Origin of the sequence: Baekduia sp. (assembly GCF_035685985.1) — a bacterium.
In the GTDB taxonomy this organism is placed as follows: Bacteria; Actinomycetota; Thermoleophilia; order Solirubrobacterales; family Solirubrobacteraceae; genus Baekduia.
In genome coordinates this window covers 56,106-110,816 of the sequence record NZ_DASRZV010000020.1, presented here as the reverse complement: position 1 = coordinate 110,816, position 54,711 = coordinate 56,106, and the positions used below count along the sequence as shown (strand labels likewise).

At 73.2% G+C, this 54,711-nt stretch carries 53 protein-coding genes, 3 tRNA genes and 1 pseudogene (2 of these 57 running past the window's edge); 20 read left to right on the top strand and 37 right to left on the bottom strand.

Annotation, left to right across the window (positions count from 1 at the left end):
- The 5 genes from VFG42_RS11015 to VFG42_RS10995 all read left to right on the top strand — a co-directional run.
- Positions 1–41 carry the end of a multidrug efflux SMR transporter gene (locus tag VFG42_RS11015; RefSeq protein WP_324908273.1) on the top strand. The gene continues 286 nt to the left of window position 1, outside the view, so 41 of the gene's 327 nt are visible here — the last part of the coding sequence; the start codon falls outside the window, past its left edge; it ends in the stop codon at positions 39–41.
- Positions 42–581, top strand: coding sequence for a TetR/AcrR family transcriptional regulator (locus tag VFG42_RS11010; RefSeq protein WP_324908271.1), 540 nt, complete (start codon positions 42–44; stop codon positions 579–581).
- A 152-nt stretch (positions 582–733) separates the two neighbouring features.
- Positions 734–2,926, top strand: coding sequence for an MMPL family transporter (locus VFG42_RS11005; RefSeq protein WP_324908269.1), 2,193 nt, complete (start codon positions 734–736; stop codon positions 2,924–2,926).
- Between the two features lie 357 nt (positions 2,927–3,283).
- Entirely contained in the window at positions 3,284–4,381 is a 1,098-nt protein-coding gene (locus VFG42_RS11000; RefSeq protein ID WP_324908267.1) for a hypothetical protein, read from the top strand.
- Positions 4,378–5,070 carry a response regulator transcription factor gene (locus VFG42_RS10995; protein ID WP_324908265.1) on the top strand — a complete coding sequence of 231 codons (693 nt, stop codon included), beginning with the start codon at positions 4,378–4,380 and terminating at the stop codon, positions 5,068–5,070. Before VFG42_RS11000 ends, VFG42_RS10995 begins: the two co-directional genes overlap by 4 nt.
- Positions 5,071–5,324: 254 nt before the next feature.
- Here VFG42_RS10995 and VFG42_RS10990 read toward each other — a convergent pair whose 3' ends face one another.
- The 4 genes and pseudogenes from VFG42_RS10990 to VFG42_RS10975 all read right to left on the bottom strand — a co-directional run bounded on the left by VFG42_RS10990 (position 5,325) and on the right by VFG42_RS10975 (position 9,737).
- On the bottom strand, positions 5,325–8,333 hold the full coding sequence (locus VFG42_RS10990) for a hypothetical protein (RefSeq protein ID WP_324908263.1): 3,009 nt from the start codon (positions 8,331–8,333) through the stop codon (positions 5,325–5,327).
- Positions 8,334–8,522: 189 nt separating this feature from the next.
- Positions 8,523–8,822, bottom strand: a pseudogene (locus VFG42_RS10985) (HU family DNA-binding protein); the annotation flags it as partial.
- Between the two features lie 101 nt (positions 8,823–8,923).
- A complete protein-coding gene (locus tag VFG42_RS10980) occupies positions 8,924–9,097 on the bottom strand; it encodes a CsbD family protein (RefSeq protein ID WP_324908262.1) in 174 nt (57 codons plus the stop codon).
- 19 nt (positions 9,098–9,116) lie between these two features.
- Entirely contained in the window at positions 9,117–9,737 is a 621-nt protein-coding gene (locus VFG42_RS10975) for a J domain-containing protein (protein WP_324908260.1), read from the bottom strand.
- 84 nt (positions 9,738–9,821) lie between these two features.
- On the opposite strand from VFG42_RS10975, the gene VFG42_RS10970 reads away from it, so the two are divergent.
- Positions 9,822–10,121: a hypothetical protein gene (locus VFG42_RS10970; protein WP_324908258.1), complete on the top strand. Its 300-nt coding sequence runs from the start codon at positions 9,822–9,824 to the stop codon at positions 10,119–10,121.
- On the opposite strand, the gene VFG42_RS10965 is transcribed toward VFG42_RS10970, so the two are convergent.
- The 6 genes from VFG42_RS10965 to VFG42_RS10940 all read right to left on the bottom strand — a co-directional run bounded on the left by VFG42_RS10965 (position 10,118) and on the right by VFG42_RS10940 (position 14,808).
- Positions 10,118–10,657 (bottom strand): hypothetical protein, encoded by a 540-nt coding sequence (locus tag VFG42_RS10965; protein WP_324908256.1) that lies wholly within the window; start codon positions 10,655–10,657, stop codon positions 10,118–10,120. The genes VFG42_RS10970 and VFG42_RS10965 overlap by 4 nt on opposite strands.
- Before the next feature lie 195 nt (positions 10,658–10,852).
- A tRNA-Ser gene (locus VFG42_RS10960) sits at positions 10,853–10,941 on the bottom strand.
- Between the two features lie 22 nt (positions 10,942–10,963).
- Positions 10,964–12,181, bottom strand: a complete 1,218-nt coding sequence (locus VFG42_RS10955) for an aminopeptidase (RefSeq protein ID WP_324908255.1) — start codon at positions 12,179–12,181, stop codon at positions 10,964–10,966.
- A 40-nt stretch (positions 12,182–12,221) separates the two neighbouring features.
- Complete coding sequence (locus VFG42_RS10950; protein ID WP_324908253.1) at positions 12,222–12,557, bottom strand: STAS domain-containing protein; 336 nt, start codon at positions 12,555–12,557, stop codon at positions 12,222–12,224.
- Between the two features lie 32 nt (positions 12,558–12,589).
- Positions 12,590–13,663, bottom strand: a complete 1,074-nt coding sequence (locus tag VFG42_RS10945; protein WP_324908251.1) for an esterase/lipase family protein — start codon at positions 13,661–13,663, stop codon at positions 12,590–12,592.
- Positions 13,660–14,808: an SDR family oxidoreductase gene (locus tag VFG42_RS10940; protein WP_324908249.1), complete on the bottom strand. Its 1,149-nt coding sequence runs from the start codon at positions 14,806–14,808 to the stop codon at positions 13,660–13,662. The genes VFG42_RS10945 and VFG42_RS10940 overlap by 4 nt, the downstream gene beginning before the upstream one ends.
- A 108-nt stretch (positions 14,809–14,916) precedes the next feature.
- Here VFG42_RS10940 and VFG42_RS10935 point away from each other — a divergent pair, with 108 nt between their 5' ends.
- Both VFG42_RS10935 and VFG42_RS10930 read left to right on the top strand, forming a co-directional pair.
- Complete coding sequence (locus VFG42_RS10935) at positions 14,917–15,729, top strand: SDR family NAD(P)-dependent oxidoreductase (protein WP_324908247.1); 813 nt, start codon at positions 14,917–14,919, stop codon at positions 15,727–15,729.
- A 96-nt stretch (positions 15,730–15,825) separates the two neighbouring features.
- Complete coding sequence (locus VFG42_RS10930; protein ID WP_324908244.1) at positions 15,826–16,371, top strand: hypothetical protein; 546 nt, start codon at positions 15,826–15,828, stop codon at positions 16,369–16,371.
- A gap of 7 nt (positions 16,372–16,378) precedes the next feature.
- Here VFG42_RS10930 and fgd read toward each other — a convergent pair whose 3' ends face one another.
- Genes fgd through VFG42_RS10915 form a run of 3 tightly spaced genes read right to left on the bottom strand, consistent with a single transcriptional unit; the run spans position 16,379 to position 20,088 of the window.
- A complete protein-coding gene (gene fgd, locus VFG42_RS10925) occupies positions 16,379–17,383 on the bottom strand; it encodes a glucose-6-phosphate dehydrogenase (coenzyme-F420) (protein WP_324908242.1) in 1,005 nt (334 codons plus the stop codon).
- A gap of 27 nt (positions 17,384–17,410) precedes the next feature.
- Positions 17,411–19,426, bottom strand: coding sequence for a hypothetical protein (locus VFG42_RS10920; protein ID WP_324908240.1), 2,016 nt, complete (start codon positions 19,424–19,426; stop codon positions 17,411–17,413).
- 11 nt (positions 19,427–19,437) lie between these two features.
- Positions 19,438–20,088: a TetR/AcrR family transcriptional regulator gene (locus tag VFG42_RS10915; protein WP_324908238.1), complete on the bottom strand. Its 651-nt coding sequence runs from the start codon at positions 20,086–20,088 to the stop codon at positions 19,438–19,440.
- Positions 20,089–20,134: 46 nt separating this feature from the next.
- On the opposite strand from VFG42_RS10915, the gene VFG42_RS10910 reads away from it, so the two are divergent.
- Positions 20,135–20,581 (top strand): hypothetical protein, encoded by a 447-nt coding sequence (locus VFG42_RS10910; RefSeq protein WP_324908236.1) that lies wholly within the window; start codon positions 20,135–20,137, stop codon positions 20,579–20,581.
- Here VFG42_RS10910 and metX read toward each other — a convergent pair.
- The 5 genes from metX to VFG42_RS10885 all read right to left on the bottom strand — a co-directional run bounded on the left by metX (position 20,574) and on the right by VFG42_RS10885 (position 26,125).
- On the bottom strand, positions 20,574–21,617 hold the full coding sequence (gene metX / locus VFG42_RS10905; protein ID WP_324908234.1) for a homoserine O-acetyltransferase MetX: 1,044 nt from the start codon (positions 21,615–21,617) through the stop codon (positions 20,574–20,576). The two genes, VFG42_RS10910 and metX, sit on opposite strands and share 8 nt — an antisense overlap.
- 14 nt (positions 21,618–21,631) lie before the next feature.
- Positions 21,632–22,936, bottom strand: coding sequence for an O-acetylhomoserine aminocarboxypropyltransferase/cysteine synthase (locus VFG42_RS10900; protein WP_324908232.1), 1,305 nt, complete (start codon positions 22,934–22,936; stop codon positions 21,632–21,634).
- A 122-nt stretch (positions 22,937–23,058) separates the two neighbouring features.
- Positions 23,059–24,564, bottom strand: a complete 1,506-nt coding sequence (locus VFG42_RS10895; RefSeq protein WP_324908230.1) for a CocE/NonD family hydrolase — start codon at positions 24,562–24,564, stop codon at positions 23,059–23,061.
- 157 nt (positions 24,565–24,721) lie between these two features.
- A complete protein-coding gene (locus VFG42_RS10890) occupies positions 24,722–25,417 on the bottom strand; it encodes a hypothetical protein (protein ID WP_324908228.1) in 696 nt (231 codons plus the stop codon).
- An 81-nt stretch (positions 25,418–25,498) separates the two neighbouring features.
- On the bottom strand, positions 25,499–26,125 hold the full coding sequence (locus tag VFG42_RS10885; RefSeq protein ID WP_324908226.1) for a TetR/AcrR family transcriptional regulator: 627 nt from the start codon (positions 26,123–26,125) through the stop codon (positions 25,499–25,501).
- A gap of 101 nt (positions 26,126–26,226) precedes the next feature.
- Between VFG42_RS10885 and VFG42_RS10880 the strand changes: the two genes are divergently transcribed.
- From VFG42_RS10880 to VFG42_RS10860, 5 genes are all read left to right on the top strand, one after another.
- Positions 26,227–27,444 (top strand): acetyl-CoA C-acetyltransferase, encoded by a 1,218-nt coding sequence (locus tag VFG42_RS10880; RefSeq protein WP_324908224.1) that lies wholly within the window; start codon positions 26,227–26,229, stop codon positions 27,442–27,444.
- 2 nt (positions 27,445–27,446) lie between these two features.
- The gene (locus VFG42_RS10875) at positions 27,447–29,648 is read left to right on the top strand and encodes a 3-hydroxyacyl-CoA dehydrogenase NAD-binding domain-containing protein (protein WP_324908222.1); all 2,202 of its coding nucleotides are present in this window, start codon (positions 27,447–27,449) and stop codon (positions 29,646–29,648) included.
- A 415-nt stretch (positions 29,649–30,063) separates the two neighbouring features.
- The gene (locus VFG42_RS10870; RefSeq protein WP_324908220.1) at positions 30,064–30,498 is read left to right on the top strand and encodes a hypothetical protein; all 435 of its coding nucleotides are present in this window, start codon (positions 30,064–30,066) and stop codon (positions 30,496–30,498) included.
- Positions 30,499–30,864: 366 nt separating this feature from the next.
- The gene (locus tag VFG42_RS10865) at positions 30,865–31,356 is read left to right on the top strand and encodes a carbonic anhydrase (protein ID WP_324908218.1); all 492 of its coding nucleotides are present in this window, start codon (positions 30,865–30,867) and stop codon (positions 31,354–31,356) included.
- A 53-nt stretch (positions 31,357–31,409) separates the two neighbouring features.
- Positions 31,410–32,351: a hypothetical protein gene (locus VFG42_RS10860; protein ID WP_324908216.1), complete on the top strand. Its 942-nt coding sequence runs from the start codon at positions 31,410–31,412 to the stop codon at positions 32,349–32,351.
- A 102-nt stretch (positions 32,352–32,453) separates the two neighbouring features.
- On the opposite strand, the gene VFG42_RS10855 is transcribed toward VFG42_RS10860, so the two are convergent.
- From VFG42_RS10855 to VFG42_RS10835, 5 genes are all read right to left on the bottom strand, one after another.
- Positions 32,454–33,410: an LLM class F420-dependent oxidoreductase gene (locus tag VFG42_RS10855; RefSeq protein ID WP_324908214.1), complete on the bottom strand. Its 957-nt coding sequence runs from the start codon at positions 33,408–33,410 to the stop codon at positions 32,454–32,456.
- 10 nt (positions 33,411–33,420) lie between these two features.
- Positions 33,421–34,059, bottom strand: a complete 639-nt coding sequence (locus tag VFG42_RS10850) for a glutathione S-transferase family protein (protein WP_324908212.1) — start codon at positions 34,057–34,059, stop codon at positions 33,421–33,423.
- A gap of 51 nt (positions 34,060–34,110) precedes the next feature.
- Positions 34,111–34,198 (bottom strand) — tRNA-Ser (locus tag VFG42_RS10845).
- Between the two features lie 58 nt (positions 34,199–34,256).
- The gene (locus tag VFG42_RS10840; RefSeq protein ID WP_324908210.1) at positions 34,257–35,852 is read right to left on the bottom strand and encodes a GMC family oxidoreductase; all 1,596 of its coding nucleotides are present in this window, start codon (positions 35,850–35,852) and stop codon (positions 34,257–34,259) included.
- A gap of 41 nt (positions 35,853–35,893) precedes the next feature.
- Positions 35,894–37,999: an ArnT family glycosyltransferase gene (locus VFG42_RS10835; RefSeq protein WP_324908208.1), complete on the bottom strand. Its 2,106-nt coding sequence runs from the start codon at positions 37,997–37,999 to the stop codon at positions 35,894–35,896.
- A 130-nt stretch (positions 38,000–38,129) separates the two neighbouring features.
- Here VFG42_RS10835 and VFG42_RS10830 point away from each other — a divergent pair, with 130 nt between their 5' ends.
- Positions 38,130–39,305, top strand: a complete 1,176-nt coding sequence (locus VFG42_RS10830) for a glycosyltransferase (protein ID WP_324908206.1) — start codon at positions 38,130–38,132, stop codon at positions 39,303–39,305.
- Here the strand turns inward: VFG42_RS10830 and VFG42_RS10825 are convergent.
- Entirely contained in the window at positions 39,225–39,824 is a 600-nt protein-coding gene (locus VFG42_RS10825; protein ID WP_324908204.1) for a TetR/AcrR family transcriptional regulator, read from the bottom strand. The two genes, VFG42_RS10830 and VFG42_RS10825, sit on opposite strands and share 81 nt — an antisense overlap.
- A 120-nt stretch (positions 39,825–39,944) precedes the next feature.
- Between VFG42_RS10825 and VFG42_RS10820 the strand changes: the two genes are divergently transcribed.
- Entirely contained in the window at positions 39,945–41,582 is a 1,638-nt protein-coding gene (locus VFG42_RS10820; RefSeq protein WP_324908202.1) for a hypothetical protein, read from the top strand.
- Here the strand turns inward: VFG42_RS10820 and VFG42_RS10815 are convergent.
- From VFG42_RS10815 to tadA, 3 genes are all read right to left on the bottom strand, one after another.
- On the bottom strand, positions 41,579–42,640 hold the full coding sequence (locus VFG42_RS10815) for an LLM class flavin-dependent oxidoreductase (RefSeq protein ID WP_324908200.1): 1,062 nt from the start codon (positions 42,638–42,640) through the stop codon (positions 41,579–41,581). The genes VFG42_RS10820 and VFG42_RS10815 overlap by 4 nt on opposite strands.
- A gap of 45 nt (positions 42,641–42,685) precedes the next feature.
- Positions 42,686–42,773 (bottom strand) — tRNA-Ser (locus VFG42_RS10810).
- 22 nt (positions 42,774–42,795) lie between these two features.
- On the bottom strand, positions 42,796–43,257 hold the full coding sequence (tadA, locus tag VFG42_RS10805) for a tRNA adenosine(34) deaminase TadA (RefSeq protein WP_324908198.1): 462 nt from the start codon (positions 43,255–43,257) through the stop codon (positions 42,796–42,798).
- Between the two features lie 99 nt (positions 43,258–43,356).
- Between tadA and VFG42_RS10800 the strand changes: the two genes are divergently transcribed.
- On the top strand, positions 43,357–44,589 hold the full coding sequence (locus VFG42_RS10800; protein ID WP_324908196.1) for a S8 family serine peptidase: 1,233 nt from the start codon (positions 43,357–43,359) through the stop codon (positions 44,587–44,589).
- 13 nt (positions 44,590–44,602) lie between these two features.
- Here the strand turns inward: VFG42_RS10800 and VFG42_RS10795 are convergent, their stop codons facing one another.
- From VFG42_RS10795 to VFG42_RS10765, 7 genes are all read right to left on the bottom strand, one after another.
- A complete protein-coding gene (locus VFG42_RS10795; RefSeq protein ID WP_324908194.1) occupies positions 44,603–44,977 on the bottom strand; it encodes a type II toxin-antitoxin system VapC family toxin in 375 nt (124 codons plus the stop codon).
- Entirely contained in the window at positions 44,974–45,210 is a 237-nt protein-coding gene (locus VFG42_RS10790) for a type II toxin-antitoxin system prevent-host-death family antitoxin (protein ID WP_324908192.1), read from the bottom strand. The genes VFG42_RS10795 and VFG42_RS10790 overlap by 4 nt, the downstream gene beginning before the upstream one ends.
- 52 nt (positions 45,211–45,262) lie before the next feature.
- Positions 45,263–45,706, bottom strand: a complete 444-nt coding sequence (locus VFG42_RS10785; protein ID WP_324908190.1) for a universal stress protein — start codon at positions 45,704–45,706, stop codon at positions 45,263–45,265.
- Positions 45,707–45,839: 133 nt separating this feature from the next.
- Positions 45,840–47,348 (bottom strand): exopolysaccharide biosynthesis polyprenyl glycosylphosphotransferase, encoded by a 1,509-nt coding sequence (locus VFG42_RS10780; protein ID WP_324908188.1) that lies wholly within the window; start codon positions 47,346–47,348, stop codon positions 45,840–45,842.
- A 31-nt stretch (positions 47,349–47,379) separates the two neighbouring features.
- On the bottom strand, positions 47,380–47,976 hold the full coding sequence (locus tag VFG42_RS10775; RefSeq protein ID WP_324908186.1) for a hypothetical protein: 597 nt from the start codon (positions 47,974–47,976) through the stop codon (positions 47,380–47,382).
- A 197-nt stretch (positions 47,977–48,173) separates the two neighbouring features.
- Positions 48,174–50,234, bottom strand: coding sequence for an O-antigen ligase family protein (locus VFG42_RS10770; protein ID WP_324908184.1), 2,061 nt, complete (start codon positions 50,232–50,234; stop codon positions 48,174–48,176).
- A gap of 8 nt (positions 50,235–50,242) precedes the next feature.
- Entirely contained in the window at positions 50,243–50,701 is a 459-nt protein-coding gene (locus VFG42_RS10765; RefSeq protein ID WP_324908182.1) for a hypothetical protein, read from the bottom strand.
- A gap of 189 nt (positions 50,702–50,890) precedes the next feature.
- On the opposite strand from VFG42_RS10765, the gene hemW reads away from it, so the two are divergent.
- Positions 50,891–52,084: a radical SAM family heme chaperone HemW gene (gene hemW / locus VFG42_RS10760; protein WP_324908180.1), complete on the top strand. Its 1,194-nt coding sequence runs from the start codon at positions 50,891–50,893 to the stop codon at positions 52,082–52,084.
- Positions 52,085–52,090: 6 nt separating this feature from the next.
- Here hemW and VFG42_RS10755 read toward each other — a convergent pair whose 3' ends face one another.
- A complete protein-coding gene (locus VFG42_RS10755; protein WP_324908178.1) occupies positions 52,091–52,813 on the bottom strand; it encodes an arsinothricin resistance N-acetyltransferase ArsN1 family A in 723 nt (240 codons plus the stop codon).
- On the opposite strand from VFG42_RS10755, the gene VFG42_RS10750 reads away from it, so the two are divergent.
- Complete coding sequence (locus tag VFG42_RS10750; RefSeq protein ID WP_324908176.1) at positions 52,724–53,302, top strand: sigma-70 family RNA polymerase sigma factor; 579 nt, start codon at positions 52,724–52,726, stop codon at positions 53,300–53,302. The two genes, VFG42_RS10755 and VFG42_RS10750, sit on opposite strands and share 90 nt — an antisense overlap.
- Positions 53,299–53,571, top strand: coding sequence for a hypothetical protein (locus VFG42_RS10745; RefSeq protein WP_324908174.1), 273 nt, complete (start codon positions 53,299–53,301; stop codon positions 53,569–53,571). The genes VFG42_RS10750 and VFG42_RS10745 overlap by 4 nt, the downstream gene beginning before the upstream one ends.
- Here the strand turns inward: VFG42_RS10745 and VFG42_RS10740 are convergent.
- The gene (locus VFG42_RS10740; protein ID WP_324908172.1) at positions 53,568–54,305 is read right to left on the bottom strand and encodes a hypothetical protein; all 738 of its coding nucleotides are present in this window, start codon (positions 54,303–54,305) and stop codon (positions 53,568–53,570) included. The two genes, VFG42_RS10745 and VFG42_RS10740, sit on opposite strands and share 4 nt — an antisense overlap.
- A gap of 29 nt (positions 54,306–54,334) precedes the next feature.
- Positions 54,335–54,711 carry the 3' portion of a type II toxin-antitoxin system RatA family toxin gene (locus VFG42_RS10735; protein ID WP_324908170.1) on the bottom strand. Its footprint extends 70 nt past the window's final position, so the window shows 377 of its 447 coding nt (coding positions 71–447); the start codon falls outside the window, past its right edge; the stop codon is at positions 54,335–54,337.

Here is a 54,711-nt window from a genome sequence, read left to right as displayed (position 1 = left end):
CCGGCGTCGCCGGCCTCTCCGCCGCCGGCGGGGCCCACTAGGTGCCCCGCGGACGCGGCTCCGACAGCCGCGGCAAGATCCTCGACGCCGCCGCCCGCCTCCTGCTGCGCGACCCGTCCAAGCTCACGCTCGACGCGGTCGCCGCGGAGGCCGGCGTCTCCAAGGGCGGCCTGCTCTACCACTACGGGTCCAAGGCCGAGCTGCTGGACGCGGTCGTCGACCGCTGGGAGTCGACCTTCCAGGAGGAGATCGAGGCGGTCGCCGACCCGTCGCCGGGCGGCTGGACGCGCGCCTACGTGCAGGTCACCGCCCGCGACTTCGTGGACCCGCACGAGCGCGAGATCGACAGCGGCATCGTCGCCGCGATGGTCCTCAACCCCGATCGCCTCGAAACGGTCCGCGCGCGCTACCGCTCCTGGCAGGAGCGGCTGGCCGACGACGGCATCGACGAGGTCGACGCGACGCTGGTCCGGATGGCCGCCGAGGGCCTCTGGTTCTGCGAGCTGCTGGACCTCGGTCCGCCCACCGGCGAGCTGCGCGAGAAGCTCCTGGCGCGCATGCGCGAGCTGGCCTCCGAGTGACCTCGCGCTGACATCCGGCCAGGTCGATAGCCGGGCAGATGAGTTCCCGGGCGCCCGGCCGTCTATGGTTCCGGCACGGTACGGCGCGAGAACCGCTCTCACACGCCCGCCGCGCTCCCCCTCCCCGCAACCCCCAGGAGCCTCACTCCCCCATGCGCACACTCGCACGCTGGTGCTTCCGCCACCGCTGGCTGGTCCTGATCGGCTGGCTCGTCGGCCTCTTCGCCCTCGGCGGTCTCGCCAACGGCATCGGCGACAACTACAAGGACGAGTTCAAGCTCTCCGGCACCGACTCGTTCGACGCCATCCACCTCCTGCAGCGGTCGGCGCCCAAGGCGTCCGGCGACCAGGAGCAGATCGTCGTCGCCGCCAAGGACGGCAAGATCACCGACCCGGCCAACCAGGCGCGCGTCGAGCGGATGCTGGCCAAGGTCAAGACGCTGCCCCACGTCGAGTCGGTCGGCTCGCCGTTCGCGGCGGGCAACCAGGGCCAGATCTCCAAGAGCGGACGGATCGCGTTCGCCGACGTCACGATGGACGACGACGTCATCAGCCTGCCGACGTCGGCGGCCGACAAGCTCGTCAGCACCGCGCAGGACTTCGCCAACGGCTCCCTGCAGGTCGAGCTCGGCGGCCAGGCGATCCAGAACGCGCGCCAGCAGGGCGCGGGCGGCACGGACATCGGCTTCCTCGCCGCGTTCATCGTGCTCTTCATCGTCTTCGGCTCGTTCCTGGCGGCGATCCTGCCGCTGCTGACCGCGGCCTTCGCGCTCGGCGTCGGCATCTCGACGATCGGCCTGCTGTCCAACGTCATCACGATGGCGTCGTTCAGCTCGCAGCTGTCGCTGCTGATCGGCCTGGGCGTCGGCGTCGACTACGCGCTGTTCATCGTCACGCGCTACCGCCAGGAGATCATGCGCGGCGCGACGCCGGAGGACGCGGCGGTCAGCGCGATCGACACGTCCGGACGCGCGGTGCTGTTCGCCGGCATCACGGTCTGCATCGCGCTCCTGGGCATGTTCGCGCTGGGCGTGTCGTTCCTGTACGGCGTGGCGACCGCGTCGGCGATCGTCGTGGCCTTCACGGTCTTCGCGTCGCTGACGCTGCTGCCCGCGTTCCTGGCGCTGTTCGGCAAGCGCGTGATGACGCGCAAGCAGCGCAAGGCGGTCGCCGCCGGGCAGCTGGCCGTCAGCGACGAGTCGCCGCTGTGGGGCAAGTGGTCCAACATCCTCGAGAAGCGCCCGGCCGTCCTGGCGATCTCGGCCGCCGTGATCATGCTGCTGCTGGCCACGCCGGCGCTGAGCATGCGCCTGGGCAACTCCGACGCGGGCAACGACCCGAGCGGCACGACGACGCGCAAGGCCTACGACCTGCTGGCCGAGGGCTTCGGCGCGGGCTTCAACGGCCCGCTGCAGCTCGTGGCCGAGAACAAGAACGGCGCGGAGGGCAAGGCGGCCTTCCAGCGCGTCGCCGACGCGGTGGCCAAGACCGACGGCGTCGTGGCGGTGACCAAGCCGGTCGAGGTCGGCAAGAACGTCGTCCTGGCCCAGGTGTATCCGAAGTCCTCGCCGCAGTCCCAGGAGGTCAACGACCTCGTCAAGAAGCTGCGCAGCGACGTCGTGCCACCGGCCGAGCAGAGCCAGATCCGGGTGCTGGTCGGCGGCAACACGGCGATCGGCATCGACTTCTCCAAGGTCCTGGCCGACAAGCTGCCGCTGTTCATCGGCGTCGTCGTGCTGCTGTCGTTCCTGCTGCTGATGGCCGTGTTCCGGTCGCTGGTCATCCCGGCGATGGCCGCGGTCATGAACCTGCTGAGCGTCGTGGCCGCGTTCGGCGTCGTGGTGGCCGTGTTCCAGAAGGGCTGGGGCGCGTCGCTGATCGGCGTCGACCAGACCGGGCCGATCGAGGCGTTCCTCCCGGTCATGGTCTTCGCGATCCTCTTCGGGCTGTCCATGGACTACGAGGTCTTCCTCGTGTCCCGGATCTATGAGGAGTGGCACAAGCGCGGTGACAACCGCGAGGCCATCAAGCACGGCCTGGCCGCCACCGGCCGGACGATCACCGCCGCGGCGGCGATCATGGTCCTGGTCTTCGGCGCCTTCGTCCTCGGCGGCGAGCGCGTGATCAAGCTGTTCGGCATCGGCCTGGCGTCGGCGGTCTTCCTCGACGCGCTGATCGTGCGATCGGTGCTCGTCCCCGGCCTGATGCTCCTGGTCGGCAAGCGCAACTGGTGGCTGCCCGCCTGGCTGGATCGCATCGTGCCGCGCCTCAACGTCGAGGGCCAGGCCGCCCCGACGACGCAGCACCCGGCGCCGGCCGCACGGCCGGCGACCGAGAACGCCTAGGCGCTCCGCGCCACATCGCACGCACCGCGGCGGTCGCGAGGATCGGGCTCGCGACCGCGGCGTGCGGAAATGGAACAGGAGTGTTCCTGAATGGACCCAGTGAAGTTCCTCATCCGGCGGTGAGCCAAACGTGTCCCGTCCGGACACGGTCCACCAATTCGGGTGGTCAAGCGTGTGTTTGGACTGTACGTTGCCGTTTCGATGAGGCAGACTTGGGGCCGACCAGTCGTCTCGCTCTCTCGGGACAGGGAGCAGACGGCCGCTGACGCAAAGCTAGAGACCGAGCGTACGCGAGCTGGTCCTTCTCCCAACGGGCCGGGCGCTTCCCCTGGCGCCCGGCCCGTTGACCCTTCCCATATGCCACCTTCCGCGACCTCGCCGCTCGCCGCGCTGCCCCTTCTGGTCACGATGCTCGGCGAGGACGAGATCGCCTCGCCCGACGCCGCGTTCCACGACCGGCTCGCCGAGGCGGTCTGCCGCCTGGGCTCGATGCGCCGCGCGGCGGTCTTCCTCACCGACGACGTGCGCCGGCGGCTGACCGCGGTCGGCGCGCACGGCGTCGAGCTCGACCTCCTGCGCACGACGCCCGCCCGCGTCCTCGCCCCCGCCTGGCGCGCGCTGGAGGACGATCGCGTCATCGAGGAGCCGATCGCGCTCGCCGGCGAGACCGCGAGCCTCACCTGCATCCCGCTGTCGGCCGCCGGGCAGCACCACGGCGTCGTGCTCGCCGAGCGCGACGCGGCCACGGGCCCGCTGTCGGACGCCGAGCGCGAGGGGCTCTGGACGCTCGGCAAGGTCTGCGCGCTGGCCGCCTCGGCGCGCGCCGCCACGCGCCAGCAGGAGCGCGCCCGCCACCTCGGCGACCGCCTCGACCTCGCGCGCGACGTCCACGAGCGCGTGGTGCAGCGCCTCTTCGGCGTCACGCTGGCGCTCGGCGCGCCCGGCGACCTCACCGGCCCCCAGCGCGAGCGCTGCGCCGACGCGCTGACCGCCGCCACCGCGGAGCTGCGCACCGCGATCCAGCGCCCGCTGACCGGCCGCCCGGCGCGCGAGCTTCGGACGACGCTGCGCGAGGAGGTCGCGCGCCTGGTCGACGAGCACGCCGACGCCAACCTCACGGTCGCCTGGGCACCCGACGTCGAGATCCCGCCCACGTTGGAGCCGCTGGCCCAGACCGTCGTCCTCGAGGCGGTCCGCAACGCGCGCAAGCACGCGCGGCCGAGCAGCATCGCGATCGCCGTCGAGCGGGACGGCGACGCGGTCGCGATCGGGATCGTCAACGACGGCGTCGGCCCCGGCGCCCCCGCCGGCGCGGGCGTCGGCCTGCGCCTGGCGGCCTTCGAGGCGCTGGAGTTCGGCGCCGCGGTCGACTTCGGCCGCACGCCGCCGGACCGCTGGCACGTCCGGCTGATGCTCCCCGTCCCGGCCGCGCCCGCACCGACCGTCCCGGCATGACCGCCTCACCGACCGCCCCTCCGCGCAAGCTCTGCGTGCTGGTCGTCGACGACCACGACATCGTCCACTGGGGCATGCGCCTGGTCCTCGTCCAGCAGGACTGGGTCGAGCGCTGCATCCCGGCGACCACCGGCGACGAGGCCGAGGACCGCGCCCGGCGCTACTCGCCGCACGTCGCGCTCGTCGACCTCTTCGTCGGCGACGAGGCGGGCACCGACATCGCCCAGCGCGTCCGCGCCGCGCACCCGTCCACGCGCGTGCTGCTGGTCTCGGGCGCGGGCCGGATCTCGGCGACCGCCGCGCGCGCCGCCGGCGCCGCCGGCTTCGTCACCAAGGACCGCAGCGCGGCCGAGATCGTCGAGGCGATCCGCCGGATCGGCGCCGGCGAGGACGTCTTCGACGTGGCGACCCGCTCGGGCGGCGCCGGGAACGGCGGGGCGGGCGGGTCGAGGTCCCTGGGCGCGGCCGACCGCTCCCCCGGCCGTCCGGCCCACCAGCGCCTGACCGCGCGCGAGCGCCAGGTCCTCAACCTGGTCGCCGCGGGCCTGACCAACGCGGAGATCGCCGCCGAGCTGCAGCTGTCGCCCAACACGGTCAAGGAGCACGCCAGCTCGATGTTCCGCAAGCTCGGCGCGCGCAACCGCGCCGACGCGATCGTCCGGGCCCAGAGGCTCGGCGTCCTTGACTGACCGGACCGGGCGAGATCGCCCGGCCGTCGCGCCCGACGGCGTCTACGGCACGGAGCGGGAACTTCCGTGAGCGGTGGTCACAGAACAGCGCGTTCGCGCGACTTAACGATGACCACCGCTTCGCAGTTCCCGAAAGGACACCCCTCCGTGCCCACGCCGTTCGCCTTCCGCACCGTCGCCGTCGTGGCGATCGTCGCCTTCCTCGCCGGCGTGCTGGCGGCGCTGGCCAACGCCTGACGCCGCCGGACGGCGGGCTACCTGCCCGCCGTCAGCTTGACCGTGACGTGCACGAGCTTGCCCGCGCTCGTGAGCCCGTAGACGGTGAACGCCTGCTTGGAGCCGACCTTCATCGCCTTCTTGAGCTTCAGCACGCCGCGCGGCAGCGAGAGCACGAGCTTCTTGGTGGTCTTGCCCTTGGCCGCGGTGAACGAGACCTTGCCCGACGACCACCGCACGCTGGTCTTCTTGTAGCGCTTGCCGCCGAGCGTCACGCGCGCGGACTTCTTGAGGGTCTTCGACGACGAGAGCTTCAGCGCGGCGGGCAGCTTCACGCGCACGCCCCGCAGCGCCTTGGTCGACGTCACGGTCAGCGACAGCGACGGCCGCTTCCTCTTGACGCCCGCGAGCTTGCCCTTGACGGTCAGGGGCTTCGACGCGCTCGCCGCGCACCCGACGACGTCGGCCTTGACGGTCTCCTTGCCGGTGGCGCCCGAGTGCGCGCCGTACTGCGCCTCGACGGTCGGCGTGGTCGTGCAGAGGTCCTTGATCGTCGACAGCGCGCCCTTCGGCCCGCCGGTGAGGCTCAGCGTCAGCTTCGCCAGCGGCACGTCCGGGATGCCGTCGAACGTCGTCGTCACGCGCGTGCCGAGCGCGACGTCGCCCTTGAGCCGGATCAGCCCGAGGTCGAGCGCGATGCCCGGCAGCGCGCCCGGCTTGGCGCCCTGCGTCAGGTAGGCGCCGCCGCTCAACGGGACCGGCAGCAGCGGCGTGCTCGCCGAGACCGTGCCGATCTTCGACCCGGCCGGGCAGGCGCCGGCGTTCAGCTGGTCGTCGGTGCAGACCGCGCTGAGGTTCTTGAGGTCGACGCCGAGGCCCGCGGGCAGCGACACCACCGTCCTGCTCATCGCCGCCTGGCCGTCGGCCTGCTGGATCGTCACCGTCAGCGGCGGGTGCGAGCCTTTGGCGGTCTGGCCCTTGGCCCCGAAGGACGCCGCCAGCTTGGGCGCGAACGGCAGCTTGTCGCAGCCGGTGGCCTGGTAGGGCGCGGTCGCGGCGGCGGTCGCGCCGCCGACGGCGGTGAACGCGCCGCCGACCGTCTGGGGCGCGCACGACGTGGCGTTCTGCATGAACCCGGCCCGGTCGATCGTCAGGTCGATCGCGCGGTAGACGGTCGGGATGCCCTGCAGCGTCTGGGGCAGCGCCTCGGTCTGCACGTCGATGCCGGTGTCGGGGCGCAGCACGAGCCTGTTCATCACCACGACCGTCCCGAGGTCGAGCGCCGGGACCTTCGTGTCGACGACCACGGCCAGGCCGGCGATCCCGCCGTCGAAGCCCTGCGTGAGGTAGACCTTGCCGGGCAGCGTCAGCGGCGCCGGGCCGGTGCCGACCGCGACGCTCGCGTGGCCGACCAGCGAGGCGTCCGGGCAGCTCGCGGCGCGCGCGGCGGCGACGTCGCACTGCGGGACGTTGGGCAGCCGGCCGGTCAGGCCCGGCGGCAGCGACACCTTGGCGTCCTGCAGGCGCAGGTCCTTGTCGGGCCGCCCGATGTGGACGGTCAACGCGGCGGGACCGCCGGCCTGCGCGTCGGCGACGCTGACGCCCAGCTGCGGCGCGAACGCCGGCGGCGGGCAGTCGACCACCTTGAAGGTGTTGGACGGGGACTGCACGCCGCCGCCGTTCCACGGCGTCATGTCCGCCGTGACGCCGTAGTCGCCGCACGCGGTCGGCGAGGTCAGCGTCGCGCGGCCGTCGCCGGGGTCGGTGTAGACGAACTCGAAGGACTGAAACGGGACCTGCGGCTGGTCGAGGAAGTGCGCGGTGATCGCCGTCGTGGTGGGGTCGATCGTCGCGTAGCCGCCGAGCTTCAGGCGCAGGCGCGGGTCCTCGACCGAGATGTAGTTCACGAGCGGGACGCCCGGCCGCGGCGTGCCGAAGTACACCTTGCCGGTCAGCGTCTGGCCCGGGAACAGCGGCGTGACGAACTCGACGCGGCCCATCTCCGAGGAGGCCGGGCACTGCGGCGGGGCGTCGATCCCGAAGCCGAACTGCTCGGCCGTGCAGGGCTCCAGGCCGTTGGCCAGCGGCGGGTTGAGCGCCAGGCCGGCGGGCAGCTTGAGGTCGACGTCCTTCAGGTAGGCCTGCCGGCGCGCGTCGTCGCCGCTGCCGGTGTCGGTCGTCGGGATGATGAGCTTGGCCCACGCCTCGCCGGGCGAGTCGGCGGGCGTCGTCGGCGGACCGACCTCCAGCGAGGGCGTGAACGGGACCTGGTCGCAGCCGGTCGGGCGGAACGCCGCGGTCTTCGAGGTCGTCTGGCCGCCGTAGGAGGTGACCGAGATCGTCGAGACCGCGTCGGCGTCGCAGCGCGTCGGCAACGTCATGAAGGGCTTGGCCATCGTGCTGTGATGGACCTTGGTCCCCCACAGCGTCAACGCCATGTCGTTGACGTGCAGGTCGCCGCCGAGCGCCGAGTCCGGGATGCCGTCGGTGACCGAGTCCAGGCCCGCGTCGGCGACGCGGACGCGGATCGGCGACATCAGCCGCACCGGGCTCAGCGAGCCGCCGAGGCCCTGGTCGAGCGCGATGCCCAGGCGCGCGGGCTCGCCGGGATCGGTCTGCAGGTTGTAGACCTCGCCGGTGATCGTCAGCGTGATCGGGATCGGGATCGGCGGGACGACGGTCGCCGAGGACGACACCGTGCCGACCTGGGTGCTGCCGTCGCACCGGCCCGCGGTGAAGTCGCTCTGCGTGCACGTGGGCGTCGCGGTCGGGTCGCCGACGACGCCGCCGGGCAGCCCGATCGTGACCCTCTTGACGTCGTCGCCGGCCGTGTTCAGCGCGAAGGCGACGCAGAAGTCGCGGTGCGCGCCCGCGGGCGCGTCGGCGGCGCTCGGCGACGTGGGCGAGCACGTGCCGTCTGCCGCGATCGGCTGCGCGACCAGCGACGTGATCGGCACCTCGGCCGCGCCCGCGCCGGCCGTCCCCATCGTGAGACCAGCGATCAGCGCGCAGCACGCGGCCGCGGCGCCGACGATCCATCGACCCATCCTCTTCCCCCGACTTCCACGTTCCCCTGAAAACAGCGACCGCGCGCGAGTGAACGCGGGCGGTCAGGACAGGCTAGGTCATACCCCTGAAAAGGGGTAGTTGGAACCTGTCGGGCGCTTCTGGACGCAAAAAGGGCCCCGGCGCGGTGCCGGAGCCCTTCGGTGAAGCGTGGTTGCGCGGAGCGCGTGCTACTTCTTGCGCGCGCCGTTGACGACCGTCTTGAGGCCGGCGCCGGCGGTGAACTTCGGCGCCTTGGACGCCTTGATCTTCACGGTCTCGCCCGTCTGCGGGTTGCGACCGGTGCGGGCGCTGCGCTTGACGACGGAGAACTTGCCGAAGCCGGTCAGGGCGACTTCATCACCCTTCTTCAGCGTCTTCTCCACCGTGGTGATGAACGACTCGACGGCCTTGCGGGCGTCGGCGTTGGTGAGACCGCTGTCCTTGGCGATGGCCTCGACGAGCTCGGTCTTGTTCATGCGGTTGCTCCTGGATCGACGGCAAACAGAGGGCGCAGCCTAGAGCAGGCGCCGTACGGATGAGGCCTGCCCATAGGCCGCGAGCCCTTGTGCCGACACGGGATCGGCCGGGTTCAATCCTTCCGGAGCGCGTCCTTGGCCTTGTCGGCGGCATCGCCGACCTTGTCCTTGACCGCGCCGGACGCGCGGTCGACCTTGCCCTCGTTCTTGAGGGAGTCGTCGTCGGTGAGGGAGCCTGCGGCCTCCTTGGCCCGGCCCTTGAGATCGTCCTTGGTTCCGTCGCTCATGGGGTTCGGCCTACCCGGTTCACGCGCTCGCACGCGCCCGAATGCGAGCGGTGAGGCGTTCCAGCACGTCGGGGCGCAGGTCGTGGAAGCGCAGCCAGCGCCCGGTGGCGCGGGCCTGGACGCGCAGCTGGCCCGCGCGGCGGAAGCGCCCGGCGGGGCGCCCTTCCACGCGCGCGAGCTCGCGGTAGCGCACGTAGCGCACGCGGCCCATGATCGCGTCGTCGCGCAGCCACAGCAGGCGGCGATCGGTGAGCGCGAGCTGGACGTCGTGGCTGTCGCCCGTGGCGGTCAGGACGACCTCGTCGACCATCTCGCCGGGCTCCAGCGTCTGCAGCAGCTCGCGGGCCAGGACGCGGCGCACGGCGGGCGCCAGCCACGCGCCGGCGATGACGGGCGGCGGCGATGACGCGGGCGGGCGGGCGGCGGTGCCGTTGGCGGCGGTCGTCGCGGGCCCCGCGGCGTGCCCCTGCTCGAGCTGCTCGCGCAGCAGGTCGTAGGCGGCGTTGATCGAGATCATCAGCTCGCCGTCGGCGCCGCCGGCGCGGTCGGGATGGAAGCGCTTGGCCAACGCGCGGTAGGCGCGCTGGACCTCGTCCGGCGTGGCGCCGGGGTCGAGACCGAGGACGGCGTGCGGGTCCATCGCGTCCATTGTGGCGAACGCCGGTCAGCGTTCCGGCCAGATCCCTTAACCAATCGGCCGGGATCGCCGATAATCGTGCCCGTGATGCAGACCCGGCGGGAACGCGTGTACCTGGAGACCCCCCGACACCGGATCGCGGGGACGCTGACGCTGGCGCGGGACGGCTACCGCAGCCGCGTGTCGGACGTGCTGAACGCGTCGGAGCGGGACTTCATCCCGCTGACCGACGTGACCGTCGAGCTCGTCGGCCACGACGGTCCCGGGACCCACCACGACTTCCTCGCGGTGAGCCGCCACCACGTCGTCATCGCGATCCCCGAGCTGCCCGAGGACGGGAGCCTGGAGGCCGCCTCCGCGGCCGTGCCGCCCGCGGGCGCGCTCTAGGCGCCGCGTCCGCAGACCTTGAAGCCGTACTGACGGCCCAGCTCCTCCGCGTAGGCGACCTCCTGCCGCTGGGCCTTGGTGACCTGCGCCATCGCGTCGGAGTCCTGCTCGCGCAGCGCCCGCGACTCGTCGGCGAGCGCCTGGATCTGGCCGTCCAGCACCTTGATGAGGCCGTCGAGGATCGGCCGGTCGGCGGTCTTGGGCCGCGGCAGCGCCTTCAGCTCGCGCTCGTGGGCGGCGAACACCGGCAGGTAGTTGTCGATCGCCTGGGCGGCCTGCTCCGCCGAGCCGGTCCTGAACGCCTTCGCGACGACCTGGTTGGCCCGCCGCGAGACGCCACGCGCCAGCAGGCAGACCCGATCGGCGCGCTTGACGTACTGCGCGCGCGTCAGGGGCTCGGCGCGCGCGGGCGCGGGCGCTTGCGCGGCGGGCCGAGCCTTCGGCGCGGCCGGCGTCACCGCGGCGACCGTCGCGACCTTCGCCCGCTCCTTCTCCTCCTTCGCGCCGCCGCCACAACCGGCGACAGCGACCACCAACGCACCAACCATCGCGCCCTCCAGGGCACGACGACGACCATGCAGCATGGGACAGGACCTTCCGGGACGTTGGCACCCCGCCTCTCCACGCGCGGCACCGGGACGGCGACCGTACCCGCCCGCGGGCGCGCGACGCAACTGGCCGACCGGCTGGGCCGCGGCACCCACCGGCGCGTCAAGCGCGCCCCGGCGAAGCGGAGAGGGAGGGATTCGAACCCTCGGTGGACCGTAAAGCCCACACACGATTTCCAGTCGTGCCCGTTCAGCCGCTCCGGCACCTCTCCTGGAAGGGCGTAAGGGTAGCGGTCAGATCTGCCAGGCGCCGTTGACGAGGACGGCGGTCTCGGTTCCGTCGACGTCGACGCCGAAGACGCTGACCTCCGGAGAGCCGATCATGAAGTCCACGTGGATGGTCGAGTCGTTGACGCGATCGGCCTCCGACTCGTCCACGCACATCTGGTACGCGTGCCCCAGCGCGATGTGGCTGGCGGCGTTCTCGTCGAGCAGGGTGTCGAAGAAGACGGTGTCCAGCGCGCCGATGCGGCCCTCGCCGTCGACCAGCGCCGCCTCGCCCAGGCGGTTGGCGTCCTCGTCGCGCGCCGCGTAGGACCGCAGGACCTCGGCGTTCTCGTCGGCGTCGATCCGGATCGCGCGGCCGTCGCGGAACTCGACCTCCAGCCCGCGGATGATGCTGCCGCCCAGGACGAGCGGCTTCGTGGCCCGGACCACGCCGTCGGCGCGGGTCGGGTCCGGCGAGGTGAAGATCTCCTCCGACGGCAGGTTCGGCAGGTGCACGATCCCGTCGACGGTCTCGAAGCGCGCGGCCAGGAACTTGGAGGTCTTCAACAGCCCGACGGTCAGGTCGGTGCCCGGGCCCCGGAAGCGCAGGGCGTCGAAGCGCCGCTCGGTCACGCGATCAGCGGCGCTCACCAGGAAGTCGGCACGGGCGCGCCAGGCGGCGATCGGGTCCTCGGTGTCCAGCCGGCAGACGTGCAGGATCTGGTCGCAGAACGTGACCCACGCGTCGTCGGGATCGAGGTCCGGGTGCACGAGCTGCGCCCAGGCGCGCGTCGGGCCGGGCACCGCCGTCCAGTTCGTCGTGCGCTCGTTGACGACCTTGCCGGTCTCGCGCAGCGCGGGCAGCTGGTCGCGGCCGACGCGCGCGGGATCCAGATCGCTGAGCAGCCCCGGATGCGCCGGGCCGCTGAGCCCCACGCGCGCCGCGCGCTCGCGCCCCAGCGACAGGATCCGCTCGCCGTACCAGTCGGGCACGTAGCCCAGCGTCTCCTCGTCGGCGTGCAGGAGCCGCGCGCGCTTGACGTACAGGTCGAAGTAGGAGACGTCGACGAACTTCGCGCCGTGCCGGTAGCCGGCGGCGGCGATCGCCCGCGTCACCGCCTCCTTGCCGATCTCCGAGCCGATCGACAGCAGCTGGCCGCGCTGCAGGTTGGCCGCGGTGAGGACCACGAGGTCCGCGAACCGGTCGAGGACTTCGGGATCGTCGAAGGCCGCACGCTTGCTCATCCCCCCACCCTATCGGCGGGGATGGGCAGGTTCGACCGGCTTACGGTCGGTCGACGATCCGGAGCACCGCGTCCAGCCCGGAGATCTCCAGGACGCGGGCGACCGGCCCACCGTCGACGACCGCGACGGCCAGCGCCCCGCCGTGCTCCTGGGCGGCCAGGTGGGCGGCGACGATCACCCGCACGCCGGTCGAGTCCATGAACTCCAGCGCGCGCAGGTCCAGCGCCACGCTCGCGCCCTCGCGCAGCGGCGGGAGCAGCGCGGACTCCAGCTCGGGCGCGGTCGCGAGGTCGAGCTCGCCACGCGCGGTGACGACGCTGCGCTCGTCGACCTGCTCGACGGTGACGGAGAAGGGTGCGGGGCCGCTGCCGCTCACTGGAACCGCAAGCCTAGCCGGACCGACGACGGTCAGCGTTCTGACCTCCCGGCGCGGAGCCAGTCCTCCAACAAGGTGTCCAATGCGGGCCCGTTGAGCAGATCGAAGTGATCGTGGCCGCCGACGTGGACGCGCCGCGCCCGCACCCCGTGCGCGCTGGAGGTCAGCACGAGCAGGTCGCCGGCCAGCCGCCCCACCGGATGCCCCGCGTCCGCCGTGACCGTCGCCGCGACCGCGAGATGGCGCGCGTCGGGCAGCACGTCGCCGGGCAGCCCCCGCGCCAGGTCCTTGATCCCGGCGCTGCGCGCGTCGAGCACCGCGCCGACCGGCCGGCCCTCGGGCACGAGCGCCAGCGCCCGGCCCGCCAGCCGCGCCGCCCGCGCCAACGGCGCGCCACGGTGCGGCGTGCCGAGCGAGACGGTCGACTCGACCGCGGCCACCCAGGCGCCCCCGTGCGCCGCCGCGGCGCGGATCACCAGCCCGCCCATCGAGTGGCCCACGAGCACGAGCCGCTCCACCGCCACCGGCCACGTCGCGACCAGCTCGTCGAGCAGCGCCGCCAGCGCGCGCCCGTTGTCGGCGATCGAGCGGCCCGTGTTGTAGCGGACGGTCACCGGCGTCGCGCCCAGCGGCGCCAGCACGCGCGTCGCGTACGTCCCGCCGCGCTCGCGCGCCTTCAGCGACCACGCCGCCTCGGTCTCGCAGAGCCCGTGCACCAACACCACCACGAACGGCGTCGCCGTCGCCGCGTCCACCGCCGGCACCACGGCCATCGCGGTCGCCAGCGCGCTGCCGGACGCGTGCAGCCGGTCGCCCCAGACGCCGTTGAGCGCCCCGCGCACCAGGCGCCCGCGCGGGTCGTCGCTGAGCACCCGCGGGCCGACGCCGCCCGCGCGCACCGCGGCCGCCACGCCGCCCCCGACCGCGCGCCCGCCGCCGCGCACCAGCGCGTAGACGCCGCCGGCGACCGCGTCGTGCGCGGCGCGCGCCGGACCTCCGGGCGTGCGGCCCGCGATCGCCCGGTGCAGCTCCTCGACGCGCGCGACCGCGCCGCCGAAGCCGTCGGTGGCGAGATCGGCCAGGGCCGCCAGCTCGGAGTCCGTCATACCCCGACCGTGACACCGTTCGATGTCACGGTCAAGGCCCCACGTCCCCACGCCGCGCGCTGGGCGAAGTCCATCAACGTGTCGAAGTAGGAGGCCAACGGCGCCGCCGCGACGCCGGACGGCTCCAGGATCGACCGCGCCCAGCGGTCGTCGAAGCGCACGCCGAGGCGGAAGTACGGGAAGTACACGCGCGCCTGCTCCAGCGCGCGCCGCTGCGGCTCGGGCATCGGCTCCGCGAGCGCCGCCTCGATCACGCCCGGGTCGACGATCGCGGGCTCCGGCACGCCGAAGCGCGCCGCCGCCAGGTCGATGACCTCGGAGACCGTCGAGGCGTGCCGCCCGGCGACCGCGTGGTAGGTCCCCTCGGGCGCGCCCTCCAGGCCGAGCACGACGTCGGCCACGTAGTCCACCGGGACGACGTCGACCGGCGCGTCGGAGACCGCGGGCACGACCGGCAGCCGCCCGCGCGCGAACATCTTCAGCGGCCAGTACAGGACGTTGAACGACCGCGTCCACCCCGTGGCCCGCTCGCCCACGACGATCGACGGCCGCACGACCTGCAGCGGCAGCCGCGGCGTCCAGGCCCGCAGCAGCTGCTCGGCCTCGTGCTTGGTCCGCTCGTAGGTGTTGCGGAACGGGTGGCTGAGCGTGACGTCGTCCTCGCCGAAGACGCCCAGGCGCTCGCCCGCGACGTACGCGGTCGAGACGTGCACGATCCGCCGCAGCCCGGCGCCCCGTCCGGCGCAGCGCGTCGCCAGCTCGGCGACGCGCGCGGCGCCCGCCGCGTTGACCGCCCGCGCGGCGTCGAGCGGCAGCTCGAAGCTCACCGCCGCGGCGCAGTGCAGGACCTCGTCGCAGCGGTACGCGAGGTCCTCGCGGTCGGCGAAGCGCAGGCCGAGCCCGTCGGCCAGCAGGTCGGCCGGGACGGCGGTGACGCGCGACATGTAGGTGTCGAGCGACGCCGCGTGCGGCACGACGTCGGCGAGCGCCGCGCGGACGCGGGCCGCCGCGTCCGTCCGGTCGGTCGCTCGGACGAGCGCGATGATGGGACGATCTGAACGCTCCAGAATCCGTAGGATGATCGCCGTCCCGACGAAACCGGTGACGCCGGTCACGAGGACGGCGTCGGTGCGCGTGGGGAGCATGCGAACGATGATGCGCGGTCGCGCGGCCCGTCGCCACGGACCATCGGTCGAGAGGGCAGCAGGGTGACATCGACCGCCGGGACCACCTAGGCACATAGGATCTGCCGCATGATCGCCCTCATCACCGGCGCGTCGAGCGGCATCGGCGAGGTCACCGCCCGGCGCGTCGCGCGCGAGCCCGGCGCCCGGCTCGTCCTCGTCGCGCGCCGTCGGGACCGCCTCGAGGCGCTCGCCGCGCGGCTGCCCGGCGTCGAGACGCTGGTCCTCGCCGAGGACCTCACGGACGCCGAGGCGCCCGCGCGGATCGAGGCCGCCGTCCGCGAGCGCTTCGGCCGCCTCGACCTCCTGGTCAACAACGCGGGCGGCGGCTGGCGCGGGCGCTTCGCCGACGTCGGCACCAAGAACCTGCGCCAGACGCTGGAGCTCAACCTCTTCGCCCAGGCCGCGCTGACCGAGGCGCTGCTGCCGCTGCTGCGCGAGAGCGCGCCGAGCGCGATCGTCAACGTCGCCTCGACCGCCGGCCGCGTCGCGCGCCCCGGCTCCGGCGGCTACAGCGCGTCGAAGTTCGCGTTCATCGGCTGGAGCGACGCGCTGCACCTGGAGGAGAAGCCCCACGGCGTCCACGTCGGGATCGTCAACCCCGGGTTCGTCTCCACCGAGGGCTTCCCGCAGAAGGAGCTGACCGACAGCCGCGCCACGCGCTGGATGGTCTCCGAGCCCGAGAAGGTCGCCGAGGCGATCATGCAGGTCGGCCCCGGCCGCAAGGCCGAGCGCTACGCGCCCCGCCCCTACGCCCTGGCCGCGGCCGCGCGGCTGCTGCTGCCCAACCTGACGCGCCGGATCCTCGGCGGCCAGGCCGGCGACGCGATGGCGACCTCGACCAAGGTCGACGAGAACCAGGCCTCGCTGAAGCGAAGCTAGCCTGCCGAAACGGCACCCCGCGGGGGCCTGACTTGCCGGGCCGGCAGCGGGAAGTCCTTCAACTTGGCGGTGCGGACTTGAGATGGTCCGCGGATCATGCGACGGCTCGTCCTCCTGCTCTGCTCAGCGCTGCTGCTGTCCGGGCTCCTCGCCGGCGTCGCCGACGCGCGGCAGGCCATCCGCGGCCCGGGCTACCGGGCCTACGCGCCATCGGGCTGGACGGTCAAGAAGACCTCCAGCCGGGGCTGGCGGACGGTGACGATCGCGTCGCCGCAGCGCGCCCCCAACCGGAGCCCGGTGGCGCTCGTGGCGGTGGCGACCGCCCCGATCAAGACGATCGAGCGACGGCTGAAGCTCGGCGTCAGCGACAAGGGCGTCCTGGCCCAGAAGCTGATCTCGATCCCGCGCGACGCCACGCTGCTGCAGGTGGCGTTCGGGCCGTCGCCGACGGCGCTGGCCGGCGCGCGGGGCGCCGTCTTCGGCGTGACCTACAACCTGAAGGGCGACGGCACCCAGCACTCCGCGGCGGTCGTCCAGCACGGCCGCCGGATCTACATGCTGCAGGTGGTCCGCGACCAGAGCCTCTCCGAGCTGGGCAGCACGGCGGCCGACATGGTCGGCAGCACCTGGCGCTGGAGGTGACGGGCTCCTAGCCCGCGCGCTCGCGCAGCTTCGGCAGCACGTCCTCGGCGAACTGCGCGATGAACCGCGCCTGGTCCGGGCCGGGGCCGTGCAGGAGCAGGTCGTCGAAGCCGAGGTCGAGGTAGGTCCCGATCTTCTCGACGACCTCGTCGGGGTCGTCGGAGACGATGAAGCGCGTGTGGGCCTGCCCGACGTTCTCGTCGGCGACCCGCTCCATCTCGATCGGGTCCTCGATGCCTTCCTTCTGCTCGGGCGTCAGCGCCAGCGGCGCCCAGAAGTTGCAGTTGTCGAAGGCCTTCTGCCGGTCGCGGTCGTAGGAGACCTTGATCTCGATCATGTGCCGGATCTGGGCGTGGTCGCGGCCGGCCTGCTCGGCGCCCTCCTTGACTTTCTCCAACAGGTCGAGGTACAGCTGCGGGTCCTTGCCCGACGTGCAGATGAAGCCGTCGCCGACCCGGCCCGCCAGCTTGGCCGCCAGCGGCCCGGAGGCCGCGACGTAGATCGGGACCTCCTCGGCGGGCCGGTCGTAGATCGTGGCCTGCGACGTGTTGTAGTACTCGCCCTCGAAGTCGACGCGCTCCTCGCGCCACAGCCGCCGGATCAGCTCGATGGCCTCGGCCATCCGCAGCCGCCGCTCCTTGCGCCCGGGGAACTCGGCGCCGGTGGCCGGGGTCTCGTTCATCGCCTCGCCGGTGCCGACGCCGAGGAACACGCGCCCCGGCGCCAGGCACCCGAGCGTCGCGAACGCCTGGGCGACGATCGCGGGCTCGTAGCGCAAGGTGGGCGTCAGGACGCTCGTCCCGAGCAGCGCCCGGTCGGTCGCGACGGTCGCCGCCCCCAGCCACGGCAGCGCCGCCGGCGAGTGCCCGCCGTGGTGCCGCCAGGGCTGGAAGTGGTCCGAGGTGGCCACGATCTCCAGCCCCGCGGCCTCCGCCTGCTTGGTGTAGTCCAACAGCGTGGCGGGGTCGAACTGCTCCGCCGACGCCTTGTAGCCGATCCGAACGGTGCCCATGGACTGCACCCTAGTGCGCGTCGATCGTCAGCCGACGTCCGGCGCGGCCACGCAGGCCGCGCCGTCGCAGGTGTCGATCAGCGCGCCGCCGGGCGCCAGGAACGCCGCCTTCTGGGCGCGCGCCGCCGGGGTGCGGCGGACGGCCTCGTGCGGGTCCTGCAGCCCCGAGTTGGGACGGTTGGCCAGCGGCGGGACCGTCACGTTGGCGGGGCCCCAGTCCCAGTAGACGATCGCCGACCCGTCGAAGGGGTAGGACTTGATCGCCGGGATGCCCCACGACGGCTCGGACTGCGGCGAGCGGCCCGACGGCAGGATCGGCGTGTGGATCGACGCGCCGATCGTGCGCGCCTCGACGTCGGCCTGGTACTGCGTGACCTGGTGGTCGCCGTTGGCCACGTCGAGCAACACGGTGTGCTTGGGCGTGTTGGGCAGCGGGTCGGTCGTCATGTGCTGGGCGTAGCCGTCGCCCTCGCCGCGGTCCCACAGCAGCTGGGCCAGGTCGAGGATCAGCGGGCGCTCCTGCTCGACCTTGTAGGCGGGGTACATGACCAGCGAGTACACGTCGAAGTCGTGCGAGCGCGGCAGCAGCACGCTGTAGTTCATGCCCGGCACGCCGAGCACCGCGCGCGTGAAGTCGGGCGCCAGCGCGGTCAGCGCGCCGCCCGCGATCCCGCCCTGCGAGTTGGAGTCGTAGCCGATCGACCCGGTCTGCACGATCGGGCGGCCGTCCTGCTGCAGCAGCGGCGAGGTCGCCAGGCCCTGCGGGTGGGCCATGATCCGGCCCAGCACCAGCGCGTCCAGGAAGCCCTGCTGCAGGCGGTCCGGCAGCGCCGGCATCCCCGAGAAGTCGCCGAGCACCGACGCCGCGGTGCCGATGTCCTCGTTGGCCATGCCGATCCACGGCGTCGCGCAGAACACCGTGTTGCTCTCGGCGGCCATCTTCGGCACGTCGGGCCCGGTCAGGATCTCGGTCTCCTTGCCGAGCAGGCCGTGGCCGTAGAGCGCCAGGCGCGCCGGGTGGTCGGCGGTCGCCGTCGCGGGCACGACGCACGTGAAGCGCGCGGCGTAGGTGCCCTGGAGCTTCGGCATCCCGGTCTTGGCGTCGATCGTCATCCGCGAGCCGGGCGCGCAGCCGTTGGTCAGGTAGCACGGGACCGTGAACGAGCCCTCGAGCACCTGCGCGTAGCGGCCGTCGTCGTACTTGGCGAAGTCGCCGTCCAGCGGCTTGGGCGCCAGCGCGAACGACGGCGCGGTGCCGGAGACGACGCCGTCGGCGAGGTTGCTGTCGCCGAAGGACTTGAAGGTCTGGTCGCGCATGTAGAGCACGCGGCCGGCCAGCGACTTCTCGGTGGCGACCGTGAAGTCCCAGGTCAGGAAGAGCGACTTGTCCTTCTTGACGCCCGCCTTCTTGAGGTCCTTGAAGATGCGCGCGTAGCGCGTGCCCGGCTTCTTGGCGTCGCGCAGCTTGGCGAAGCGCGCGCCCGCGCGGATCGCGCTGCCGTTGGCGCGCTTGAGCGAGCGGAGGATCACGACGTAGCGGTGGCCCTCCAGGAAGTTCTTGGCCGGGTGGATCTCCAGCAGCCGGTTGCCGGTCTTGGCGTTGTTGTCCAGCTCGGCCCAGATCGGCCAGCGCTTGCCCGAGGTGGCGTCCCAGACGATCACCGGCGCGCTCTTGGCGGAGTACTTGGACAGCGCGCTGAGCGAGACCGCGCCGGTCTTCTTCAGCGCCGCGTCGGTCTGGATCGCCGGCACCTTGGTGAGGATCACGCTGCCGGGCGAGAAGCCGTCGAGGCCCTTCCAGCCGGACGCGTCGATCGCCTTGCCCTTGGCGTTGCGCGGCATTTGCGACGTCTTGAGCGCGACCTGGCCGTTCTTGCGGAACGCGTCGTTGGGGAACGGCAGCAGGCAGGCCGCGTCGTCGAGGCGATCGCAGCCCGGCGCGGCCACCGGCGAGGAGGCCGCGTGCGCGGCGGTGGACGGGACGGCGACGGCGAGGGCCGCCGCCAGGGCGGGGACCAACCGCCGTGGCAACTGATGGGACATGGCGCGGCACCCTACGCCTCCGGCGTGACAGATGGAACGCCGGTGTCTCGGTTGGTGGTCAGGTAGGCCGTCAACAGCACGACCGCCTCGTCCACGTAGGCGTCGACCGCGACGCCGCGCGGGCGCAGCACCAGCTCGTGCGTGACGGTCTCCACGACGCGCGCGACCATCCGCGCCGCGAGCTCCGGGTCACGCCCCACGTCGTCGCGCTCGCGCAGGTACGCGGAGACCGCAGCCACCGCGGCGTCCTCCAGCGCGTCCAGGCGCCGCCGCAGCGCGGGCGGGCGCGGCGCCTCCTCGAACAGCACGCGGTGCAGCGCCGGGCGCTCGCGATGCAGCGCGACCATCGCCTCGACCAGGCGCCGCATCGCGACGTCCACCGGCGGCCGCTCCGCGGTCAGCCCCGCGAGCACCGGCCCGGCCACCGCCACGCCCTCCTCCAGGTGGCGCTGCACCAGGGCCACCAGGATCGCGTCCTTGTTGGGGAAGTACTGGTAGAGCGACCCGATCGACACGCCGGCCCGCTCGGCGATGCGGTTCGTGGTCCCGGCCGCGTAGCCGTGGCGCTCGAAGACGCGAGCCGCGGCGTCGAGGATCGCCTCGACCGTGAGCCGGGATCGCTCCTGGCGCGGGACCTTGCGGGGGCTGGTGCGGGCGGGCATGAAATGCGAGTGGCGAAGACGTGAGGAATTGCTCACGATAGAGGCCATGATCACCGTCCGCCGCACCACCCCGCTGCCGATCGGCGCCGAGACCGCGTTCGGCCTCGCGCTCAAGCCCGCGACGTTCGCCTACGTCGCCCGGGGCGTGCTGCGCGTTCCGGCGCTGGCGACCGTCGACGGCGACTTCTCCGCGCCGGGCGCGCAGGCCCGCGGCCGCCTGTGGTGGCTCGGCGTCCTCCCCACCTGGACGCACCACCTGCGCGTCGTGGCGATCGAGCCCGGCCGCGAGGTGCGAACCGCCGAGCACGGCGGCCCGGTCCGGACCTGGAACCACCGCCTGACGTTCACGCCGACCTCGCCGGCCGGCTGCGAGTACACCGACGAGATCGAGATCGACGCCGGGCCGCTGACGCCGCTGGTCGCCGTCTTCGCCCGCACGTTCTTCGCCCTGCGCCAGGCCCGCTGGCGGCGGCTGGCGGCCGTGCTCAGCTGACGAACGCCCGGACCAGGTCCAGGTACTCGGGCACGGCCAGCAGGAACGAGTCGTGCCCGTAGGGCGAGGCGACGACGTGCTCGGCGACCTCGGTCATCCCGCCCGCGCGCAGCCCGGCCGCCAGCGCGCGCGAGTGCTCGGTGCCGAAGCGCCAGTCGGAGTCGAAGGACACGACCAGCGCGCGCGCCGCGGGGTCCAGCGCCACCGACCCCGGGCCGCCGCCGAAGGGGTCGAACGCGTCCATGATCCGCGTCAGGTACAGGTAGGAGTAGGGGTCGAAGCGCTCGTCGAAGATCTTGGCCTGGTGCTCCAGGTAGGTCTCGACATCGTAGGCCGGGGCCAGCCACTCGCGGGCGTCCCGCACGTCGGCCCAGCCGTCCGGCTCGGCGCGCGTGAACTTGTCCGCCATGCCCTGCTCGCTGAGGTAGGTGACGTGCGCCAGCCGCCGCGCGGTCGCCATGCCGCGCCGGAGGTCCGGGTCGTCGAGGATCGCGCGGCGCGCCACGTGCGAGAGCGCGATGTTCTGCGCGCTCAGCCGCGCCGACGCGCAGATCAGCGCCGCGCGCTCGATCTGGCCGGGCGCGTCGATCAGCCACTGCAGGACCTGCATGCCGCCCATCGAGCCGCCGATCGCGACCGCGAGGCGCTCGATCCCCAGGTGCGCCAGCAACCGCCGGTGCACCGACACCAGGTCGGCGATCGCCAGCGGCGGGAAGTCCAGCGACGTCGGCCCGGTCGTCCCCTGGCAGCCGCCGAGCAGGTTGGGGCAGATGACGAAGAACCGGTCGGTGTCGATCGGGCAGCCGGGCCCGATCATCGAGGTCCACCAGCCGCCGGGCCCGCTCGCGCGCGCGTCGCCGGTCAGCGCGTGGCAGACGAAGACCGCGTTGGACGCCTCGGCGTTCAGCGTGCCGTAGGTCGCGTAGGCAACCTCGACCGGCGCGAGCGTCCGGCCGCAGGCGAGCGCCAGCGGGTCGCCCTCGTCGAAGAGGACGACCCGCTCGACGGTCGCAGGCTCCTCGGCCTGCTGCGTCATCCGCGCCCCCGCGCCTACGCCGTCGCGCGCGCCTGGGCCAGGGCCTGGTCGAGGTCGGCGATCAGGTCGTCGACGTGCTCGATGCCGACCGACAGGCGCACCGTGTCCTCGGTGACGCCCGCGGCCGCCAGCTCCTCGGCGTTGAGCTGCGAGTGCGTCGTCGTCGCGTTGTGGATGGCCAGCGACTTCGCGTCGCCGATGTTCGCCAGGTGGCTGAACAGCGACAGGGACTCGATGAACGTCCGCCCCGCCTCCAGGCCGCCCTGCACGCCGAAGGTGATCAGCGCGCCGCCGCCGCCCTGGAGCACCCGCTGGGCGACCTCGTGGTACTTGTCGCCCTCCAGGCCCGGGTAGTTGACCCACGCGACCGCGTCGTGCGCGTCCAGCCACTCGGCGATCTTCTGGGCGTTGGCGTTGTGGCGCTCCATGCGCAGCGGCAGCGTCTCGATGCCCTGCAGGAACAGGAACGCGTTGAACGGCGACAGCGCGGCGCCGGTGTTGCGCAGCAGGACCGTGCGGGCGCGGCCGATGTAGGCGGCCGGGCCGAGCGCGTCGCTCCACACGACGCCGTGGTAGCTGGGGTCGGGCTGCGTGAGGCCCGGGAAGCGGGCGCCGTTGGCGACCCAGTCGAAGCGGCCGGCGTCGACGATCGCGCCGCCGATCGACGTGCCGTGGCCGCCGATGAACTTCGTCAGCGAGTGGACGGCGACGTCGGCGCCGAGGTCCAGGACGCGCGCGCCCAGCGGCGTGGCGACCGTGTTGTCGACGATCAGGGGCAGGCCCTGCGCGTGGGCGGCCTCGGCCCAGGCCGGCACGTCGAGGACGTTGAGGCGCGGGTTGCCGATCGTCTCGCCGAAGACCAGGCGCGTCCTGTCGTCGGCCAGCGACGCGACCGCCGACGGGTCGTCGGCGTCGGCGAAGCGGACCTCGATGCCGTACTGCGGCAGCGTGTGCGCGAACAGGTTGTAGGTGCCGCCGTAGAGCTGCGAGGTCGCGATGATGTTGTCGCCCGAGCGCGCGACGTTCAGCACCGCGTAGGTGACCGCGGCCTGGCCGGACGCCGTGACGAGCGCGGCGACGCCGCCCTCGAGCTGCGCGACGCGCTGCTCCAGCACGTCCCACGTCGGGTTCATGATGCGCGTGTAGATGTTGCCCGGGACCTCGAGGCCGAACAGCTTCGCCGCGTGCTCGGTGTCGTCGAAGACGTAGGACGAGGTCTGGTAGATCGGGACCGCGCGCGAGTTCGTCGTCGGGTCGGGCTCCTGCCCACCGTGCAGCGCGATGGTCTCGGGGCGGTAGGTGATGGCGTCGTCGGACATGGTGCGTGGCCTCGCTGACGGGTTGGCGGAAATTCCGGAAAACCCTATCAAGATTCTTCACTAACGATGGGAGGCGGGCGCCGCGCCGCGCGCCGGAGCGCGCGACGCGGCCCGCCGGGCCGCTAGCCCTTCACGGTCGGCAGCACGAGCCTGGCCCGCGCGACCGTGACCGTCCCCGTCCCGCGCTGCGGCGCCCACACCGTCGAGCCGGAGATGATCTGCAGCGTGTAGCGCGCGCCCTTGGCCGCCGCGGCGGCGATCGGGTCGAGGTCGCGCGTCACCGTGTGCTTCCTGCCGTCGAGCACCAGCGGGATCGGCGTGACCTGGTTGCCGACGACGAGCTTGCGCTTGACGTCGACGATCTGGGCGAACACCTTGGCGCCCTTGGCGGGCGTGCCCTTGCCCGAGTAGGACAGCGTCAGCCGCGGCGCGCCGACCAGCTGCGCGGCGCGCGGCGTCCGGAACGCGATCTGCAGCGACGCGCTCGCCGGGGCCGGCGTGGCCGCGACGCCCGTCTTGTCGCCCGACTGCGTGCCCTTGACGAGCTTCAGCCTGCCCTTGCCGGAGACGGCGATCGACCCCGCGGCCTTCGCCGGCCACGCCGGCGCCGAGCGCCACTTGGCGTCGTCGGCCAGCCACTCGAAGCCCGGGCCGGTGTTCGCGCTCGCGTCCTTCTTGAGGTACTTGGCGAACCAGGCGGCGGTCAGGTCGGTCAGGTGCTGGGAGCCGAGCGCCAGCGTCGGGGCCGCCCCGCCCGGATCGCCGGTGCCGGTCAGGCACGTGCCGTGCCCGCCGCAGAACCACACCATCTTGACCGGGGCGTGCCCGGGCCCGTTCTTGATGGCGTTGTAGAGCTTGATGTCCTCGTCGAGCGGGAACAGCGTGTCGACCGTGCCGCCGACGACCATCGTCGGCGTCGTGATCTTGGAGACCGCGTCGCCCGGCCCGCGCGCGGCGAACCACGCCGCGTCGGCGCTGCTGAGCACGCCGGTCTTCGAGCCCTGCTCGTAGGCCGAGGTGATGTGCGGGTCCAACCCGGGCGGCACCGCGTTGGCGGCGCCGAGCCCCGACCCGTACAACAACGTGTCCCAGCCCTGCTTGAAGGTGTCGTCCTTGTAGAGGCTCGTGCGCAGGCTGTGCCAGCCGACGACCGGGACGAGCGCGTCGAGGCGGTGGTCGGCGATCGCGGTCGAGTACTGGATGCCGCCGCCGTAGCTGCCGCCGGCCATGCCGACGCGCGGGTCGCCGGGGCCGTCGTTCAGCGACCACGGCTGCTGGGCGACCCAGTCGACGATCGCGCTCGTGTCCCGGCCCTCGATCGACGGCGTGTCGATCGAGACGACCCCGCCGCTGGTCCCGAACCCGCGCGGGTCCCAGGTGACGACGTTGTAGCCGTCGTCGTTGAGCTCCTTGATGACGCCCTTGGTCGGGTCGGTGTCGCCGGACTGCGACCACCCCGGCCCGTTGAGGACGGTCGGCGCGGCGCCGCCCGCGGGCGACGGGAACACGTGGATGGTGATCGCCGTGCCGTCGAACGACGTGACGGTGGCGTCCTGCGCATGGGCGGCGGCCGCCGGCGCGAACGCGGCGGTGAGGGCGACGGCGAGCGTCGCGCGGACCCGGGACATGGGCACTTCTCTCCTTCGAGTGGGACGACTGCGTGCCGCGTCGATGCGGCAAGCTCGGCAGACAACCACCGCCCGGACAGCGCGTCAAGCACGGAGACCGCGCCGACGACCGACCGCACGGGCCCGGAGACGCCCTCCGGGCCGGCGGTCGCGAAGGCTACGAAGCGGCCACCCCGCGCGGGATCATCACGTACCGGTACCGGAGGACGGTGCTCAGGGGGACCGAGGCGGAGTTGTCGTGGGTGAAGCGCCACACGTACAGCTTGCCCGGCTCCACGCGGTAGTTGATGGTGTTGACCTTGCTGCCCGCGTAGGAGGTGTAGGGCAGCTGCCAGATGGCGCTGCCGAACGTCGCGTAGACCTGGATGTCGTTCTGCGCGATCGCCTGGGCGGTGAAGGCCGCGACGTCGATCGAGGTCTGCTTGATGGCCGAGTTGTCGTACGTCGCGTCGACCGTGCTCGGCAGGTAGAACCAGTCCGACGTGATGACGTTGGCGGTGCCGGCGTCGCCCTGGGGCCCGGCGTCGCCCTTGGGGCCGGTGTCGCCCTTGGGGCCGGCGGCACCGGTGTCGCCCGTCGCGCCCGTGGCGCCCGTCGCGCCGGCGGCGCCCGCCGGGCCGACGACGGTCGTCGCCGCCGCGAGCGTCAGCTTCTTGGCCTGCCCGCCGCCCTGGCACTTGGCCTTGGCGCTGCTGAGCGTCAACGGCTTCCCGGACGCCGTCGCGCAGACGTAGACCGGCTTGGGCGCGGTCGTCGCGGCGACCGCGTAGCCCCCGCCTCCGGCGAGCGCCACGAGCAGGGCCACCACGGCGAGGTGGTGCTGACGGAGGTACAGCGCGGCACGGCGGACCATCGGACGGCTCCTTCCGCAAGGTTCTCGCGCGGACATCCGCGCGGCGGGAACCCTAGGCCACGCCCCGGCGGAACCGGGCGATCAGCGCGCTTCGAACATCGCGACCAGGCGGTCGCGGCAGTCCGGCCACTGCTTGCGCGCGCGGTCGTCGCCCGGGTGCAGCGTGTCGAGCAGCGTCAGGCCGCGGATCGTCGCGACGCTCATCTCGACCAGGCGCTCGAAGTCCGGGCGGTCGGCGGCGTCGGGGAAGAGGTTGCGCGCGAGGTTCAGCGTCTGGCGATCCAGCTGGCGCTCGACCTCGACCAGGTGCGGGCGCAGCTCGGGGTCGGTGCGCGCCGCCGACCACAGGTCCAGCGCGCCCTGGAAGAGCGGGTTGGCGTAGTTGGACCACAGCAGGTCCAGGCCCTCGGCCACGCGCGTGGGACCGGTGGGCAGCGTCTCCAGGGCGACGATCAGCTCGTCGCGGCGCTTGAGCGCCAGGTGCTCGATCGCCGCGGCGACCAGCGCCGAGCGCGTCTGGAAGTGGTGCAGGTGCGCGCCGCGCGACACGCCGGCGCGCTCGGCGACGCGCGCGGTCGTCGTGTTGGCGTAGCCGTCCTCGACCAGGCACTCGAGCGTCGCGTCCAGCAGCGCCTCGCGCGTGGCGGCGCTGCGCTGCGCCTGGTTGCGGCGCTCCTGCGGAGCCTTCTGCCGGGGCTGGACGGACATCGCTCGCGGGGATGTTACTTGCGTTCGCGACTGAATGTTTCTGTGGTAGCTTCCGCGCCCTGACCGCAGTACTCGATTTCGCCTAGAGGAGACACAGGGCAATGGCAGCCACCGAGGCGTTGGTCTTCGACGCCATCCGCACCCCGCGCGGGAAGGGCAAGAGCAATGGCTCTCTGCACGGGACCAAGCCGGTCGACCTCGTGGTCGGCCTGATGCACGAGATGCTGATCCGCAACGAGAAGCTCGACCCCAACCGGGTCGACGACGTCGTGCTCGGCTGCGTCTCCCCCGTCGGCGACCAGGGCGCCGACATCGCCAAGACCGCCGCGATCAAGGCCGGCCTGCCGGACACGGTCGCCGGCGTGCAGCTCAACCGCTTCTGCGCCTCCGGCCTGGAGGCCGTGAACATCGCCGCGCAGAAGGTCGCCTCCGGCTGGGAGGACCTCGTCTTCGCGGGCGGCGTCGAGTCGATGTCGCGCGTCCCGATGGGCTCCGACGGCGGCGCCTGGGCGATGGACCCGGAGACCAACTACGACACGTCGTTCATCCCGCAGGGCGTCGGCGCCGACCTGATCGCGACCGTCGAGGAGTTCTCGCGCGAGGACGTCGACGCGTACGCGGCGCGCTCACAGGAGCGCGCGGCCGCCGCGCAGGCCGCGGGCAAGTTCGACAACTCGGTCATCGCGGTCAAGGACATCAACGACGCGGTCGTGCTCGACCGCGACGAGTTCATCCGCCCCGGCACGACGGTCGAGACGCTCGGCAACCTCAAGCCGTCGTTCGCCGTCATGGGCGAGATGGGCGGCTTCGACGCGGTGGCGCTGCAGAAGTACCACTGGATCGAGAAGATCGACCACGTCCACACGCCGGGCAACTCGTCGGGCATCGTGGACGGCGCGTCGCTGCTGGCGATCGGCAACGCGGCCGTCGGCGAGGAGCTGGGCCTGAAGCCGAAGGCCCGCATCCTGGCGACGGCGGTGTCCGGCGCCGACCCGACGATCATGCTGACCGGCCCGGCGCCGGCCTCGCGCAAGGCGCTGGCCAAGGCGGGGATCACGGTCGACCAGCTCGACCTCGTCGAGATCAACGAGGCCTTCGCGGCCGTCGTCCTGCGCTTCGTGCGCGACATGGGCCTGGACATGGAGAAGGTCAACGTCAACGGCGGCGCCATCGCCATGGGCCACCCGCTCGGCGCGACCGGCGGCATGATCCTCGGCACGATCGTCGACGAGCTGCACCGCACGGGCGGCAAGTACGGCCTCGCCACGCTCTGCGTCGGCGGCGGCATGGGCATCGCGACGGTCGTGGAGGCGCTCTAGCCATGGCTTCGGAGAGCACCACCATCAAGTGGGACAAGGGTGAGGACGGCATCGTCGTCCTGACGCTCGACGATCCCAACCAGTCGGCGAACACGATGAACCGCGCCTACATCGAGTCGATGGGCGCGACCGTCGATCGCCTGGAGGCCGAGAAGGACTCCATCAAGGGCATCGTGCTGACGTCGGCCAAGAAGACGTTCTTCGCGGGCGGCGACCTGCACGACCTCAAGGCGGTCACGCGCGAGCAGTCCGCCGAGTTCGCCGAGGGCATCCGCCTCGTCAAGGGCCAGCTGCGCCGCCTGGAGACGCTCGGCGTCCCGGTCGCCGCGGCGATCAACGGCGCGGCGCTGGGCGGCGGGCTGGAGATCGCGCTGGCGACGCACTACCGCGTCATCGTCGACTCGCCGAAGGCCAAGCTCGGCTTCCCCGAGGTCAAGTTGGGGCTGTTGCCCGGCGGCGGCGGTGTGGTCCGCACGGTGCGCATGTTCGGCATCGTCGACGCGCTGATGCAGCTGCTGCTGCAGGGCCAGGAGAAGCGGCCCGCGCAGGCGCTGGAGATGGGCCTGGTCAACGAGGTCGTGCCGACCGTGGACGACCTGGTCCCGGCCGCGAAGAAGTGGATCGACGCGCAGGGCGAGGACTTCGCCGGCCAGCCGTGGGACGTCAAGGGCTACAAGATCCCGGGCGGCACGCCGTCCAACCCGAAGCTCGCGATGAACCTGCCGGCGTTCCCGGCCAACCTGCGCAAGCAGCTCAAGGGCGCCAACTACCCGGCGCCGCACCACATCATGGCCGTGGCGGTCGAGGGCGCGCAGGTCGACTTCGACACCGCGATCGAGATCGAGGGCCGCTACTTCGTGGACCTCGCGACCGGCCAGGTCGCCAAGAACATGATCCAGGCGTTCTTCTTCGACCTCCAGCAGGTCAGCGGGGATCGCGGGCGGCCCGACGGGCTGGAGCGCTTCGCGCCCAAGAAGGTCGTGGTGCTCGGCGCGGGCATGATGGGCGCGGCGATCGCGTACGTCTGCGCGAAGGCCGGCATCGAGGTCGTGCTCAAGGACGTCGACCAGGCCGCCGCCGACCGCGGCAAGGGCTACAGCGTCACGTTGGTCGAGAAGGCCGTCGGGCGCGGCCGCCAGTCCCAGGAGGACGGCGACGCGCTGCTGGCCCGGATCACGCCGACGACCGACCCGGCCGCCGCGGCGGGCGCCGACCTCGTGATCGAGGCCGTCTTCGAGGACCCGGGCGTCAAGAAGCAGGTCATGGCCGAGATCGAGCCGCACCTGGCACCCGACGCGTTGTTGGGGTCCAACACCTCGACGCTGCCGATCACCGCGCTGGCCGAGAACGTCTCCCGCCCGGCCGACTTCATCGGGCTGCACTTCTTCTCCCCCGTGGACAAGATGCCGCTGCTGGAGATCATCAAGGGCGAGCAGACGTCCGAGGAGACGCTGCACCGCGCGCTGGACCTGGCGCGGCTGATCAAGAAGACGCCGATCGTCGTCAACGACTCGCGCGGCTTCTACACCTCGCGCGTCATCGGCACGTTCATCAACGAGGGCATCGCGATGCTCACCGAGGGCGTCCCGGCGCAGTCGATCGAGCAGGCCTCCTCGCAGGCCGGCTACCCGGCGCCGGTGCTCCAGCTCAGCGACGAGCTGAACCTCGAGTTGATGGCCAAGATCCGCAAGGCGTCCAAGGAAGCGGTGGAGTCCGAGGGCGGGACGTGGGTCGACCACCCGGCGTTCGGGGTCATCGACAAGATGTTGGAGGAGGGCCGCGCCGGCAAGCTGCGCGGGGCCGGCTTCTACAACTACGAGGACGGCAAGCGCGCCGGGCTGTTCGCGGGGCTGAAGGAGTGGTTCCCGCCCGTCGCGGACCCGTCGCAGATCGCTTTGAAGGACCTGGAGGAGCGCATGCTCTTCGCCGAGTCGATCGAGACGATCAAGTGCCTTGACGAGGGCGTCCTGGAGACCGTGGCCGACGCGAACATCGGCTCGATCTTCGGCATCGGCTTCCCGGGGTGGTCGGGTGGCTCGCTGCAGTACGTCAACGGCTACGAGGGCGGCCTGGCCGGCTTCGTGGCACGGGCGCGGGAGCTGGCCGAGAAGTACGGCGACCGCTTCGAGCCCCCGGCGTCGCTGGTGGCCAAGGCCGAGGCGGGCGAGAGCTACAACGACGCTCCGGCGCCGGTGGCTGCGTAGTCGTCCCTTCGCCGCTCTTCGCTGTTGTGCTTGCGGCCCGTCCGGGGGTTGGTTCCTCGGGCGGGCCGTTGTTTGTGCTTGCTCGAGCCTTCGGGGCGTCTGGATGGTCGCCGCATCGCGACCCGGACGGACTCACTGCGCCTCGCGCTCAGGTTGCTGGTCGGCGGAGGGTGGTGGGTTTGTGTGGCTGGGACGGTGGTGCGGGCGGTTGGCGCGGGGCGCCGTGGCATCGGAGGCCGCGCTGCGGACTTCGTTCCCCGCCGGGTCATCGATGCGGCGACCTTCACGGGCGCGGGCTTCCGCACGGTGTCCTCCGCCGCCCCCATCGGTAGGCTCTTCTGAGCATCACCTAGAACGAAATCGCCCCCGCGTCGCGCCAACGACCCGGGGGCATGGCCCAAGGAGCACTACCTCCATGAGCGCTGTCAAGCGTAATGGCGTCGCGATCGTCGGCGTCGATCCGTCCACCGCCGATGTGCTGCGTCGGCAGGCGTTGGTCGTCCTCGACGCCAACCATCACTTCTTCGAGGAGATCTTGTCGTTCGGTCCGGCGGCGCAGTTCGCGTTGTCGGTGCGCTACCGCGATGCCTTCGCGGTCCTGGACGCCGTCAGCTGGGCACGGCCCGACGTTCCGCCCGCGTCGGTGGACGTGCCGATCACGCCCGGCCTGGCCGAGCAGTTGCTGACGTGCCGCTACGAGCTGGGTCACACCAACCTCGACCGCCTCGCCATGCGTGACGCCGAGAGCGATCCGGTGGTGCGCGCCGAGATCGATGAGGCGATCGACGTCGACCGAGCCGCCGCGATCGCGCTCGATCGCCTCGTCGCCCGAGCCGCCGCGGCCTTCTGAGCCACCCGGCCACGCCTGCGGCACGCCAGCCCGGGGGATCCGGGTCACTGCCAACGTCCTTGGGACGTCGGCAGTGACCCGCGTTCCCGCCGGGGAGGGCCGAGCCACCCGGCGGCAGCCCAGGCCCGTGAAGACCGCCGCATCGATGACCCGGCGGGGAACGGAGTCCGCAGCGCGGCCTTCGATGCCACGGCGCCCCGCGCCAGCCGCCCGCACGACCGTCCCAGCCATACAAACCCGCAACCCTCCGCCGACCCGCCACCCGAGCGCGAGGCGCAGAGACCCGTCCGGGTCGCGGTGCGGCGGTCATCCACCCACGCCCGAGCACGCGAAGGCCCCACAAGAGCCATACGATCCGCAGCCACGATGCCCAAGAACGCCGACGAGATGCTGAACCACGCCGCCGAGCGCCCGGCCGATCTGGCCGCGCCCGGGCTGTCTCCGCGCCCGCGCCGCAAGGTCGCGGTCCTGTCCTGCATGGATACGCGGATCGACCTCTTCCCGATGCTCGGCATCGAGCGCGGCGACGCGCACATCATCCGCAACGCCGGCGGGCTGGCGACCGACGACGCGCTGCGGTCGTTGTCGGCGTCGCAGCGGCTGCTGGGCACCGAGGAGATCGTCGTCGTGATGCACGAGGGCTGCGGTCTGCACGGTGGCTCGGAGGACGACTACCGCCGGGCGCTGGCCGCCGACGGGATCCTGCCGACGTGGCGGCTGGGGGCGTTCGACGACCTCGAGAACACGCTGCGCGGATCGCTCGCGCGCCTGCGGGCCGCCCGTGAGCTGCCGCACCGCGATCACATCCGGGGGTTCATCTTCAACCCCGAGGACGGGTCGCTGCGCGAGATCGAATGAATCGCGGCCCAGAACGGTAGACATGCTTGTGTTCGGACGGGTAGAGTCCCGCCGTGCGCAGGAGAGCAGCTGAGGTCTGGGTCATCGCGGTCCTCGCGGCCGCCGCGGCGTGGTGCGCGCCGGCGGGCGCCGCGCAGGTCAGCGGGTCGCTGCAGGTGACGGCCACCACCTCGACGAGCGTGTCGTTCACGTTCACGGTCAAGCGGGTCTGCTCGGGCGGCGAGCAGTGCGACTACTTCTCCGAGCTGGACCAGCTCACCGACGCCTCGGCCTGCCCGGCCACCCGCCCGCACGACCCGTGGATCCTGTGGACCGGCGACGTCCAGAACACCGGGCCGGCGACCGAGACGGGCCGCGCGCGGCCGCGCGGCTGGAGCGGGGCGGCGGTCGTCGGACCGACGCGCCTGTGCCTCTACACGTTCACCGACGGCGACTACACGCTCGTCGCCACCGCGGTGATCACGCGCCCGTCGGGCGGCGACCCCGGCGACGCGTCCCCCGGCGGGGACGGCTCGACGCCGACCACCACGCAGCCGGGCGGCGGGACCGGATCGGGCACCGGCGCCGGCGGCGCGACGCCGAAGGCGCCGTTGAGCAAGCCGTCGGCGAGGACCGTCACCTGCCTGCGCTACACCTACCAGCAGGACGCGCAGAAGGCGCTCAAGAGCGACAAGACGCTCGCGGCGCGGCTGGACCGCAACGGCAACGGCGTCGCCTGCGAGAACCTGCCCAAGCACAAGCGCTACGTCGCCACGATCGCCCTGCGCGACGCCGCGACCGCGACGCGCGCCGCGCTGCGCCGCTCGCACGGCACCGCGTTCGCCGCCGGCAGCCGCTACCACGCGCGCTGCCGCCGAACCGCTCGCACGCGCGTGCGCTGCGCGGTCGCCTGGCGCCACGGCGGCACGTGGACGGGCTACGTCGACGTCGTCAGCACGCTGCGCGCCAACGAGCGCGTCGTCGCCACGCACGTCCACGTGCGCCGCTCGGTGTAGCGCGGCCGCCGCACGCCTCGCCCGCTCGACGTAGCGGCCACCGCACGCTCCAGCGCTCCAGCGCTCGACGTACCGCGCCGCCGCGCGCCCCGGCGGCGTCGCTCAGGCCGCGAAGACCGGCGCGAGCGTCTCGCCGGCGAGCGCGACCGCGTCGAGGTCGTGGACGTCGGCCAGCGAGAACGTCACGCCCTCGATCCCGACCGACTTGTAGGCCTCGGCGCGCTCGCGGATCCGGTCGGGCGTGCCCGAGGTCGTCGCGGCGACGCGCTCGGCGGGGAAGCGGGCGCGGAGGTCGTCCAGCTTGGCCTCCAGCGCCGCCTCGTCCTCGGCCACGACCAAGGACATCATGACGGTCTTGGTGATCTCGGACGGGTCGCGACCCACGTCCTCGCAGTGGCCACGCAGGACGCCCAGCAGGTGGTCGGCGCGCTCCGGATCGCCGAAGAGGTTGCAGCCGTCGGCGTACTTCGCGACGAAGCGCAGCGTCTTCTTCTCACCGCTGCCGCCGATCAGGATCGGGATGTCGCCCCGCAGCGGCTTCGGGTTGTTGTAGGCGTCACGGACCGAGTGGTGGGTGCCGTCCACGGTCGCCTGCTCCTGCGTGAACATCGCCCGCACGATCCGCAAGTGGTCCTCCAGCCGCTCGAAGCGCTCCTTCAGCGGCGGGAAGTCATAGCCGTAGGCCCGGTGCTCCTCCTCGAACCAGCCCGCGCCGATCCCGTGGAACCCGCGGCCGCCGGAGACGAAGTCCAGCGTCGTCGTGATCTTCGCGTGCTGCGCCGGGTTGCGGTACGTCACGCCGCCGACCAACAACCCCAGGTTGATCTTCTCCGTCCGCGCCGCCAGCCCCGCCAGCATCGTGTTGCCCTCGAACATGTAGTTCTCCGGCGGGCCGACCGGCGGGATCTGGTGGTAGTGGTCCATCAGCGTCACCGACGTGAACCCCGACGCCTCGGCGGTCTTCACGATGTCGACCAGCCGATCGAACAGCGCCTCCGGCGCCACCCCGGGGTAGTTGAAGTTCGGCAGATGCAGGTTCAGCTGGATCGGCGCACGCATGCCGCGCACGCTAGCGCGCGTTGACCGCCAACTGGGCCGCGAAGGCCCGTGCGTAGGCGGGCCTCGCCTCGCCGCGGGCGACGTAGGCGGCCAGCGTCGGGAACTCGTCCAGCAGGCCCGACGGGCGCAGGCGCAGCAGGACCGACACCATCATGAGGTCGCCCGCGCTGAAGGCGCCGTCGAGCCAGTCGGCGTCGCCCAGCCGCGCGGACAGGAGGCGCAGCCGCTCGCGGATGCGGTCCTGGACCAGCGGCAGGCGCTCGCCGGCCCAGGGGCGGTCGCCCTCCAGGATCCGGACGGTCACCAGCTCGAGGATCGGCGGCTCCACCGTGCTGAGCGCGGCGAACATCCAGGCGATCGCCCGCGCCCGCGCGTCGGCGTCGTCCGGGAGCAGGCCCGCGTGCCGCTCGGCGACGTGGAAGACGATCGCGCCGGACTCGAACAGGACGAGGTCGCCCTCCTCGTAGGTCGGGATCAGCCCGAAGGGGTGGACGCGCAGGTGCGGCGGCTCCCGCTTCGCGCGCAGCGAGACGAGGCGCACCTCGTAGGGCTGCCCCACCTCCTCCAGCGCCCAGCGGACGCGCGTGTCGCGCGCCAGCCCCTGGCCGCCGTCCGGCGACCGCTCGAAGGCGGTGATGACGATGGTCATGGTCTCAGGGACCCGCCCCACCGGGCAAACTCATCGCCCCGGGGCGCTCAGCGGAGGGGGAGGGATTCGAACCCTCGGTACGACGAAGCCGTACAACGGTTTTCGAGACCGCCCCGTTCAACCACTCCGGCACCCCTCCAAGACGCCACGGGCGAGGGGGAAGCGTAGCGATCCTCGGCCTTCCGGCGCGCGGTGGGTCAAGCCGTCGTGGCAGGGGCGGCGACCTTGCCCTTGACGAGGTCGGCCGCGCGCTCGCCGACCATGATCGTCGGCGCGTTGGTGTTGCCGCCGGGGATGACCGGGAAGACGCTCGCGTCGACGACGCGCAGGCCCTCGACGCCGCGCACGCGCAGCTCGGGATCGAGCACCGCGTCCTCCCCGCCCATCCGGCAGGTGCCGCACGGGTGGTAGAGCAGCTCGACCGAGCGGCGGACGTAGTCCTCGACGGCGGCGTCGTCGGCGACCGACGCGCCCGGGTAGATCTCGCGGCCGCGCACGGCGGCCAGCGGCTCGGCGCCGGCCAGCTCGCGCGCCAGCTCGACGCCCGTGACCAGCGCGGCGAGGTCCTCGGGCTCGCTCAGCGTGTTGGTGAGGATCTTGGGCTTGGCGACCGGGTCGGCGGCGGCCAGCCGGACCGTCCCGCGGCTCTTCGGGCTCACGAGCACCGGCCCCATCGTGAACGCGTGGCCGTCGAACTCCTCGGCCCCGTTGTCCACGAAGTACGCGGGCGCGAAGTGGTACTGGAGGTCGGCGGCGGGCAGGCCGGGCCGCGAGCGGACGAACGCGAACGCCTCGGCGACCGTCGACGTCAGCGGCCCCGACCGGCGCAGCACCCACTCCAGCAGCGGCTTGGGCTTGTCGGCGCCGTAGAGCGACTCCGGCGCCGTGGCCTCCCAGACGCAGACCACGTACGGGTGGTCCATCAGGTTGGCGCCGACCGCCGGGTTGTCGACCGCGACCTTCAGGCCCAACGACGACAGGTGGTCGGCCGGGCCGATGCCCGACAACATCAACAACTGCGGCGAGCCGATCGCGCCCGCGCTGAGGATCACCTCGCGCTCGGCGCGGACGGTCTCCTCCCTCCCACGCCGGTCGCGCAGGACGACGCCGACCGCGCGGTCCCCCTCGATCGCCACCCGCGCGACGTGCGCGTCGGTCCGCACGGTCAGGTTCGGCCGCGAGAGCGCGGGCCGCAGGTAGGCGTCGGCCGTCGACCAGCGCCGGCCGTTGCGCTGCGTGACCTGCACGATCGACGCGCCGTCCTGCTCGGGCCCGTTGTAGTCGGCGATCCGCGGGATCCCGACCGCCTCGGCCGCGCGCAGGAAGCGCGCGGTCAGCGGCCGCGGCGAGCGCTCGTCCATCACGTTGAGCGGGCCGCCGACCGCGTGGTGCTCGGACGCGCCGCGCTCGTTGTGCTCGGCCTTGAGGAAGTACGGGCGCACGTCGTCCCAGCCCCATCCGCGCGCGCCCTCGCGCTCCCACAGGTCGTAGTCCAACGGGCGGCCGCGGACGTACAGCATGGCGTTCATCGACGACGAGCCGCCGAGCGACTTGCCGCGCGGGATGAACAGCGAGCGCCCGTCGCAGTGCGGCTCGGGCTCGGTCGCGAAGTCCCAGTCCAACTTGGTGTGGAACTGCTTGGCGAAGCCGGCCGGGATCTTGATGTTCGGGCTGCGGTCCTTGCCGCCGGCCTCGATCAGCAGGACCCGCACGGCGGGATCCTCGGTCAGCCGGTTGGCGAGCACGCAACCGGCCGAGCCGGCGCCGACGACGACGTAGTCCACGGGGGCCATGCCCCGGATGCTCGCCGACGGCGCCGGTGGCGCGCAAGTCGCTACGAGGCGTTCGCCGCCGCCAGGATCGCCGCGGCCTTGCCCTGCAGGTCGTAGAGGCCGCTGACCGAGGTCTGGGTGCCGACCTGCTGGGCGACCGCCATGACCGCGCTCGCGCCCGCGCGGCCGTCGCGGAAGCCACCGCCACCGCTGCCGTCGGTCAGGACGTAGCGGATCCGGCCGTCGGCGACCGCCTGGGCCAGCCACCGCACGGTCGGCGAGGACTCGCTGCCCGAGAAGCCGCCGAGGCCGGCGACCTTGGCCCCGGACCGGATGATCGCCTCGGCCGCGCCCTGCTGGGAGGAGACCCCGATCGTCCCGCCGCCGTGGGCCTTGGCATAGGACAACGCCTCGGTGAGCTCGCTGTTGCCGCCGAACATCCCGCCGCCGAAGCCGCCGCCACCGCCCGGACCGCCGCCGAAGCCGCCGCCGTTGTTGGTGGAGTTGCTCGAGCCGGTGCCGGTCCCCGTGCCGAGCGAGAACCCGGGCGGGGGCGAGATCTGGCCGTTGGACGACGTCCCGCCGCCGCCCCGCACCCGCGGCGCGCCGCCGAAGCCGCCCGCGCCGCCGCCGAACCCACCGCGGAACCCGCCGCGCCCGCCGCCGCCCGGGCCGCCGCCGAAGCCCTGCTGCGCCGGGCCGCCGGCCGGGAACGTCCCGCTGGTGGCGTGGCCGAGCGTGTCGGCCGCCCACGTCGCGGGCGCGATCAGCAGCGCGCCGAGCGCGACCGCCAGCGCGACGCCGCGCACGACCGGCGGCGTCTTGGCCACCAAGACGGCCGCGCCGCCCGCCGCCGCGACGACCGCCAGCGGGATCAGGCCGTCGACGTCGCTCGCGCCCCGGTGGATGACCGTGAGCTCGGTCGCCAGCCCGGCCAGCAGCGCCAGCGGCGCGATCACCCGCGCGGCCACGCCGCCCTTGAGGATCGTCCCCGCCGTCGCGCCGATCAGCACCGCCGTGAACGGCGCGAGCATCGACACGTAGTACGGGTGGAAGATGCCCTTGGCGTAGGAGAACACGATCGCGCAGGTGGCGAACGCGCCGCCCGCGGCGATGATCCAGCCCGTGCGCGGGTCGTTGCGGCGCAGGCGCGTGAGCACCGCGATCGCCAGCCCGCCCACGATCGCCATGCCGATCAGCCAGCCCGCCTGCCCGCCGAGCGACTGGTCGACCAGCCGCGTGATCCCGGTGTCGCCGCCGAACACGCCGCCTCCACCGCCGCCGCCGAAGCCACCGCCACCGCCCGGGCCGCCCGCCTGGCCGTCGACGCGGCCCGCGCCGTTGTAGTCGAGGATCAGCGACCAGATCGAGTTGTCCGACGTGCCCGACACCCACGGCCGGTCGGCCGCCGGGGTCAACCACACCAACACGGGCCACGCCAGCGAGACGGCCGCCGTCACGGCGCCCGCGACCAGCAGCTGGCGCACGGCGGCGATCCGCCCGCGCGGCGCGACCCAGAAGTAGGCCAACGCCAGCGCCGGGAGCACCAGGAGCCCCGTCGCCATCTTGGCCTCGAAGCCGACGCCGACCATCACGCCCGCCCACACCAGCCACTTCGTCCGGCCGTCCAGGCACGCGCGCACCGTGAACCACAGCGCGGCGGTCGAGGCCAGGACGACCAGCGCGTCCGGGTTGTTGTGACGCGAGATCGCCACCGTGATCGGCGTCAGCGCCAGCACCAGGCCCGCGACGAAGCCCGCGGGACGGCCGAAGACGCGCCGCGTCAGGTCATAGGCCAACGCGACCGTCCCGACGCCCATCAGCGCCTGCGGCACGAGCATCGACCACGAGGAGTAGCCGAACGCGCGCACGCTCAGCGCCTGCACCCACAGCGCCGCCGGCGGCTTGTCGAGCGTCTGAAGACCGGCGGGGTCGAACGAGTTGTAGAGGAAGTCGTGCCAGTTGGTGGACATCGACCGGACGGCGGCCGAGTAGTAGGTGTTGGCGAACCCGTTCCGGTCGAGCGCCCACAGGTCGAGCACGCCCGCGACGAGGAGCAGCACGAGCAGCTCGGGCGCGGGCATCGGGATCCGGACGGCGCGCACGCGGTCGCGCAGGGAGGAGCCGGTGCGCGGGGTGCGCAGCTCGGCTGGGGTCGCGGTCGACATGGGAAGCAGCATCGGCCCGCCGACTCAGCGGACCCTCGGCGGTTCCTGGGAGGTGCCTGAGCGCCCGGTCTCAGGCTGCTCTCAGCGACCTCTTATGGCGCTCCGACGCCCGCCGCCGATCGTCTCCGCCATGCCCCGCTCCCCCCGCCTCGACGTGGATGTCGTCGTGCCGGTCTACAACGAGCAGGCGGCCCTGGGCGACAGCGTCCGCCGGCTGCACGCGTTCCTGACCGAGCACTTCCCGTTCTCCTGGCGCATCGTCATCGCCGACAACGCCAGCACCGACGGCACCCCGTCGATCGCCCGGGCCCTGGCCGAGGAGCTGGAGCACGTCGCCCACCACCGGCTGGAGCGCAAGGGCCGCGGGCTGGCGCTGAAGGAGGCGTGGTCGAGCAGCGACGCGCGCGTCGTCGCCTACATGGACGTCGACCTGTCGACCGACCTGCGCGGCCTGCTGCCGCTGGTCGCGCCGCTGCTCAGCGGTCACAGCGACGTCGCGATCGGCTCGCGGCTGGCGCGCGGCGCGCACGTCGTGCGCGGGCCCAAGCGCGAGCTGATCTCCCGCACCTACAACCACATCCTGCGCGCCACGCTGCGGGCGCGGTTCACCGACGCGCAGTGCGGCTTCAAGGCCGTCACGCGCGAGACCGCGGCGCTGCTGCTGCCGCGGATCCGCGACGACGGCTGGTTCTTCGACACCGAGTTGTTGGTCTTGGCCGGACGCGAGGGCCTGCGCGTGCACGAGGTGCCGGTCGACTGGGTCGACGACCCCGACTCGCGCGTGGACATCGTCCGGACCGCGGTCGACGACCTCAAGGGCGTCGCGCGGCTGGCCTTCGCCACGCCGGTCGCGCGGTTCATGGCCGTCGGCGTGCTGTCGACCATCGCCTACGCCTTGCTGTTCCTGGCGCTGAGGGCCGGCGGCGGCCTGGGCGCCGGGCTCGCCAACGCGGTGGCGTTGGCCGTCACCGCGGTCGCCAACACCGCCGCCAACCGGCGGCTGACGTTCGGCGTGCTGGGCCGCGCCGGGCTGGTCCGCCAGCACGCGGCGGGCGCGTTGGTGTACGCCATCACGCTCGCGCTGACCGCGGGCGCCCTCGGCGTCCTGCACGGGATCGCCCCGGGCGCCTCCCACGCCGTCGAGCTGGCCGTGCTCGTCGCGGCGTCGCTGGTGGCGACCGTCACCCGCTACGTCGCGCTGAAGACGTGGGTCTTCGCGGTCGGGCTAGACGACCGGCGCGCGGGTCGCCGCGGCCACCGAGGCGAGCAGGTTCTCGCGCAGCAGACGCAGGACGTCGGCGCGTGAGGGCTCGCCGCGCTCAAGCCAGCCGCCGACCACGCCGTCGCAGAAGAACAGCCAGCCCTCGATCGCCAGCGTGAGCGTCGGCGAGGCGATCTCCTCGCGCGACGTCCCGGTGAGCGCGGCGGCGACGTCGACGATCCGGTCCACACGCGCCGCCCGATGCGCCTCCAGCACCGCGCGGATCGCGGGCTCCCCGCCCGCGCGCGCGTGCAGCACGGCGAAGAACCCCGTCGCGCGCTCCTCGACGTAGCCGAGGAACGCGTCCAGCGCGCCGTCGAGGCCGTCGGCCTCCGCCATCCGCCGCGACAGCTCGTCGTAGGAGTGGCGCAGCACCGCGACGACGAAGTCGGCCTTGGTCGGGAAGTAGTGGTACAGCAGGCCCTTGGAGATCCCGGCCGCGCGGGCGATCGACTCGATCGAGACCTGGTCGTAGGGCGTGGCGCCCAGCAGCTCGAGGCCGAGCTGGACGAGCTGCTCGCGGCGGGCGTCGGGCGCCAGGCGGGTCGACTTGGTCGGCGGCACGGACGCGCCACCGTACGCGTAGTTGACCGACCGGTCAACAACCCGTTACCCTCGCGCCCCACTTGCTGACCGACCGGTCGCGCGCGCGACCGGCTGGAGGAGAAACCGTCCGTGTCCCGCATGCCGTCCCGCCTGGCCGTCCTGCTCGCGCTCCCCTGCGCGCTGCTGGGCGCCCTGCTCGCCTCGTCCACCGCTTCCGCCGCCGCGCTGCCCGGCGCGCGCGTCTCGGCCGTGAAGATGATCCCCGAGGCCCAGTACCCGGGCATGCAGCGGCTCACCTACCTGTACGGACCGATCAAGATCAGCCCCGGCCAGAACACGATCGAGGCGCAGGCCAACACGCTCAAGCCCGCGGTCCCGGGCTACATCACGCGCTTCCAGCCCGACCTCGTCTACGCCAAGACCAACGCGCAGGGCGGCCACGACACGCCGCGCGTCGACGTCATCCACCTGCACCACGGCGTCTGGCTCGTCGCGCGCGACAACACGCTGTACCCGACGTTCGCGGCCGGCGAGGAGAAGACGATCTTCCAGATGCCGCAGGGCTACGGCTACAAGTACAGCCCGTCCGACGGCTGGATCATGAACTACATGATCCACAACCTGACGCCGAACCCCGACAGCGTGTACATCAAGTACACGATCGACTTCGTGCCGGCGTCCGAGCCGGCGGCCGCGGGGATCACCGAGGTCAAGCCGCTGTGGATGGACGTCGCGGGCATCAAGCCCTACCCGGTCTTCGACGCGCTCAAGGGCCAGGGCAAGAACGGGAAGTTCACGTTCCCCACGCAGGCCCGCCCGTCGCAGAAGAAGGACATCGGCCCGGCCCAGCAGTGGACGGTGCCCAACGACATCACGTTGATCTCGACCGCCGGGCACCTGCACCCGGGCGGCCTCTACAACGACCTGACCGCGACGCGCAACGGCGCGACCAAGGAGCTGTTCCGCTCCGAGGCCAAGTACTTCGAGCCCGCGGGCGCGGTGTCGTGGGACGTGGCGCTGACCGGGTCCAAGCCGGACTGGCGCGTCGCGCTGCACGCGGGCGACCGCATCAACACGACCGTCACCTACGACACGCGCCAGGCGTCCTGGTACGAGTCGATGGGCATCATGGTGGTGTTCTACGCCGAGGGCATCCAGAACGGCGCCAAGGACCCGTTCAGCCAGCCGATCGACTGGCACGGCCTGATCACGCACGGGCACCTCAAGGAGAACGACAACCACGGCGGCGATCCCGACGCGGGCCTGCCCGACGCGCGCGACCTGCTCGACGGCACGCGGCCGACGAACGTCGACATCAAGGGCTACGTCTACGGCCAGGGCGACCTCAGCTCGGTCGGCTCGTCCGGCCGCCCGCCGGTCGTCCGCGCCGGGCAGTCGCTGAAGTTCACCAACCTGGACGCGACGAGCACGATGACGCCGCAGGAGGCGGCCTACCACACGATCACCGCGTGCCGGCAGCCGTGCGACCGCACCACGGGCATCGCCTACCCGCTGGCCAACGCCAACGTGCAGTTCGACTCCGGCGAGCTGGGCTACGGGCCGAACCTGCCGCTGAAGGGCTTCGGCGGCAAGTTCACGCCGGCGGCCAACCGCAACACGTGGAAGACGCCCAGGACGCTGAAGCCCGGCACCTACACCTACTTCTGCCGGATCCACCCGTTCATGCGCGGGGCGTTCCGGGTGGTGGGCAAGAACGGCAAGGGCAGCGTGACCAAGAAGTCCGCCGCCAAGAAGAAGCCGAAGGCGAAGGCCTAGGCCTCGGCGCGCCGCGCCCCGGTCGGCGTCCAGCCGATCGCGGGCGCGACGTGCTCGGCGATCGCGCCGAGCACGTGCAGGTTGTAGGCCACGCCGAGCTGGTTGGGGATCGTCAGCAGGACCGTGTCGGCGAGCTGCACCGCGGCGTCCTCGGCGAGCTGGTCGGCGACGACGTCCGGGTCGCCCGCGTAGGTCTTGCCGAACCGCGCGTTGGCGCCGTCCAGGAAGCCGACCGTGTCGCGCCCGCCGGCCTGGCCGCCGAAGTAGGCGGCGTCCTCGTCGGAGGTGATCGGGAAGACGCTGCGGCTGACCGAGACGCGCGGCTCGCGCTCGTGGCCGGCGGCGACCCACGCGTCGCGGAAGAGCAGGATCTGCTGGGCCTGCAGCTCGTCGAACGGGAGGCCGCGCTCCTCGAGCAGCAGCGTCGAGGACATCAGGTTCATGCCCTGACGCGCGACCCACTCGGCGGTGTCCGACGAGCCGGAGCCCCACCAGATCCGGTCCGACAGGCCGGGCGCCTGCGGCTGGATCGCCAGCCGGCCGAACGCGCCCATGCGGGGATCGCCGTCGACGACCGGCGCGCCCGCGATCGCCGCGCGGAACTCGGCGGTGTGGCGCCGGGCGAGGTCGGCGTCGGTCTCGCCCGGCCGCGGCACGTGGCCGAACGCGTGCGCGCCGTCGACCGCCGGCTCCGGCGACCCGCGGCTGACGCCGAGCTGCAGCCGGCCGGCGCCGATGAGGTCGGTGGCCGCGGCCTCCTCGGCCATGTAGAGCGGGTTCTCGTACCGCATGTCGATCACGCCGGTGCCCAGCTCGATCGTGCTCGTCCGGGCGGCCATCGCGGCCAGCAGCGGGAACGGCGACGCGAGCTGACGCGCGAAGTGGTGCACGCGCACGTACGCGCCGTCGATGCCGAGCGCCTCGGCGCCGGCGGCCAGCTCGACGCTCTGCCGCAGCGCGTCGGCGGCGGTCCGGACCTGGCTTCCCGGCGCCTGCGACCAGTGGCCGAAGGACAGGAAGCCGATGCGCTTGCGGAGAGCGGCGGAGGATGCGGCCATGTGGGTCTCCAATGTAGGAGGCCCACGGGCCACGGTCCTGCTCAGCGGAGGGGGAGGGATTCGAACCCTCGGTACGACGAAGCCGTACAACGGTTTTCGAGACCGCCCCGTTCAACCACTCCGGCACCCCTCCAGGGGGAAGTGGATCGCGAAGGCTAGCGACGGGCGCGAAAGAACGAGCGCAGGAGGTCGGCGGCCTCCGGTTGCCGGACGCCCGAGCGGACCTCCGGGCGGTGGTTGAGGCGCTCGTCGGAGAGGATCGAGAGGATCGAGTCGACCGCGCCGGCCTTGGGATCGGGCGTGGCGTAGACGACCCGCGGGACCCGCGAGAGCACGATCGCGCCCGCGCACATCGTGCAGGGCTCGAGCGTCACGTACAGCGTCGCGTCGAGCACGCGCCAGGATCCGACGTGCACCGCGGCCTCCCGCAGCGCCAGCACCTCGGCGTGCGCGGTGGGGTCCTCGCGCAGCTCGCGCTCGTTGTGGCCGCGCCCGATGATCTCCCCCGCGTCGCTGACCACGACGGCTCCGATCGGCACGTCGTCGTGCTCCAGCGCCGCCCGGGCCTCCTGCAACGCGGCGCCCATCCACCTGTCGTCCTGCTCCGGGCCGGTCATGGAAGCGTCATCATGGAGGAACTTCCCCGCGTGGGCGGGGTTCCTTCTTCACACCCTTTGTCCGCCCTGTCCCCACGCCTCGCCCTCGCGGCCGCCGCCATGACCCTCGTCGCCGCGAGCGGCGCGTCGGCGCGCACCACCACCGTTCCCGGCGAGGTCGTCGTCGGCTACCACGGCGACGCCACGCCCCACGTCCTGCACGTCGCCGACCCGTCCGCGACGATCGCTCGGCTGCGCGCGAAGCCCGGCGTCCGCTACGCGGTCCGCAACGTGGTCGCCCACACGACCGCCGCCTACGTCCCGAACGACCCCGGCCGCGGCGCCACGCCGGGCCGCTGGGCCGCCGTGCAGTGGAACTTCACCGGCCCCGCCGGCGTCAACGCGCCCGACGCCTGGGGCCACCTGATCGCCGCGGGCCGCCCGGGCGGCAGGGGCGTGAAGGTCGCGGTCCTCGACACCGGCATCGCCTACCGCGCGTTCGGCAAGACGCCGGCGTCGCCGGACCTCGTCGGCACGCACTTCGTCAAGGGCTATGACTTCGTCGGCCACGACCCCTACGCCAACGACCGCAACGGCCACGGGACCCACGTCGCGTCGACGATCGCCGAGAGCACCAACAACGGCGTCGCGCTGACCGGCCTGGCCTACGGGGCGTCGATCATGCCGGTCAAGGTGCTCGACGACGACGGCGAGGGCGACGCGGCCGTGATCGCCAAGGGCGTCCGCTACGCCGCCGACCACGGCGCCAAGGTCATCAACCTGAGCCTGGAGTTCTCCGCCGACGTCGGCTGGCAGCAGATCCCGCAGCTGATCGACGCGATCTCGGAGGCGCGCCGCAAGGGCGCGATCGTCGTCGCCGCCTCCGGCAACGAGGCCGACCGGGTCGTCGCCTACCCCGCGCGCAACGCGAACGTGATCTCGGTCGGCTCGACGACCGAGCACGGCTGCCTGTCGGACTTCTCCAACCAGGGCCGCGGCCTCGACCTCGTCGCGCCCGGCGGCGGGCCCGACGCGCCGCTCTCGGACCCCGGCTGCACGCAGGACTCGACCGGGCGCAACATCTCGCAGATGACGCTGATCGGCGTCCACCACACGAAGTTCGGGATCCCGCGCGGCTACCAGGGCACGTCGATGGCCGTCCCGCACGTCTCGGCGACCGCCGCGCTGGTCATCGCCTCCGGCGTCCTCGGCCCCGACCCGTCGCCCGACGCCGTCGAGCGCCGCCTGGAGGCGACCGCCCGCGACCTCGGGCCGGCCGGCTACGACACGCGCTACGGCTGGGGCCTGGTCGACGCCGCCAAGGCGACCGACCCGACCGTGCCGGTCTCCTAGCGCGCGGCCGCGGTCACCAGACGAGCGTGACGCCGTAGGGCGCCAGCGCGTCGTCGCGCGAGACCAGCGCGCCGCCCTCGATCCGCGCCTGGCCGACGAGCATGCGGTCGAACGGATCGCGATGGTGCGGCGGGAGCTGCCGCACCGCCTCCGCGTGCTCGACGCTCACCGGCAGCGGCTGGACGCCGGCGTCGAGCAGCACCCGCAGGTACTCGTCCGGCACCGTCAGCTTGCCCAGCGACCGCTTGATCGAGATCTCCCAGACGACGGCGGCGCTCAGCAGGACGCGGTTGCTCCCGTCCGTGAGATGGCGACGGGCGTTCTCGCTCAGCCGCTCGTCCCCGCTCAGGAACCAGAGCGCGGCGTGCGTGTCGAGCAGCAGCTTCACCGCGCGCCGAACGCGTCGGCGAGGTCGTCGGGCAGGTCGTCGAAGTCGTCGGCGACGTGGATCTGCCCGCGCAGCGCGCCGTAGGCCCGCGCGAGCGACGCCTCCTGGGCGACGGGCACGAGCCGCGCGACCGGCCGGCCGTTGCGGGCGATGACGATGTCCTCGCCGGCCTCGGCGCGCTCGACGAGCTGGGACAGCTTCGTCTTGGCCTCGTGCATCCCGACCTTGGTCATGGGACGAGGGTACTACCGGCTAGCTAGGCGAGCTAACCGTTTCGGACGGCGGCTAGACCGTCCGCACGATCAGCACGCTGCAGGGCGCGTGGTGGCTGACCTTGTTGGGGACCGACCCCAGCAGGAAGCGCTTGGCGCCGGTCATGCCCTTGTTGCCGACGACGATGAGGTCGGCGTGCTCCTCCTCGGCGACGTCGAGGATCGCGTCGGCCGGGTCGCCCTGGCGCGCGAAGACGCGCGTGGTGACGCCCTTCTCCTCGGCGATCTCGACCGCGGCGCCGAGCGTCGCGTCGACGTCCTCGCGCGGGTTGACCATCCAGCGGACGTCGTCGGGCGCCTGGGACGCCTCCTCGCGCAGGCGCGTCCCCGAGACGGGCTCGAAGGCCGACACGATCAACAGCTCCGAGGACACGGACGCCGCCAGCTCCGCGGCCTGCGCCACGGCCTTGCTCGCGGTCTCCGAGCCGTCGGTTCCCACCACGATCGTCCGGAACATGGCCGGGAGCGTACCGGCGTCAGGTCAGCTTCAACGTGGCGATGATCACGCTGGCGATCACGCACACCACGATGAGGGCCTGCATCCAGATCCAGAACGGGGACACGCCCCGCAGACTACCCGGCGACGGGCTTCACTCGGCCGGCCGCAGCACTTCGAGCATCGTCATCGCCAGGATCTTGAAGTCCAGGCCGAGGGTCCAGTGCTCGATGTAGTAGTTGTCCCACTCGACGCGGTCGCTGAGGGACGTCTGGCCGCGCAGGCCGTGCACCTGCGCCCAGCCGGTCACGCCGGACTTCACGCGGTGGCGGTCGCCGTAGCGGCGGATGTCGGACTCGAACAGCTCGACGAACTCCGGCCGCTCGGGGCGCGGGCCGACCAGCGACATGTCGCCGCGCAGCACGTTGAAGAACTGCGGCAGCTCGTCCAGCGACGTGCGGCGCAGCAGGCGGCCGATCCAGGTGCGGCGGTCGACGCCCTCCACCCCGCCGGGCGCGCTGCCCTCGCCGGGACGGAACCTGTCGGCGTCCGGGTCCGGCGGGCGCATCGAGCGGAACTTGTACAGGTCGAAGACCGTGCCGTCGCGGCCCACGCGCCGCTGGCGGAAGACGATCGGGCCCGGCGACGACAGCTTGACCAGCAGCGCGATCGTCACCATGAGCGGCGAGAAGGCCAGGATCAGCAGCGCGGCGCCGCAGCGGTCCAGGCCGTGCTTGACCGCGAACTGCCAGCCCTTCGGGTGCACCGAGCGCAGGCCCATCAGCGGCGTGCCGCCCAGCGGCTCGTAGGTCGCGCGGTGGTTGAGCGACTCGAACAGCCGCGGCACCAGCGAGACCTCCAGCCCGAGCGCCTCGCAGCGGCGCACGAGGTCGACCAGGCGCTCGTCGGGCTCCGACGAGAACGCGATCACCACGTGCTCGGCGCCCGTCAGCTGCGCGACCCAGTCCAGCTCGTCGGGCGAGCCGAGGACCGGGATGCCCGGGGCCTCGCCGCCGTCCTGCAGCGGGTTGGCGTCCAGGAAGCCGATCGGCGTCATCCCGTACTCGGGGTTGGCCTCCAGCCGGCGCGCGAGGCGCATGCCGACGTGGCCGGCGCCGACGATCAGCGTCGGGACGCCGTCGAGGCCGCGGACGCGGGCGATCCGCTGCGCGGCCAGCAGCCCGACGCGCGCGCCGCCGACCGTGACGATCGCCACGGCCCAGAGGTGCGCGCCGACCGACGACACCGTGGTCGTCCCGGCGGCGTAGACCTGGAGCACGACGACGAACATCGCCGCGATCGAGATCGACCCGGCGATCGGCACGACGCCGTCGAAGAACGTCGGCCGCAGGCGGCGCTCGTACATGCCGCGGATCAGCAGCAGGAGCATCACCAGCGGCGGGAAGGCCAGCATCGGCCAGCCCTCGGAGAACGGCACCGGCTCGCTGGGCCAGCGGAAGGCGACCAGCAGCGCGGCCACCAGGCCGAACCCGTCCAGCAGCGGCCGCACCGCGCGTGCCTGGAGCGCCCGGCGGATCGTGGACGGCTCGTGCCGCGGCAGCAGCACGGGGGCGTCGACGGGCGCCGTCGCGGGCAGCGACGCGAGCGGCGCGTGCAGGGGCACGGCGTCGGCGGTCTGACTGCTGAAGTCGATGCGGCTCACGGCAGGTCTCGGCTCACCCTTCTCGTCGGCCTCATCGGCCCGACACTTGAGGGGCTTGAGCAGCTTCGGAGCCGGAGAGTCGGCGCAGGCCGAGGCCGATGAGCGTCGCGGCCGCGAGGCCGAGCACGAGCAGCACGATGCCCGCGGCCGAGATCGGCAGGCCGCCGCTCCCGTCCCCGGCGCGCGTCGGGTAGGCCACCACCTCGGGCGCCCCGGGCAGGGTCGCGGTGGTCGTCGTCGCGGTCGTGCTCTTCGCGGCGCCCTGGGCGCTCGTGTGGCGTTCGCTCTCGGCATGCCCCTCGCGCTTGGACGACGGGGACGACGACGTCTTGCGCTGCGGCTTGGAGGTCAGCGTCGACTTGGCGCCGCCGGAGGCCCCCGCCGGAGCGGCGGGGGACGAGGCCGAGGTGTCGGCCTTCAGGCTCGCGCTGCCCGGGTCCGACGTCCCGGCCCGGCCGGACGACGAGCCCTTCTTGGCGCCGACCGAGCCACCGCCGAGCACGACCTGCTCGCCCCCGCCCGGCCCGGCGTAGCCGCTGAGCAGGGGGTCGGTGGCGTGCGCGGAGGCGACCGGGAGCGCGAGCGCGAGGACCAGCGCGGCGAGGATGGCGAGGGGACGGACGGACATGGAACGCCGGTACGGCGACGCGGCCGCGCCTAGGCGCGACGGCGTCCTTCTCTGGGCGTTCCCTGCCAATCCCTGCACGAACTTCATCCGCTTGCCCGGTCCGTTCCCTGACGGCGTCGCCGTCCGACCACCTACCTGAGTGAACGTATCACCGGACCCTGGGATTTCGCCAAGGGCATGGTCATCCGATCGATGCATCATGTCCCTGCCAACTGGTCGGCCGACGAGCGGATGCGGTCGTTGAGGACCGAGATGTCGACGGTGCCGCCGCTGCGGACGACGTCGAGCGCCTCGCGCGCCGACCGGTCGCGTGGGGCCAGCGCCACGGCGCGGGCCAGGAGCCGCTCGGCCGTCGCGGGGTCGCGCCGCACCGAGGCGATGGCGCCCAGCTCGAGCGTCGCGTACTGATCGCGCGGGTTGCGGTCCAGCGCGTCGGAGAACGCGGCCTTGGCGCGATCGAGGTCGCCGTAGCGCAGCGCGATCGACCCCTTCACCGACGCCGGACGGTCGGAGAGCGGGTCGAGGTCGGCCGCGCGATCCAGGCGCGAGTAGGCCTCGAACGGCCGCTGGGCCCAGATCTGGCCGGCGCGCTCGACGTCGCGCTCGGCCAGCCACGGGCCGGCGAGCACGAGCGCGGCGACGACCGCCGCCGCGCCGCCGAGCACCAGCGCGACCGGGCCCGGGCGGCGCACCCACGCGCCGCCGCCCGCGGCCGCGGCGGCGTCGGCGTCGGCGTCGGCGTCCGGAACGGCCTCCGGGGCGACCGCCGGCCGCGGCGCCAGCGCGCACGCCAGACCGAGCAGCGCGAACGCGGGCGCGCCGAGGCCCGCCCATTCCCAGAACCAGTCGGTCATGCCGTGCGCGACCCAGTAGGCGAAGGCGATCACCGCGCCGCCGGCGACCGTCGCGGCGAGCGGGTCGGAGCGGCGCATCGCGCGCCCCGCGGCGGCCAGCGCGGCGCCGAAGGCCCCGAGCAGCAGCAGCGTGCCGACGATCCCGGTCTGCGACAGCGTGCGCAGGACCAGGTTGTGCGGGTAGCTCGGCGTCTCGGGCGAGTCGCCGAGCCGCAGGTAGTCCTGGAAGAAGTTGTCGGCGCCGACGCCCGCGATCGGATGGTCGGCGAAGAGGTCCAGCGACACCCGGTAGAAGTCATAGCGGTTGGACCCCAGCCCGGCCGTCAGGCGGCTCGACGACCCCGTGTTGTCCTCGTAGCCGCCCTTGAACGAGTCCCACGCGTGGTCGACCCGATGCACCGGGTTGCCGACCGCGACCAGCCCGCCGACCGCCCCGAGCGCCACGCCGGCGACGACGAGCGCGCGCCAGGTCGTCCGGATCCGCTGGGCCGTGCGCTCGGCCGGCGGGCGCAGCGATTCCCAGGCGCCGGCCGCGGCGACGATCACGCCCGCCACGACCGCCATCAGCAGCACGACCTTCATCGCCGACGCTCCCGCGTCGGCCACCGCGCCGTCGGCGTCGATCGCGTCGCCGACGTCCAGGACCTTGGGCACGGCCAGCGCGGCGAGGCCCGCGATCGGCAGCAGCGCGGCGACGTGGCGCAGGCGCCCCGGGACGAAGATCAGGAAGACCGCGACGCAGGCGGGCAGCGCCAGGATCGAGCCGCGCGACTGGCTCAGCAGCGCGACGTCGGCGAGCACGACGCCCAGCGCGGCGGCCCCGCCCCGCAGGACCCACGGCACGCGGGCCGAGGCCGCGAACGCCACCGCCGGCCAGAAGGCCATCAGCCACGTCGCCGCCTCGGCGTTGGGGTAGCCGATCGGCCACAGCAGGCGGTCGTTGCGCCCGAACAGCGCCGCATGCGGGTCGGCGAGCGTCCCCAGCCGGATCAGCGTGATCAGCGCGAGCACGCCGATCCCCGCCGTCCACAGGCCGAGGACCCAGGCCGCGGTGGCGGGCCGCTGCGGCCACAGCGCGAAGAGCGCGAAGACCACGAGGTACAGGAGCGTGCGGTTGGCGCCCTCCAGCGCGGCGCCGCCGTCGTGGGCCCAGGCCAGCGACAGATAGGACCACGCGGTGAACGCGGCCAGGAGCACGACCGCCGCGCGGACCGCGCCCGGCACCGCGCGCCAGCGCAGGCCGAGGCCGCCGCCGGTCGCCGCCAGCAGCGCGATCAGCGCGATCCCGCCGGGCGCCCAGCGCGTGACGGCCTGGGCGCCGTCGAACGGCGTCCAGGCCAGGAAGACGGCGACCGCCAGGAGGGTCGGCACCGTGACCGGCGCGGCGCGCAGCCTCGCGAGCACGGTCGGCGCTACCCCTGCAACTTGGCGTTGATGGCCTTGATGGTGGCGTTGAGCTCGCGCGCGACCCGCTCCAACGCGTCGGGCAGCGTGCCGCGCACGGCCAGGCCGCTCTTGACGCTGCCGTTGCTGAGGCGGTCTCGTGCTTGTCGCACCACAGCCCCGTATTCGGCCACCTCCCGCACGAACTGTTGGTGGAGCTGGTCGAGGCCACTCGGCGGGTCGATCGCGCGCAGGTCGCGGACCGCCGTGTCGACGGCGGTCTCGTAGACCTTCAGCGTGGCGCGGTCCTGCGCCGGCGTGGAGGTCGCGGTGATGCGCTCGTTGAGCTGCGTCACCCGCTTCAGGAGCGCGTCCTGCGCCTGGTTGAGCGAGGTGACGTAGTCGTCCTTGGCGCCGTCGCCGCCGCCGCAGCCGGCCAGGAGGGCCGCCGCGATCAGGACGAGCAGGATGGACGCGCGGGCCCGCATGCGGCGGTTGACCATAGCGGCCGGGCGCGCGGGAACATGCCGGGTGTGCGCTGGTTGGTGGACGGGATGAACGTGATCGGGACGCGGCCGGACGGCTGGTGGCGCGCTGGTCGAGCGCGTGCGGGCGGCGGGCGCGGAGGTCGAGGGCGCGCGGGCGTTCCGCGCGCGGCTCTACCCTGACGGCTGACCATGGCGCGGCTTCCCGACGGCGACCGTCCCCCGCACGACGGCACGCTGCCGGCGGCGGCCCTGCGCGGCCTCGGCGCGCCCGGGCGCCCGTTCGGCGTCTACGTCCACGTGCCGTACTGCACGACGCGCTGCGGCTACTGCGACTTCAACACCTACATCCCGAGCGAGGCCGGGCCGGAGGGCTACGTCGGCGCGGTCGCGGCGGAGCTGGCGCTGGCGCGGCGGGTCCTCGGCGACGCCGCCCCGCCCGTGGCGACCGTCTTCGTCGGCGGCGGCACGCCGACGCTCCTGCCCGCCGCCGACCTCGCCGCGGTCGTCGCGCTGATCGACGAGCACCTCGGCCTGGCGCCCGGCGCCGAGGTCACCACCGAGGCCAACCCGGAGTCCGTGGACCCCGCGAAGCTCGCCGCGCTGCGCGCCGCCGGGTTCACGCGGATCTCGCTCGGCATGCAGTCCGCCGCGCCGCACGTCCTGGCGACGCTCGACCGCCACCACACGCCCGGCCGCGCGGTCGCCGCCGCCCGCGAGGCCCGCGCCGCGGGCTTCGAGCACGTCTCGCTGGACCTCATCTACGGCACGCCCGGCGAGACCGCCGCAGACTGGCAGATGTCCGTCGAGACCGCCCTGGACGCCGACCCCGACCACGTCAGCGCCTACTCGCTGATCGTCGAGCCCGGGACCCGCCTGGCCGCCCGCGTGCGCCGCGGCGAGCTGCCGACGCCCGACGACGACGTGCTCGCCGAGCGCTACGAGACGACCGAGGCGCTGATGGCCCAGGCCGGGCTGGGCTGGTACGAGGTCTCCAACTGGGCGCGGACCGCCGCCGACCGCTGCCGCCACAACATGGGCTACTGGGCGGGCGGCGACTGGTGGGGCGTCGGGCCGGGCGCGCACTCGCACGTCGGCGGCGTGCGCTGGTGGAACGCGCTGCACCCGGCGCGCTGGATGGCCGCGCTGGCCGACGGCGCCTCGCCCGCCGCCGGGCGCGAGACGCCCGACGACGACGCGGCGCGCCTGGAGCGCGTGATGCTGGAGGTCCGGCTGCGCGACGGCCTGGCGCTCGACGCGACCCAGCGGGACGCCGCCGCGCGGCTCGCCGACGACGGCCTGCTGGAGCTGGACGGCGACCGCGCGGTCCTCACGCTGCGCGGCCGCCTGCTCGCGGACCGCGTGACGCTGGCGCTGGCGGGCTGACGGCGGCTACGACGCCGCGTCGCCCAGCAGGCGCTCGACGAGCACGCAGTCCTTCCACTCGCCGTCGAGCCGGCCATGGCGGCGCTGGAGGCCGACGATCGTGAAGCCCGACCCCTCGTGCAGCGCGATCGACGCCGTGTTGGTGGAGAAGATCCGCGAGGTCAGCTTGTAGAGCCCGGCCGTGTCGGCCGCCTCGGCCAAGGCCTCCAACAACGCGTGCCCGACGCCCAGGCGCCGCGCGTCCCCGGCGACGTAGACCGCGTGCTCGCCGATCCCGGCGTAGACCTCGCGCTCGGAGTAGTTGACCACCTTGGCGAAGCCCGCCACGTGCCCGTCGACCTCGGCGACGAGGATCGGCAGCGACGCGACCGTCCACCCCGCGACCTCGGCCTTGCTGCGCGGGCGCGTCTCGAACGTCGCCGCCCGGTTGGCGATCCCCTCGTTGTAGATCGCGGCGATGCGCTCGGCGTCGCCGGGGTTGGCGGGGCGGATCGTGATCGGCGCGGCGCTGTGCAGGGGGCGGATTCTACGAAGCGGGTTCGGCTGCCCGCACGTCGTGGTGCGGCCAGCAGGCGGAAGACCCCCGCTGAGACCAGGGTGATACTGGAAACCCGCCGGGCCGCGCCTAGGTTCGCCGCCATGACTCCGGTGCAGCTCTCCCGACCCTCCTTCGACGGCCCCGTCCGCCTCGACGCCGGCGACGCGGCCTTCGCCCGTCGCCTGGCCCACGGCGACGCCTGGGCGCTGGACGCGATCTACCGTCGCCACGCGCCCGCCCTGCGCCGCTTCGCCCGGCGCTACGTCGGCGCCGAGCACGCCGAGGACGCCGTGCACGACGCGCTGGCCCGCACGCAGCAGGCGCTGCTGGGCCGCGGCCGCGTCGTCGAGCTGCGCCCGTGGCTGTTTCGCTGCGTGCGCAACGCGTGCCTCTCGGAGCTCGACCGCGCCGCCCGCCGCCACGCCGCCGACACGGACGTCGAGCCGGCCGCGGCGGGCGGCGCGGACTGCTGCGACGTCGCGTCGCGCAACGAGCAGCTGCGGGCCGCGCTGACCTCGATGGCCCAGCTGCCGCCGCGCCAGCGCGAGGCGCTCGCGCTGCGCGCGCTGGACGGCCACGGCTACGACGAGCTGGCCGCGCACTTCGGGGTCAAGGAGAACGCGGCGGTGCAGCTCGTGCACCGCGCGCGCCGCAACCTGACCGCGCTCGTCGCGGCATGAGCGCGACGGCCGTCATGCCCTCGTTCGACCGCCTCGGGCTGCTGAACGACATCAAGGCGGGGTACTACCGCAGCGAGATGGCCCCGCGCCGCGACCCCAAGACTCTGGAGCGTCAGCAGGACGACCGCGCCCGCGACGAGGACCGCTTCGCCCGCGAGGCGCGGCAGCCCGCCGAGGAGCGCGCGCACCGCCGCCGCGCCGACAAGGCCGCCTACCTGCGCGACAAGCTCGCCGAGGCCGAGCGCGCCGACCGCGAGCAGGACCGCTAGCCGACCGGCGGCGCCGCCGCGTCGCCCTGCTCGTTGGACGGCGCGGTCGAGGACTGCGGCGCGGCGCTCGACGGCGCGGGCGTCGTCTGGGCGGGCGTCGTCGGCGTCGGCGTCGGCGTGGTGACGGTCTCGGTCTGGGTGACCGTCCGTGGCGTCGTCGGCGTCGTGGAGGTCGTCGTCTTCTGCGTCGACGTCTTCGTGGTCGTGGACTTGGTCGTCGACGTGCGGTGGCGGTGGCCGCCGCCGCCGAAGATCGTGGTCTTGTTCGAGCCGCCCAGCGACTGGCCGGCGATCAGCTCCGGCACCGTGAACGCCAGCACGGCGATCCCGAAGCCCAGCAGGCCGGTGATGACCGCCAGGCGCCAGCGCAGCCTGCGCCCGCGCGTGGAGTACACGCGGACCGGCCCGTGGTCGCCGGGGACCAGCACCGGCGCGGGCGCCTCGTCGGGCGGCGCCTGGCCCGGCTCGACGTCCGCGACGAGGCCGGCGTCGTCGGCCCCGGCGCGCGTCCACCGCGACGCCGTCGGGACGACGTTCGTGATGACCTCGGTCGGCCGGCGCAGGCCCTCCTTGACCAGCGCGACGATGACAGGGGTCATCGCGGCGCTGAACAGCGTCCCGGGCGCCCAGATCTTCGATGTCACGTAGGCCGCGGCGGCGGAGGCGATCGCGCTGATGAACAGCGTCGCGACGTCGAGCCCCTCGCGCCGCGGCGGAGGTTCCTGCGAGGCCATGCGGCCTCGAAGCTAGCGAACGGCGGCGGTCAGCCCTCGGCGGTCTTCTTCAGGCCGTCGGCGGCATCGCCGAGCAGGAAGTCGCGCACCTGGCCCTCGACCGGGCCGCGGATGAGCATGCCGAGCATCCGGCCCGGGTCGACCTCCAGCGCGTAGGTGGCGCGGGTGCGGTCGCCGCCGAGGTCCTCGAGCGTCCACCAGCCGTCGAGCGCCTTGACGTCGCCCTTCTCCTGGCGCCAGCGGATCTCCGTCGGCGCGTTGTAGGTGAACGACAGCTTGGTCTTGACCGTCTTGACCTTCGCGTCGTTGACGGTCTCGACGATCTTGGCGCGGCCGTCGCCGTCGCGCTCCAGGACGTCGACGTCCTTCATCGCGCCCATCCAGTCGACGGAGCCCTCGATGTCGG

What these genes read in the sequence shown, in the direction of transcription:
- VFG42_RS11005 (WP_324908269.1), top strand. Translation starts at nt 734, where the DNA reads ATGCGCACACTCGCACGCTGGTGCTTCCGCCACCGCTGGCTGGTCCTG.
- VFG42_RS11000 (WP_324908267.1), top strand. Translation starts at nt 3,284, where the DNA reads ATGCCACCTTCCGCGACCTCGCCGCTCGCCGCGCTGCCCCTTCTGGTC.
- VFG42_RS10995 (WP_324908265.1), top strand. Translation starts at nt 4,378, where the DNA reads ATGACCGCCTCACCGACCGCCCCTCCGCGCAAGCTCTGCGTGCTGGTC.
- VFG42_RS10990 (WP_324908263.1), bottom strand. Translation starts at nt 8,333, where the DNA reads ATGGGTCGATGGATCGTCGGCGCCGCGGCCGCGTGCTGCGCGCTGATC.
- VFG42_RS10980 (WP_324908262.1), bottom strand. Translation starts at nt 9,097, where the DNA reads ATGAGCGACGGAACCAAGGACGATCTCAAGGGCCGGGCCAAGGAGGCC.
- VFG42_RS10975 (WP_324908260.1), bottom strand. Translation starts at nt 9,737, where the DNA reads ATGGACCCGCACGCCGTCCTCGGTCTCGACCCCGGCGCCACGCCGGAC.
- VFG42_RS10970 (WP_324908258.1), top strand. Translation starts at nt 9,822, where the DNA reads ATGCAGACCCGGCGGGAACGCGTGTACCTGGAGACCCCCCGACACCGG.
- VFG42_RS10955 (WP_324908255.1), bottom strand. Translation starts at nt 12,181, where the DNA reads ATGAGCAAGCGTGCGGCCTTCGACGATCCCGAAGTCCTCGACCGGTTC.
- VFG42_RS10945 (WP_324908251.1), bottom strand. Translation starts at nt 13,663, where the DNA reads ATGACGGACTCCGAGCTGGCGGCCCTGGCCGATCTCGCCACCGACGGC.
- VFG42_RS10940 (WP_324908249.1), bottom strand. Translation starts at nt 14,808, where the DNA reads ATGCTCCCCACGCGCACCGACGCCGTCCTCGTGACCGGCGTCACCGGT.
- VFG42_RS10935 (WP_324908247.1), top strand. Translation starts at nt 14,917, where the DNA reads ATGATCGCCCTCATCACCGGCGCGTCGAGCGGCATCGGCGAGGTCACC.
- VFG42_RS10930 (WP_324908244.1), top strand. Translation starts at nt 15,826, where the DNA reads ATGCGACGGCTCGTCCTCCTGCTCTGCTCAGCGCTGCTGCTGTCCGGG.
- fgd (WP_324908242.1), bottom strand. Translation starts at nt 17,383, where the DNA reads ATGGGCACCGTTCGGATCGGCTACAAGGCGTCGGCGGAGCAGTTCGAC.
- VFG42_RS10920 (WP_324908240.1), bottom strand. Translation starts at nt 19,426, where the DNA reads ATGTCCCATCAGTTGCCACGGCGGTTGGTCCCCGCCCTGGCGGCGGCC.
- VFG42_RS10915 (WP_324908238.1), bottom strand. Translation starts at nt 20,088, where the DNA reads ATGCCCGCCCGCACCAGCCCCCGCAAGGTCCCGCGCCAGGAGCGATCC.
- VFG42_RS10910 (WP_324908236.1), top strand. Translation starts at nt 20,135, where the DNA reads ATGATCACCGTCCGCCGCACCACCCCGCTGCCGATCGGCGCCGAGACC.
- metX (WP_324908234.1), bottom strand. Translation starts at nt 21,617, where the DNA reads ATGACGCAGCAGGCCGAGGAGCCTGCGACCGTCGAGCGGGTCGTCCTC.
- VFG42_RS10900 (WP_324908232.1), bottom strand. Translation starts at nt 22,936, where the DNA reads ATGTCCGACGACGCCATCACCTACCGCCCCGAGACCATCGCGCTGCAC.
- VFG42_RS10895 (WP_324908230.1), bottom strand. Translation starts at nt 24,564, where the DNA reads ATGTCCCGGGTCCGCGCGACGCTCGCCGTCGCCCTCACCGCCGCGTTC.
- VFG42_RS10890 (WP_324908228.1), bottom strand. Translation starts at nt 25,417, where the DNA reads ATGGTCCGCCGTGCCGCGCTGTACCTCCGTCAGCACCACCTCGCCGTG.
- VFG42_RS10885 (WP_324908226.1), bottom strand. Translation starts at nt 26,125, where the DNA reads ATGTCCGTCCAGCCCCGGCAGAAGGCTCCGCAGGAGCGCCGCAACCAG.
- VFG42_RS10880 (WP_324908224.1), top strand. Translation starts at nt 26,227, where the DNA reads ATGGCAGCCACCGAGGCGTTGGTCTTCGACGCCATCCGCACCCCGCGC.
- VFG42_RS10875 (WP_324908222.1), top strand. Translation starts at nt 27,447, where the DNA reads ATGGCTTCGGAGAGCACCACCATCAAGTGGGACAAGGGTGAGGACGGC.
- VFG42_RS10870 (WP_324908220.1), top strand. Translation starts at nt 30,064, where the DNA reads ATGAGCGCTGTCAAGCGTAATGGCGTCGCGATCGTCGGCGTCGATCCG.
- VFG42_RS10865 (WP_324908218.1), top strand. Translation starts at nt 30,865, where the DNA reads ATGCCCAAGAACGCCGACGAGATGCTGAACCACGCCGCCGAGCGCCCG.
- VFG42_RS10855 (WP_324908214.1), bottom strand. Translation starts at nt 33,410, where the DNA reads ATGCGTGCGCCGATCCAGCTGAACCTGCATCTGCCGAACTTCAACTAC.
- VFG42_RS10850 (WP_324908212.1), bottom strand. Translation starts at nt 34,059, where the DNA reads ATGACCATCGTCATCACCGCCTTCGAGCGGTCGCCGGACGGCGGCCAG.
- VFG42_RS10840 (WP_324908210.1), bottom strand. Translation starts at nt 35,852, where the DNA reads ATGGCCCCCGTGGACTACGTCGTCGTCGGCGCCGGCTCGGCCGGTTGC.
- VFG42_RS10835 (WP_324908208.1), bottom strand. Translation starts at nt 37,999, where the DNA reads ATGTCGACCGCGACCCCAGCCGAGCTGCGCACCCCGCGCACCGGCTCC.
- VFG42_RS10830 (WP_324908206.1), top strand. Translation starts at nt 38,130, where the DNA reads ATGCCCCGCTCCCCCCGCCTCGACGTGGATGTCGTCGTGCCGGTCTAC.
- VFG42_RS10820 (WP_324908202.1), top strand. Translation starts at nt 39,945, where the DNA reads ATGCCGTCCCGCCTGGCCGTCCTGCTCGCGCTCCCCTGCGCGCTGCTG.
- VFG42_RS10815 (WP_324908200.1), bottom strand. Translation starts at nt 42,640, where the DNA reads ATGGCCGCATCCTCCGCCGCTCTCCGCAAGCGCATCGGCTTCCTGTCC.
- tadA (WP_324908198.1), bottom strand. Translation starts at nt 43,257, where the DNA reads ATGACCGGCCCGGAGCAGGACGACAGGTGGATGGGCGCCGCGTTGCAG.
- VFG42_RS10800 (WP_324908196.1), top strand. Translation starts at nt 43,357, where the DNA reads ATGACCCTCGTCGCCGCGAGCGGCGCGTCGGCGCGCACCACCACCGTT.
- VFG42_RS10790 (WP_324908192.1), bottom strand. Translation starts at nt 45,210, where the DNA reads ATGACCAAGGTCGGGATGCACGAGGCCAAGACGAAGCTGTCCCAGCTC.
- VFG42_RS10785 (WP_324908190.1), bottom strand. Translation starts at nt 45,706, where the DNA reads ATGTTCCGGACGATCGTGGTGGGAACCGACGGCTCGGAGACCGCGAGC.
- VFG42_RS10775 (WP_324908186.1), bottom strand. Translation starts at nt 47,976, where the DNA reads ATGTCCGTCCGTCCCCTCGCCATCCTCGCCGCGCTGGTCCTCGCGCTC.
- VFG42_RS10765 (WP_324908182.1), bottom strand. Translation starts at nt 50,701, where the DNA reads ATGCGGGCCCGCGCGTCCATCCTGCTCGTCCTGATCGCGGCGGCCCTC.
- hemW (WP_324908180.1), top strand. Translation starts at nt 50,891, where the DNA reads ATGGCGCGGCTTCCCGACGGCGACCGTCCCCCGCACGACGGCACGCTG.
- VFG42_RS10750 (WP_324908176.1), top strand. Translation starts at nt 52,724, where the DNA reads ATGACTCCGGTGCAGCTCTCCCGACCCTCCTTCGACGGCCCCGTCCGC.
- VFG42_RS10745 (WP_324908174.1), top strand. Translation starts at nt 53,299, where the DNA reads ATGAGCGCGACGGCCGTCATGCCCTCGTTCGACCGCCTCGGGCTGCTG.
- VFG42_RS10740 (WP_324908172.1), bottom strand. Translation starts at nt 54,305, where the DNA reads ATGGCCTCGCAGGAACCTCCGCCGCGGCGCGAGGGGCTCGACGTCGCG.